Origin of the sequence: Phocaeicola acetigenes, assembly GCF_027529745.1 — a bacterium.
Classification (GTDB): Bacteria; Bacteroidota; Bacteroidia; order Bacteroidales; family Bacteroidaceae; genus Phocaeicola; species Phocaeicola acetigenes.
In genome coordinates this window covers 1-57,671 of the sequence record NZ_JAPZVM010000001.1, presented here as the reverse complement: position 1 = coordinate 57,671, position 57,671 = coordinate 1, and the positions used below count along the sequence as shown (strand labels likewise).

General features: G+C 40.8%; 48 protein-coding genes and 1 tRNA gene (1 of these 49 running past the window's edge). 21 read left to right on the top strand and 28 right to left on the bottom strand.

Annotated elements, in window-relative coordinates:
• The 3 genes from O6P32_RS00245 to O6P32_RS00235 form a co-directional block, all read left to right on the top strand.
• Nucleotides 1-674, top strand: partial view of a pyridoxamine kinase gene (locus O6P32_RS00245; RefSeq protein ID WP_178267297.1) — the 3' portion only. Its footprint begins 208 nt before the window's first position; 674 of the gene's 882 nt are visible here — the last part of the coding sequence; the start codon falls outside the window, past its left edge; its stop codon occupies nucleotides 672-674.
• A 113-nt stretch (nucleotides 675-787) separates the two neighbouring features.
• Entirely contained in the window at nucleotides 788-1,360 is a 573-nt protein-coding gene (gene pnuC, locus O6P32_RS00240) for a nicotinamide riboside transporter PnuC (RefSeq protein WP_269876233.1), read from the top strand.
• Nucleotides 1,330-2,007, top strand: a complete 678-nt coding sequence (locus tag O6P32_RS00235; RefSeq protein ID WP_408636025.1) for a thiamine diphosphokinase — start codon at nucleotides 1,330-1,332, stop codon at nucleotides 2,005-2,007. Before pnuC ends, O6P32_RS00235 begins: the two co-directional genes overlap by 31 nt.
• Here the strand turns inward: O6P32_RS00235 and O6P32_RS00230 are convergent.
• Nucleotides 2,002-3,474, bottom strand: a complete 1,473-nt coding sequence (locus tag O6P32_RS00230; RefSeq protein WP_269876232.1) for a sodium:solute symporter — start codon at nucleotides 3,472-3,474, stop codon at nucleotides 2,002-2,004. The two genes, O6P32_RS00235 and O6P32_RS00230, sit on opposite strands and share 6 nt — an antisense overlap.
• Before the next feature lie 71 nt (nucleotides 3,475-3,545).
• Between O6P32_RS00230 and recR the strand changes: the two genes are divergently transcribed.
• The 4 genes from recR to O6P32_RS00210 all read left to right on the top strand — a co-directional run bounded on the left by recR (nucleotide 3,546) and on the right by O6P32_RS00210 (nucleotide 5,389).
• Nucleotides 3,546-4,163 carry a recombination mediator RecR gene (recR, locus tag O6P32_RS00225; RefSeq protein WP_178267301.1) on the top strand — a complete coding sequence of 206 codons (618 nt, stop codon included), beginning with the start codon at nucleotides 3,546-3,548 and terminating at the stop codon, nucleotides 4,161-4,163.
• 12 nt (nucleotides 4,164-4,175) lie between these two features.
• Nucleotides 4,176-4,628, top strand: coding sequence for a hypothetical protein (locus O6P32_RS00220; protein ID WP_269876231.1), 453 nt, complete (start codon nucleotides 4,176-4,178; stop codon nucleotides 4,626-4,628).
• Nucleotides 4,625-5,164: a GNAT family N-acetyltransferase gene (locus O6P32_RS00215; RefSeq protein WP_269876230.1), complete on the top strand. Its 540-nt coding sequence runs from the start codon at nucleotides 4,625-4,627 to the stop codon at nucleotides 5,162-5,164. Before O6P32_RS00220 ends, O6P32_RS00215 begins: the two co-directional genes overlap by 4 nt.
• Nucleotides 5,165-5,315: 151 nt before the next feature.
• Nucleotides 5,316-5,389, top strand: a tRNA-Asp gene (locus tag O6P32_RS00210).
• 305 nt (nucleotides 5,390-5,694) lie between these two features.
• Here the strand turns inward: O6P32_RS00210 and ric are convergent.
• Together ric and hcp are read right to left on the bottom strand one after the other, a co-directional pair.
• Nucleotides 5,695-6,426, bottom strand: a complete 732-nt coding sequence (ric, locus tag O6P32_RS00205) for an iron-sulfur cluster repair di-iron protein (protein ID WP_408636032.1) — start codon at nucleotides 6,424-6,426, stop codon at nucleotides 5,695-5,697.
• A 1-nt stretch (nucleotide 6,427) separates the two neighbouring features.
• Complete coding sequence (gene hcp / locus O6P32_RS00200) at nucleotides 6,428-8,083, bottom strand: hydroxylamine reductase (RefSeq protein WP_269876228.1); 1,656 nt, start codon at nucleotides 8,081-8,083, stop codon at nucleotides 6,428-6,430.
• A gap of 137 nt (nucleotides 8,084-8,220) precedes the next feature.
• Here hcp and O6P32_RS00195 point away from each other — a divergent pair, with 137 nt between their 5' ends.
• The gene (locus tag O6P32_RS00195) at nucleotides 8,221-8,835 is read left to right on the top strand and encodes a Crp/Fnr family transcriptional regulator (RefSeq protein WP_178265554.1); all 615 of its coding nucleotides are present in this window, start codon (nucleotides 8,221-8,223) and stop codon (nucleotides 8,833-8,835) included.
• Between the two features lie 58 nt (nucleotides 8,836-8,893).
• Here the strand turns inward: O6P32_RS00195 and O6P32_RS00190 are convergent, their stop codons facing one another.
• The 5 genes from O6P32_RS00190 to O6P32_RS00170 form a co-directional block, all read right to left on the bottom strand.
• On the bottom strand, nucleotides 8,894-9,160 hold the full coding sequence (locus O6P32_RS00190) for a hypothetical protein (protein ID WP_269876227.1): 267 nt from the start codon (nucleotides 9,158-9,160) through the stop codon (nucleotides 8,894-8,896).
• Between the two features lie 46 nt (nucleotides 9,161-9,206).
• Complete coding sequence (locus O6P32_RS00185; protein ID WP_269876226.1) at nucleotides 9,207-9,482, bottom strand: TetR/AcrR family transcriptional regulator; 276 nt, start codon at nucleotides 9,480-9,482, stop codon at nucleotides 9,207-9,209.
• A 144-nt stretch (nucleotides 9,483-9,626) separates the two neighbouring features.
• A complete protein-coding gene (locus O6P32_RS00180; protein ID WP_269876225.1) occupies nucleotides 9,627-10,994 on the bottom strand; it encodes an efflux transporter outer membrane subunit in 1,368 nt (455 codons plus the stop codon).
• Nucleotides 10,995-11,007: 13 nt separating this feature from the next.
• A complete protein-coding gene (locus O6P32_RS00175) occupies nucleotides 11,008-14,199 on the bottom strand; it encodes an efflux RND transporter permease subunit (RefSeq protein WP_269876224.1) in 3,192 nt (1,063 codons plus the stop codon).
• Between the two features lie 9 nt (nucleotides 14,200-14,208).
• Complete coding sequence (locus O6P32_RS00170) at nucleotides 14,209-15,318, bottom strand: efflux RND transporter periplasmic adaptor subunit (RefSeq protein WP_269876223.1); 1,110 nt, start codon at nucleotides 15,316-15,318, stop codon at nucleotides 14,209-14,211.
• 191 nt (nucleotides 15,319-15,509) lie between these two features.
• Between O6P32_RS00170 and O6P32_RS00165 the strand changes: the two genes are divergently transcribed.
• Nucleotides 15,510-16,418, top strand: coding sequence for a helix-turn-helix domain-containing protein (locus tag O6P32_RS00165; RefSeq protein ID WP_269876222.1), 909 nt, complete (start codon nucleotides 15,510-15,512; stop codon nucleotides 16,416-16,418).
• Between the two features lie 24 nt (nucleotides 16,419-16,442).
• On the top strand, nucleotides 16,443-18,152 hold the full coding sequence (locus O6P32_RS00160) for an arylsulfatase (protein WP_269876221.1): 1,710 nt from the start codon (nucleotides 16,443-16,445) through the stop codon (nucleotides 18,150-18,152).
• 173 nt (nucleotides 18,153-18,325) lie between these two features.
• Here O6P32_RS00160 and O6P32_RS00155 read toward each other — a convergent pair whose 3' ends face one another.
• Genes O6P32_RS00155 through O6P32_RS00145 form a run of 3 tightly spaced genes read right to left on the bottom strand, consistent with a single transcriptional unit; the run spans nucleotide 18,326 to nucleotide 21,749 of the window.
• The gene (locus tag O6P32_RS00155) at nucleotides 18,326-19,255 is read right to left on the bottom strand and encodes a DMT family transporter (protein ID WP_178265548.1); all 930 of its coding nucleotides are present in this window, start codon (nucleotides 19,253-19,255) and stop codon (nucleotides 18,326-18,328) included.
• 23 nt (nucleotides 19,256-19,278) lie between these two features.
• Complete coding sequence (locus O6P32_RS00150; protein ID WP_269876220.1) at nucleotides 19,279-20,295, bottom strand: endonuclease/exonuclease/phosphatase family protein; 1,017 nt, start codon at nucleotides 20,293-20,295, stop codon at nucleotides 19,279-19,281.
• Nucleotides 20,292-21,749, bottom strand: a complete 1,458-nt coding sequence (locus O6P32_RS00145) for an aminoacyl-histidine dipeptidase (RefSeq protein ID WP_178265546.1) — start codon at nucleotides 21,747-21,749, stop codon at nucleotides 20,292-20,294. Before O6P32_RS00145 ends, O6P32_RS00150 begins: the two co-directional genes overlap by 4 nt.
• A gap of 152 nt (nucleotides 21,750-21,901) precedes the next feature.
• Between O6P32_RS00145 and O6P32_RS00140 the strand changes: the two genes are divergently transcribed.
• The 4 genes from O6P32_RS00140 to O6P32_RS00125 all read left to right on the top strand — a co-directional run bounded on the left by O6P32_RS00140 (nucleotide 21,902) and on the right by O6P32_RS00125 (nucleotide 26,226).
• A complete protein-coding gene (locus O6P32_RS00140; RefSeq protein ID WP_178265545.1) occupies nucleotides 21,902-22,129 on the top strand; it encodes a hypothetical protein in 228 nt (75 codons plus the stop codon).
• Nucleotides 22,130-22,159: 30 nt separating this feature from the next.
• Nucleotides 22,160-22,771, top strand: coding sequence for an OmpH family outer membrane protein (locus tag O6P32_RS00135; protein WP_269876616.1), 612 nt, complete (start codon nucleotides 22,160-22,162; stop codon nucleotides 22,769-22,771).
• 215 nt (nucleotides 22,772-22,986) lie between these two features.
• Entirely contained in the window at nucleotides 22,987-24,540 is a 1,554-nt protein-coding gene (locus O6P32_RS00130) for a peptide MFS transporter (RefSeq protein ID WP_269876219.1), read from the top strand.
• A gap of 114 nt (nucleotides 24,541-24,654) precedes the next feature.
• The gene (locus O6P32_RS00125) at nucleotides 24,655-26,226 is read left to right on the top strand and encodes a peptide MFS transporter (protein ID WP_178265543.1); all 1,572 of its coding nucleotides are present in this window, start codon (nucleotides 24,655-24,657) and stop codon (nucleotides 26,224-26,226) included.
• A 410-nt stretch (nucleotides 26,227-26,636) separates the two neighbouring features.
• On the opposite strand, the gene phoU is transcribed toward O6P32_RS00125, so the two are convergent.
• From phoU to O6P32_RS00090, 7 genes are all read right to left on the bottom strand, one after another.
• On the bottom strand, nucleotides 26,637-27,323 hold the full coding sequence (gene phoU, locus O6P32_RS00120; RefSeq protein WP_178265542.1) for a phosphate signaling complex protein PhoU: 687 nt from the start codon (nucleotides 27,321-27,323) through the stop codon (nucleotides 26,637-26,639).
• Nucleotides 27,324-27,344: 21 nt separating this feature from the next.
• A complete protein-coding gene (pstB, locus tag O6P32_RS00115; RefSeq protein ID WP_178265541.1) occupies nucleotides 27,345-28,097 on the bottom strand; it encodes a phosphate ABC transporter ATP-binding protein PstB in 753 nt (250 codons plus the stop codon).
• Between the two features lie 12 nt (nucleotides 28,098-28,109).
• Nucleotides 28,110-28,937, bottom strand: a complete 828-nt coding sequence (gene pstA, locus O6P32_RS00110) for a phosphate ABC transporter permease PstA (protein ID WP_408636031.1) — start codon at nucleotides 28,935-28,937, stop codon at nucleotides 28,110-28,112.
• 60 nt (nucleotides 28,938-28,997) lie between these two features.
• Nucleotides 28,998-30,191 carry a phosphate ABC transporter permease subunit PstC gene (gene pstC, locus O6P32_RS00105; protein WP_269876217.1) on the bottom strand — a complete coding sequence of 398 codons (1,194 nt, stop codon included), beginning with the start codon at nucleotides 30,189-30,191 and terminating at the stop codon, nucleotides 28,998-29,000.
• Nucleotides 30,192-30,215: 24 nt separating this feature from the next.
• On the bottom strand, nucleotides 30,216-31,031 hold the full coding sequence (locus O6P32_RS00100) for a phosphate ABC transporter substrate-binding protein (RefSeq protein WP_178265538.1): 816 nt from the start codon (nucleotides 31,029-31,031) through the stop codon (nucleotides 30,216-30,218).
• Nucleotides 31,032-31,311: 280 nt separating this feature from the next.
• Nucleotides 31,312-32,064 (bottom strand): tRNA pseudouridine(38-40) synthase TruA, encoded by a 753-nt coding sequence (truA, locus tag O6P32_RS00095; RefSeq protein WP_269876216.1) that lies wholly within the window; start codon nucleotides 32,062-32,064, stop codon nucleotides 31,312-31,314.
• Between the two features lie 6 nt (nucleotides 32,065-32,070).
• Nucleotides 32,071-32,736 carry a DUF5715 family protein gene (locus O6P32_RS00090; protein WP_178265536.1) on the bottom strand — a complete coding sequence of 222 codons (666 nt, stop codon included), beginning with the start codon at nucleotides 32,734-32,736 and terminating at the stop codon, nucleotides 32,071-32,073.
• 206 nt (nucleotides 32,737-32,942) lie between these two features.
• Here O6P32_RS00090 and O6P32_RS00085 point away from each other — a divergent pair, with 206 nt between their 5' ends.
• Both O6P32_RS00085 and O6P32_RS00080 read left to right on the top strand, forming a co-directional pair.
• A complete protein-coding gene (locus O6P32_RS00085) occupies nucleotides 32,943-33,890 on the top strand; it encodes an NAD(P)H-dependent flavin oxidoreductase (protein ID WP_269876215.1) in 948 nt (315 codons plus the stop codon).
• A gap of 123 nt (nucleotides 33,891-34,013) precedes the next feature.
• The gene (locus tag O6P32_RS00080) at nucleotides 34,014-35,375 is read left to right on the top strand and encodes a dipeptidase (protein WP_178267220.1); all 1,362 of its coding nucleotides are present in this window, start codon (nucleotides 34,014-34,016) and stop codon (nucleotides 35,373-35,375) included.
• Nucleotides 35,376-35,729: 354 nt separating this feature from the next.
• On the opposite strand, the gene O6P32_RS00075 is transcribed toward O6P32_RS00080, so the two are convergent.
• The 4 genes from O6P32_RS00075 to O6P32_RS00060 all read right to left on the bottom strand — a co-directional run bounded on the left by O6P32_RS00075 (nucleotide 35,730) and on the right by O6P32_RS00060 (nucleotide 42,196).
• Nucleotides 35,730-36,578: a DNA/RNA non-specific endonuclease gene (locus tag O6P32_RS00075; RefSeq protein WP_269876214.1), complete on the bottom strand. Its 849-nt coding sequence runs from the start codon at nucleotides 36,576-36,578 to the stop codon at nucleotides 35,730-35,732.
• A 155-nt stretch (nucleotides 36,579-36,733) separates the two neighbouring features.
• The gene (locus O6P32_RS00070; RefSeq protein WP_269876213.1) at nucleotides 36,734-38,770 is read right to left on the bottom strand and encodes a DUF6359 domain-containing protein; all 2,037 of its coding nucleotides are present in this window, start codon (nucleotides 38,768-38,770) and stop codon (nucleotides 36,734-36,736) included.
• Nucleotides 38,771-38,791: 21 nt separating this feature from the next.
• On the bottom strand, nucleotides 38,792-39,625 hold the full coding sequence (locus O6P32_RS00065; RefSeq protein WP_269876212.1) for a DUF5689 domain-containing protein: 834 nt from the start codon (nucleotides 39,623-39,625) through the stop codon (nucleotides 38,792-38,794).
• A gap of 39 nt (nucleotides 39,626-39,664) precedes the next feature.
• Entirely contained in the window at nucleotides 39,665-42,196 is a 2,532-nt protein-coding gene (locus O6P32_RS00060) for a TonB-dependent receptor (RefSeq protein ID WP_269876211.1), read from the bottom strand.
• 188 nt (nucleotides 42,197-42,384) lie between these two features.
• Here O6P32_RS00060 and O6P32_RS00055 point away from each other — a divergent pair, with 188 nt between their 5' ends.
• Both O6P32_RS00055 and O6P32_RS00050 read left to right on the top strand, forming a co-directional pair.
• Nucleotides 42,385-43,410 carry an endonuclease/exonuclease/phosphatase family protein gene (locus O6P32_RS00055; protein WP_178267215.1) on the top strand — a complete coding sequence of 342 codons (1,026 nt, stop codon included), beginning with the start codon at nucleotides 42,385-42,387 and terminating at the stop codon, nucleotides 43,408-43,410.
• Between the two features lie 11 nt (nucleotides 43,411-43,421).
• Nucleotides 43,422-44,576 (top strand): DNA/RNA non-specific endonuclease, encoded by a 1,155-nt coding sequence (locus tag O6P32_RS00050; protein ID WP_269876210.1) that lies wholly within the window; start codon nucleotides 43,422-43,424, stop codon nucleotides 44,574-44,576.
• Nucleotides 44,577-45,038: 462 nt separating this feature from the next.
• Here O6P32_RS00050 and O6P32_RS00045 read toward each other — a convergent pair whose 3' ends face one another.
• Nucleotides 45,039-45,929 (bottom strand): glucosaminidase domain-containing protein, encoded by an 891-nt coding sequence (locus tag O6P32_RS00045; RefSeq protein WP_178267213.1) that lies wholly within the window; start codon nucleotides 45,927-45,929, stop codon nucleotides 45,039-45,041.
• 121 nt (nucleotides 45,930-46,050) lie between these two features.
• Here O6P32_RS00045 and O6P32_RS00040 point away from each other — a divergent pair, with 121 nt between their 5' ends.
• Nucleotides 46,051-46,536 (top strand): cytidine deaminase, encoded by a 486-nt coding sequence (locus O6P32_RS00040; protein ID WP_178267212.1) that lies wholly within the window; start codon nucleotides 46,051-46,053, stop codon nucleotides 46,534-46,536.
• Nucleotides 46,537-46,690: 154 nt separating this feature from the next.
• On the opposite strand, the gene O6P32_RS00035 is transcribed toward O6P32_RS00040, so the two are convergent.
• Nucleotides 46,691-48,310, bottom strand: a complete 1,620-nt coding sequence (locus tag O6P32_RS00035) for an ABC-F family ATP-binding cassette domain-containing protein (RefSeq protein ID WP_178267211.1) — start codon at nucleotides 48,308-48,310, stop codon at nucleotides 46,691-46,693.
• 232 nt (nucleotides 48,311-48,542) lie between these two features.
• On the opposite strand from O6P32_RS00035, the gene grpE reads away from it, so the two are divergent.
• Nucleotides 48,543-49,139 (top strand): nucleotide exchange factor GrpE, encoded by a 597-nt coding sequence (grpE, locus tag O6P32_RS00030; protein WP_178267210.1) that lies wholly within the window; start codon nucleotides 48,543-48,545, stop codon nucleotides 49,137-49,139.
• A gap of 20 nt (nucleotides 49,140-49,159) precedes the next feature.
• Entirely contained in the window at nucleotides 49,160-50,332 is a 1,173-nt protein-coding gene (dnaJ, locus tag O6P32_RS00025; protein WP_178267209.1) for a molecular chaperone DnaJ, read from the top strand.
• Between the two features lie 313 nt (nucleotides 50,333-50,645).
• On the opposite strand, the gene O6P32_RS00020 is transcribed toward dnaJ, so the two are convergent.
• From O6P32_RS00020 to O6P32_RS00005, 4 genes are read right to left on the bottom strand one after another with little or no spacing between them, the layout of a single operon-like run.
• A complete protein-coding gene (locus O6P32_RS00020; protein ID WP_269876209.1) occupies nucleotides 50,646-51,797 on the bottom strand; it encodes a DUF1735 and LamG domain-containing protein in 1,152 nt (383 codons plus the stop codon).
• 12 nt (nucleotides 51,798-51,809) lie between these two features.
• The gene (locus O6P32_RS00015) at nucleotides 51,810-52,958 is read right to left on the bottom strand and encodes a glycoside hydrolase family 18 (RefSeq protein ID WP_269876208.1); all 1,149 of its coding nucleotides are present in this window, start codon (nucleotides 52,956-52,958) and stop codon (nucleotides 51,810-51,812) included.
• 24 nt (nucleotides 52,959-52,982) lie between these two features.
• Nucleotides 52,983-54,548, bottom strand: coding sequence for a SusD/RagB family nutrient-binding outer membrane lipoprotein (locus tag O6P32_RS00010; protein WP_269876207.1), 1,566 nt, complete (start codon nucleotides 54,546-54,548; stop codon nucleotides 52,983-52,985).
• Nucleotides 54,549-54,560: 12 nt separating this feature from the next.
• Nucleotides 54,561-57,623: a SusC/RagA family TonB-linked outer membrane protein gene (locus O6P32_RS00005; protein WP_269876206.1), complete on the bottom strand. Its 3,063-nt coding sequence runs from the start codon at nucleotides 57,621-57,623 to the stop codon at nucleotides 54,561-54,563.
• Between the last annotated feature and the right edge of the window lie 48 nt (nucleotides 57,624-57,671).

The window sequence follows — 57,671 nt, the reverse complement described above, 5'->3', positions numbered from 1 at the left end:
ATTGGGAAAAACTGAATATGCGATTCGATACTTTTTACACCGGCTATCTGGGTTCTCCCCGTCAGGCCCGGATTGTAGGTGAATTTATTGCTAAATTTCGCCGTCCCGACCAGGATCTGGTTGTAGTCGATCCGGTATTGGGAGACAATGGCAAGTTATATACTGGTATTTCGGAAGAGATGGTCACAGAGATGCGCCATCTTATCCGTTATGCTGATATCATTACTCCCAACATGACCGAACTGTTCCGCCTGCTGGATAAACCCTATCAGTCTGCTGTCAGCGATAAGGAGCTGAAACTTTATCTGAAAGATCTGTCGGAAGCAGGGCCGGAGATTGTCATCGTTACCAGTGTGCCTGTAGCAGACAACCCTCACATGACCTCTGTATATGCCTATAATCGAAATGGGAATAAATACTGGAAAGTAACTTGTCCTTATTTGCCTGCCCATTATCCGGGGACAGGCGACACCTTTACCAGCGTAATAACCGGCTCGCTGATGCAGGGAGACAGTCTTCCAATTGCACTCGACCGTGCGACTCAATTCATCTTGCAAGGCATCCGCGCCACATTCGGATATGAATACAACAATCTGGAAGGTATTATGTTGGAAAAAGTCTTACACAACCTGGATATGCCTATACAGATTTGTAGCTACGAACTGGTAGAATAAGCCAAAGGAACAAAGTTGATTCTTTGGGGAATTATTTTATCATTTCTTATATGGCATACGGATGATAAATACGATAAATTGTATCTTTGCCTTTCTAAAAAAACAAAGCCCCCATGAATTATCTGGAAGTATTCGGCACCCTCGTAGGACTGGCTTATCTATGGCTGGAATATAAAGCCAGCATTTACCTGTGGATAGCCAGTATTATCATGCCGGCCATTTATATCATTGTTTACTACCAGGCAGGACTGTATGCCGATTTCGGTATCAATATCTATTATCTGATAGCCTCTGTATACGGATGGATAATCTGGAAAAAACAACAAAGCCAGACTAATAATATACCACAAAATACAATTTCCTGCATGCCAAAATCCCGATGGTATCCTCTTGTGGGTATCACTACATTACTTTTTGCCGCCATTGCCTGGATACTTATCCGCTTTACAGACAGTAATGTACCCTATTGGGATAGTTTTACAACAGCTTTAAGCGTTGCTGCCCTATGGATGCTGGCACATAAATATATAGAGCAATGGCTGGTATGGATTATAGTAGATGTAGTATGCTGCGGACTCTATATATACAAGGAACTTTACTTTACAGCCGGACTGTATGGCCTGTATAGCATAATAGCTCTATTCGGATACATAAAATGGAAACAACTGATGTACACATCCCAATGAAAGATCTGTTTTTTTCTCTTCCCGAAGCCGTTGTTGTAGGCAATGGAGAATTTCCAAGTCATGAAATTCCTCTTCAGGTTTTAGATTCCTCCTCACTTGTGATATGCTGCGATGGAGGAGCAAACTCATACATAGAAAGCGGTCGTACTCCCCAATTCATAATCGGAGATGGAGACTCACTTTCTACTGATAACCGCACACGCTTTGCCGACCGTTTTCTGCACAGTTCGGATCAGGAGACTAACGACCAGACCAAAGCAGTTCGTTATCTTCACTCAAAAGGAATACGACGAATTGCGATTGTAGCCGCCACTGGAAAGCGGGAAGACCATACTTTAGGAAACATCAGTCTGTTGCAGGAATACCTGCACATGGGTATGGAGGTTACAATGCTGACCGACTATGGCTTTTTTGTAGCAGTACGTGGAACGCAAACCTTCAAGAGCTTTGCCGGACAACAAGTTTCCGTCTTCGGACTTCAAACCCAAGGAATGAGAAGCCAGGGGCTGAAATACTCCTTATACGATTTTACAGCATGGTGGCAAGGCACACTAAACGAAGCTGAAGGCAAAGAGTTTACAATCTTTACAGAAGGAGAATATCTCGTCTACCGTACGTATCAGAAAAAAGACTCTAACCTGTTATAGTTTTTCAACTGCTTTTCGAAACGGATTTCCCATACTCAACATATATAACCCGCAGAAAGTAAGCAAACCATTAAACATCAGCATTTCGTATCCGAATTTATATCCAGTCAGCCTCCACACGGTTTCGTCCAATACATAGCACAACAGTGGAGAAGCCAATGCAATATAAGGAACAAAACGATCTCTCGGGCAACGGTGTGTAAAGAGTCCAAAGCAGAACAATCCCAATAAAGGTCCATACGTATAAGAAGCCAAAACGTAAATAGTGTCAATAACACTTTGACTTCCTATGGCTTCAAATGCTAGAATACAACCTATAAATACACATGAGATAAAGAAATGTACTCTCCGGCGTATTCCTCTTGCCTTCTGTTCGGTATAGCGGTTTATTCCTAAAAGATCAATACAAAAACTGGTGGTCAGTGCAGTCAGAGCCGAATCAGCACTCGAAAAAGCTGCTGCAATAATCCCAATCGTAAACAGCACCAACACTCCATATCCTAAATATCCCCCTGCTGCCAGTTGCGGAAGAAGTTCATCCCCTTTGGCCGGAATTTCCACTCCAAACTGCGAATAAGCCATCAGTAACAAAACTCCTAATATCAGAAACAGCAAGTTGACCGGTAAAAAGGAACACCCATAACAATACATGTTCTTTTGTGCTTCCTTCAAGCTACGACAAGTTAGATTCTTCTGCATCATATCCTGATCGAGCCCTGTCATTACAATAGTAATAAAGATTCCACTGAAAAACTGTTTGAAGAAATTCTGCTTCGAATGCCAGTCATCGAACACAAAAATACGGCTATGCTCACTATTGCGTATAAGTTCGAACAACCCTTCTCCCTGCACATGCAGCACATCCGATACCTTATATAATATAAGTCCCAATGCAGCAAGCAGACAGAAAGTCTGTAAAGTATCAGTCCACACTATGGTACGGATACCACTCCGACGAGTATAAAGCCAAATCAGAACAACTGTTCCCGTAGCCGTCAGGGCAAAAGGTATATTGTATACATCGAACACATAGCGTTGCAGAATCAGACACACCAGATAGAGGCGTGCAGAAGCTCCGAGCAATTTGGAAAGCAGAAAGAAGGAAGCTCCGGTTTTATATGAACGCATCCCAATTCTCTCCCCCAAATAAGTATAAATAGAAGTCAGGTTCAACCGGTAATACAAAGGCAACAACACATGTGCAATGACCAGATATCCGACACTGAACCCGAGACAGGTCTGTAAATAAGTCATATCAATACCTCCTACCATTCCCGGCACAGATACAAAGGTAACTCCGGAAAGAGAAGCTCCAATCATCCCAAATGACACCAAATACCAAGGCGACTGTCTGTTACCGCGAAAAAATGCATCATTGTCTGCATGCGACTGCCCCGTCAAACGTGAGACCAATAACAGTAAGCCAAAGTAAAGAACAATCGTTACAAGAATAAATATTCCATTCATCAGATTTCTGCTTTTAGCGACAAATATAGCGAGAAGTTTTTGTACTTTTGCACGCAAATAAAAGAAAACACATGAGCCAGCAATATCCGTCAGCACTTTTGGAAAAAGCCGTTGGTGAGTTTGCCAAGCTACCCGGCATCGGCAAGAAAACTGCCATGCGTCTCGTACTGCATCTGCTCCGTCAGGATGCACAGACAGTGGAAGCATTCGGCAATGCCATGATTACACTAAAACACGAGGTAAAATACTGCAAAGTCTGCCACAATATATCCGATACAGAAGTTTGTAAAATCTGCTCCAACCCTTCACGGGACTCGTCAACCGTGTGCGTGGTAGAAAACATCCGCGATGTAATGGCAGTAGAGAATACCCAGCAATACAAAGGTTTGTACCATGTATTGGGAGGAGTCATTTCCCCCATGGACGGCATCGGCCCTTCCGATCTTCAAATTGAAAGTCTGGTTGAAAGAGTAAAATCGGGAGAAGTGAAAGAAGTTATTCTTGCACTCAGTTCTACCATGGAAGGAGATACAACCAACTTTTATATCTTCCGGAAACTCGCCCCTTACGATGTAAAGCTGACAATGATTGCCCGCGGAATTTCCATCGGCGACGAGCTGGAATATACAGATGAAGTAACATTAGGACGATCAATCGTAAACCGTACCGTCTTTACCGGTACTCTATAAATCTTTATTACCATGGAAAAAGAAATGACCCGTTTATTGAATTACTTAAAGGTAGAATATTTTCTGTTGTGGATTTTATGTGCTGCAACAGTTCTTTTATACGAAATGGACATCTTGCCACAAGGCATTTTCGTAGATGATCCGCGTGCAGACTACATTCTACAGGTTGTAGGAATCTTACTCACAGTAGGACTGATTCCCGTATCACTCCGCCTGTTCAGTTTATCTCTTACCAAATACATCAAGCAGCTTAACTTGATGGATGCATTGAAAAGCTATCGCCGGTGGAATGAAGTGCGCATCGCATTGCTGTTGGTTCCAGCCCTTATCAACCTGTCTATCTATTACTGGACCATGAATACTACAGGCTTGTTATGTGTCGGCATGGTACTGATAGCTTCCATGTTCTGCATCCCCGGACGCGAACGTATGTTGAACGAACTTGACTTGCAAGATAAACAGTGAATACATACAGACTTCAAAATCAGGAAATAACTCTCCGCGCACCAGAGCCCGAAGATATCGATGTGATGCTGGCCTTCGAAAACGATGAAGAGTTGTGGGATATGGGCAATACTACTGCCCCCTACTCCCGCTATCAACTTAAAAAATACATCAGCGAAAACCAGAACGACTTGTATGCAGACCATCAGCTTCGCTTATTGATAGAAACTCAATCCAAACAGATTGCAGGCATTATCGATTTATTCCAGTTCGACCCACGCCACAACCGGGCCGAAGTAGGAATTGTGATTCATCCGTCCTTTCGCCGGCAAGGATTTGCCCAAATGGCTCTATTCCTACTGGAACAACACTGCTTTCGCCGGCTCGGTATTCACCAGATATATGCATATATTCGCAAAGACAATATCGCATGCATACAGTTGTTTCAAAAATGTGGGTATTTTATCTGCGGAGAGTTGAAAGAATGGCTATATACCGGAAACGGCTATAAGGATGTATGTATTGTACAGAAAATAAACACTTTGACTCCACGCTAAGAAGTTCTTATGCTTTTTATCAAAAAGAAGGAATGACAAAAAAACAACTTTTTTCACAAAAAAGTGCCCAAAAGATTTGGTAATTCAAAAAAAGGTTGTACCTTTGCATCGCAATCGAGAGAGATAGCAACGATAAAAACAAAAACTTAATGGTGCGTTAGTTCAGTTGGTTAGAATACATGCCTGTCACGCATGGGGTCACGGGTTCGAGTCCCGTACGCACCGCACCCAAAAGCGTCTGTTTAAATTTAGACAGACGCTTTCTTTTTATATACAATTATCCCATTACAATTTACTTCAAAAAACGCGACTTGTATCGTGAGCTTACGCGACTTGTATCGAAGGCCAACGATACTTGTATCGTAAGCTCACGATACAAGTCACGTTTTTGAAAGTTTCGAACTACCCTTTTTTATCCCTTGCAAACTTCTATACGACTTCATTTCTTAATACAAAACAAGAATGCCTCCATATAGTCAGGCTCAAGCCCAACCATACAGAAGCATCCTCAAAAAAATATATACTACTCTCTATCGCACCCATTCTCTCTCCAATTCCACAAATCTCGGGAAAAGGATATTATTTTCTATATGAATATGCTCAAACAAAGCATCTACAAAAAGCTCCAGTTCTGCAAGCATCAGGCGATAGCTTCCACAAGCATCCTCGGGGACGCGGAAACCATGAGTTATTTCTCTGATGTGCAAATAGCGATTGCCTTCATTCTCATGCTCCATATGCATGACTCCAATCGGGTTGGCAATACTTCCACAATGCATTGCTCCGATACTATGTTCCTGCTGTGCAGCTTCAAACAAGTCGTACAGGTAAGGGAACAGGACATTTTCCTCTTTCTGCAAATGCATTTCCAAGTCTTCGAGAGATGCACGGACCAGTTCGTACAACTCATTCAACTCGGGGTGAGCTTCCCCATGCACTCTTCTCACCTTTGCGATTAAATCCAACAACTCCGGCCCCTTGCTACGAATGCCACGATGGTGTATTTTCAATACATAATCTATCAGCAAGTCCAAAGGCCATGAAGCAAACGGAATTTCTCCTCCAGCTATGGCAGTTTCCTCCTTTTGTAAAGCATCCAATATCTGTTCTGTATCCACTCCGGCATTAGCACAAGCTTTTTCCAGAGTCACACCTCCATGACAGCAAAAATCAATACCATAGCGCTTAAATACTTGTGCGGTTGAAAAACGTTCAGCCACAATATCTCCCACATTTTTATGTAATATATTCATACTTTTTATTTTATAAGATATTAAACAATTTCAGATCTTCGTCTACAGTTCCTATACCGGCTATACCAAACTGCTCTACCAGCACTTTCGCCACACCCGGAGAAAGGAAAGCAGGAAGCGTAGGTCCCAAATGGATATTTTTCACTCCCAATGAGAGTAAGGCAAGCAGAACAATAACCGCTTTCTGTTCGTACCAGGCTATGTTATACACAATAGGCAATTCATTAATATCATTCAAACCAAACACTTCTTTCAGCTTCAGTGCAATAACAGCCAGTGAATAACTATCATTACATTGTCCGGCATCAAGTACACGTGGAATACCATCAATGTCGCCCAATGACAATTTATTGTACTTGTACTTGGCACAACCTGCTGTCAGAATGACACAATCGTGAGGAAGTTTCTGGGCAAACTCTGTATAATATTCCCTACTCTTCATCCGTCCGTCACATCCTGCCATTACTATAAATTTACGTATGGCACCTGTCTTTACCGCCTCTATGACCTTATCTGCCAATTGTAAAACCTGATGATGGGCAAAACCACCTATTATCTGACCTTCTTCAATCTGCTCAGGAGCCTTACACTGACGGGCCAACGCAATAACCTCCGAGTAATCTTTCTTTCCGTTTGCATCAGATTCAAGATGACGACAGCCGGGGTAACCGGTTGAATTGCTGGTAAAAATACGGTCTTTATACGAAGCCGTAGCCGAAGGAGGAACAATACAGTTTGTAGTAAAGACAATCGGTCCATTGAATGAAGCAAATTCTTCACGCTGCTTCCACCAGGCATTGCCATAATTTCCTACAAAATGGGAATATTTCTTGAATGCCGGATAATAATGAGCCGGCAACATTTCGCTATGTGTATACACATCCACACCGGTTCCTTCTGTCTGTTTCAGAAGTTCTTCTATATCATGCAGATCGTGTCCGCTAATCAGAATACCCGGGTTTTGACGAGTACCAATATTCACAACAGTGATTTCAGGATAACCATAACGCTCTGTGTTGGCTTTATCCAACAAAGCCATTACTTTTACCCCGTATTCTCCTGTCTGTAAAGCTAAATTCAACCACTCTTCAACAGATAACAGATTTTCTGCCATACATCTTAAGGCATGGTTCATAAAAGCATGAATAGCCTCATCATTATATCCCAAGCGCATGGCATGTTCATGATAAGCAGCCATTCCTTTCAAGCCATACAGAACCAATTCCTTCAATGAACGCAAATCAGCATCCGTTTCACGAAGAACGCCTACACGCTGCGCTTTTTCCTTATATACCTCACGACTCCCCTGCCAACTCAGTTCATCCACTTTCGGCAAAGCAATTCCAGCCTCTTCTGCTTTTTGTATCAGGCGGTTTCTCAGCACAAGCCCTTTGTCTACTCTCGCCAGAATACTTTCTTCATCAAAATTTGCATTGGTAATGGTAGAAAAAAGAGCATCCGTTACAAAACCGCAAGTTTCATTGTCGGCTTTCATTCCATTGTCATGCAAGACATCAGCTACAACCGATACACCTCTTACTACAAAAAGCAGTAAATCCATTGCGGCAGACGTAGTATTGTTTTTTCCGCATACACCTTTCAATGTACACGCAATTCCTTTGGCCGCCTCTTGACACTGAAAACAGAACATCTGATTATTCTCCATAAAAATATCTTTAAATAAATACTTTACTAAATATTGCTTTATCTTTGCGCAAAGATATTCCATCGGATACAGATGAAGTGTAACCTATGTTACACCCGACAAAAAAAGAAGTTAAATCCTGTTTTCCCTATAAAGCCATGAGCAAATTCTACGAGTTACGCGACTTTCCCTTATTTACAGGATGCGCAATAGAAGAGTTTCTGCAACAAACGTCCAACCGTATCAGCACTTATAAGAAAGATGACTTGATAGCACTTCAAGGAGCACCCTGTCTCTCATTGATGCTTCTATGCGCCGGAGAACTTTCTGCACGTATGGTTAATGATGAAGGTAAAGAAATTATCATTGAAAGACTGAAAGCTCCAGAAGTATTGGCTCCTGCTTTCCTATATAGCAGTGAAAACTTTTTTCCTGTCACTCTAAAAGCAGAGACAGAAGTACGTATCTGGACACTCTCAAGAGAGGGTTTCCTCGACTTAATGACAACAGACAAAAATGTTCTTCGCAATTTTCTGCAACACATATCCGACCGTTCAGTTTTTCTAAGCAAGAAACTGAATGAATTTGCCTTACAGAACTTAAATGAGAGAATTGTAAATTACCTGAAACGGCACGGGCAAATACAAAACATACAAGAAGTAGCTTCCATCATAGGAGTAGCCCGTCCTTCACTTTCAAGAGCTATCTCTGTATTAATAAATGAAGGAGTCATAGAAAAGGAAGAAAATCGGTACAAATTAAAAAACGAATAGATATGTTACGGCAGAACCGACCTCAAAAAGTTTTCTTCAAAAAATAGATCTTCATAATTTAAAGAGTTTCTTTAGGTTTTATAGATGAAGAGCAATCTGTTTCCATTATGCCTGCCCAATACATATCTATAAAATGAAGATAAGTATCATAAGAAAGTCTTTTTTTCCCAGCGACAACAGAAGTCAGCAGAATATGTTTAAAAAAGGCTATAATACATTCATTACTAATTTCCTTCTTTATCCGGTCTGTTTTTCTCACCTCATCAAGCAACCTGTTACATAATTCACTTAATGGTATATAGTACTCCTTTACCATCATTTTCATTATTTTCTCACTACACATAATTTCTTCAAGAAAAGGTTGAGGCAAATCAATCAGCTGAGTATATAGCAACGAATTTAAACACTTTATTGCATCCACGGCCTGTACCCCCCCGCGTTTTTATTTCCACTTCATTTTTATACTCTTCAATACGATTCAACACACATATCTTCAATAACTCTTCTTTACTTCTGAAACATTCATAAACCGTACGTTTAGAGATAGACAGTGAACTGGAAATCTCGTCCATAGAAGTCCTTCTCACTCCTTGCTTCACGAAAAGTTCACTACTTTTAGTAAGAATTTTCTTTTTAACGTCATTCATATAATTTCCTTTTTAAAAGCACATATATCATATCTAAACAAAACCCCTTTGACGAATATTCTTAATGAGGAAATATGAATATAAGAGTGGGGGGAAAACACAAAATAGAATATTCGGCCAAAGGGGATAAATTGCAGTTTTAAATTACAGATCCTGACCACCTCCCAAAGCCTGATAAAGATTAATCAGACTTTGAATTTCCTTAAAACGATTTGCTGTTTGTGCCAATTCGGCGGATAATAAACTCTGTTTGGCAGTAAGCACTTCCAAATAAGTTGTATTACCATTCTCCATCAATAAAGATGTGCTTCGATATGCTTTTTTCAGTGAAACAATCTGCTGTTCATAGTTTTCATTCTTTTTTCTGCTCACTTGAAAAGATACTAAAGCATCATTGACTTCTACCCCAGCATTTAAAAGTGTCTGCTTAAAAGTTAAAGCAGCCTCCTCCTGTTGGGCCTTAGCGATCCGACGGCGGGCTATCAATGTTCCTTTATTAAACAAAGGTTCTGTAAGTGAAGCAACAGCTGAAGCCAGAAATTTTCCAGGATTTGTGATAATCTCGCCCAATGAATTCGTCCACCCGGCACTACCAGTCAACGTAACAGACGGATAAAAGGCTGCATTAGCTTGATTAGTTACATAAAAGGCTTGTTCCAAATCACGCTCAGTCACACGCACATCGGGACGATTGGAGAGCATCTGAATCGGAATTCCGACAGACAAAGATGGAGTAAAGCGTTGCTCTGAGAGCCTTCCTCTCGCTATTTTATGTGGCGTTTCTGCCAGTAACAAAGCAAGACTGTTTTCTACCTGATTAATCTGTTCCTCCAAATCGACTACCGAATTTTCTACCTCATAATAAGTAGCCCTCATTTGTGAGACAGCAGCCTCGTCAGCCTGTCCCGCATCCATCAATGCCTGTGTAGATTCTACGGTTTCCTTCCACGTATCTGCCGTATGACGGGAAATCTCCAATTGTTCATCAAGCATCAATAACGTATAATATGTATTTGCGATATTAGCTATCAAACTGGAGTATACCGCTTGCTTATAGTCTTCACTTTGCAGATAAGCGGCTTTAGCCTGACGCTTGGCATTCCGCAGTTTCCCGAAAATATCCAGCTCCCAACTGGCGGTAACCGGAAGTGTATAAGTGTGAGAAGCCTTGCTGCCTTCCACCGTACTGACTCCTCCTTGCGGAGACAAGGCAAAAGAGGGAAGAAAGGCTAGCTTGGCCGAAAGCAACGAAGCCTTGGCCTCTTCCACACGCAAACCCGCTGTCTGCACATCTGTATTCTGAGCCAACCCCTTTTCTATCAGTTCCTGCAAATAAGGATCTGTAAAGAAATCTCTCCAATGAATGTTTCCGATACTTGCCGTATCGGAAACTGCAACCTCTTCACCGTACAAATTCTCGGGAACTGAGGTCTGTGGTTCATAGCTGGTATATATCCCGCAACTACTCAACAAAAGCGTTGCGCCACATGCAATTATTTTTGATGTATTCATATTATTCATTTACTTACTTTTCTGTGTTAAAGGCACTTTTTTCAATCAAAGTCTGTTCCTTCTCATATAAGATCTGCTGGTCGGGTTCCTTCTGCATGGGAGTACGCAATTTCTCCTGAAAGTATTCAAATACCACAAAGAAAACCGGTACTACAAAAAGCAGAGCCAATGTACCAATCAACATACCTCCCACTACCCCTGTAGCCAAAGAACTGTTTCCATTAGCTCCGGCACCAGATGAAAACATCAGCGGAAGCATACCAAAAATCATACACAATACAGTCATGATAATGGGTCGGAAACGGGCCTGAGCAGCAGAATATGCTGAAGAGATAATACCCATGCCCTTACGACGACGTTCAATGGCATACTCTGTAATCAGAATGGCTGTTTTAGCTAACAAACCAATCAACATGATGGCTCCGGTCTGCAAATAGATGTTGTTCTCCAAACCTGCAACACGTGCAAACAGGAAACTTCCCATCAATCCGAAAGGTACAGACAGAATCACAGCCAGCGGCACCAGGAAACTTTCATACAAACAAGACAAAATCAAATAAATCAATACCACACAGAGGGTATAGATAAACACGGTTTGCGCTCCTCCGCTACCAGCTTCCTCACGTGCCATACCTCCGTACTCATAGCCATAGCCGGAAGGAAGTACCTGAGCCGCCACTTCTTTAATGGCTTTCTGAACTTCACCCGTAGAATATCCGTCGGCCACATTCACATTTACATCAATCGTATTATACAAGTTGAAGCGTTTTGCGATTTCCGGACCTAAGACAGAACGCAGCGTCACAAACTGACTGACCGGAGCCATCTCTGCTCCATTACGGACAAACATATTATCCAAAGCATGAGTATCAAGACGAGAATCCGGATCAGCCTGAATCATTACACGATATACTTTACCGAATTTATTATAGTTTGAAACGTATGAACCTCCACAATAAGCACCAACCACATCGAGCACATCATTCGGACTGATACCTGCACGTTTACATTTTGCGGCATCCACATCGACTGCTATCTGAGGGAAATTCATCGCATATGAACTATAGGCCATAGCCACTTCCGGGCGCTGGTTCAAAGCCATAATGAATTCCTGTACAGATTCATAAAAAGGCTGCATGTCACCACCGGTCTTATCCTCCATATAAAGTTCAACCGCATTACCTGTTCCATACCCCGGAATCATAGCAGGCTGAAAACAGAAAACCTGTGCTTCTTTAATCTGGCTGAACTGCTCATTCAGTCGTTTCATCACAGCCTCAACGGCATGTTCTTTTCCTTTTCGTTCGTCCCAGTGATACAATCGAATAATGATTGAACCGTAGGAAGTACCTTGACCGGAAATCAATCCATATCCAGTAATACGAGAATAATGCTCAATTTCAGGAGTAGCTCTTAATATTTCCTGTACCTTATCCATTACCTTATTGGTTTCCGCCAACGAATTACCAGGAGAAGTACTAATGTTCACCATCATCGTACCTTGGTCTTCTTGAGGCACAAGTCCGGTTTTGGTTGTCGACATCAAATAGACTAACAATACCGAAGCAATTCCCAAAGAAGTCCATACCAGCCAACGACGATGGAAAAAGAACATCAACCCTTTCTTATATTTACCCAACATCGTATTAAATGAAGCATTATACGCAGCACGCACACGGCCGCTGAAACTCTTCAAGTTTTTTTCGGTATCGGAAGGTTTCATCATCATGGCACACAAAGCCGGACAGAGTGTCAATGCATTTACGCAGGAAAGTCCTACTGCCACAGCCATTGTAACCCCAAATTGAGTGTAGAACACTCCAGAGGTTCCTCCCATAAAGGTCACCGGAATAAATACAGCCATAAATACAAAAGTACACGACACAACTGCCATTGTCACATCACTCATGGCATCCTTTGTAGCAAGATAAGGAGAACGATATTCCACATCAAACTTGGCCTGTACAGCCTCTACTACAATAATCGCATCATCCACTACGGTACCAATAGCCAGCACAAGAGCAAACAAGGTCAGGATATTGATACTGAATCCGGCCACCGACAGGAAAGCAAACGTACCAATCAATGACACAATGATGGAAATAGAAGGAATCAAGGTACTCTTGAAATCATGCAAGAAGAAATAAACTACCAGGACTACCAGAATAATAGCTATCACCAAGGTTTCAACCACATTGTCGATAGAAGCAAAAAGGAAGTCGTTTACACTCATCATCTGAATAAACTCCGTTCCCTCCGGAAGGTCTTTTGAAATATCATCCAGCAAGTCGGAAATCTCCTGGTTTACAGCTGTAGCATTGGCACCAGCCACCTGAAAAACCATAAAAGTAACTCCCGGTACCCCGTCAGCTTCACCATGGAAGCTATAAGATTCACGTCCCAATTCTACTTCTGCAATATCTCTTACCCGAAGTACAGAACCGTCTTTCTGCGAACGTATTACCATGTTTTCAAATTCCTCCACACTCTTCAAACGACCTTTATACTTCATGGTGTACTGAAACACATTATCCGAACTTTCACCCAAAGATCCTGTGGGCGCTTCAATATTCTGTTCTGCCAGCACGGTAGTTACATCGGAAGGTACCAGACCATACTGTGCCATTTTATCAGGCTTCATCCAGATACGGATACTATAGGTATCTCCCATCAGCTGTACGTCACCAACACCCTGAATACGCTTTACCTGAGGAATCACATTGATGTCAAGATAGTTGGCCAGGAAGGTCTCATCATAACGATTGTCGGGACTGATAAGACTGTTAATCTGAAGATAACTATTCTGACGCTTCATAGTGCTGACTCCAATTGCTGTTACTTCGGAAGGCAGCAATCCCTGCGCTTCAGATACACGGTTCTGCACATTCACCGCTGCCATATCCGGATCGGTACCCTGCTTAAAATAAACCAGGATTTCGGCCGTACCTGCATTGGTAGCGGTAGAAGTGATATATATCATGTTTTCTACCCCGTTGATACTTTCTTCCAGCGGCATAATAACACTGTTCATCACCGCATCGGCATTGGCACCGGTATAAGTGGCTTCCACACGCACGGTAGGCGGAGCGATATCAGGATATTGCTCTACCGGAAGTGTATAAAGTGATATAAATCCAACAATCAGAATCAAGACCGATATGGAGAGGGCCATCACCGGCCGCTTAATAAATATATTTCCTTTCATAATCGTCTGTTATTTTACTTGCGTTCCTTCACGAATCATTCCGGCTCCATCGGCCACAATCTCATCTCCGGCTTTCAGCCCATCCAGTACAATATATTCTTTTCCGTCATTGACCGGAGCCACCTTTATCAGAGTAGATACAGCTTTTCCGTCCACTACCCTATAGGCCAGGATTTTATCTTGCAGCTGTACGGTAGCTCCCTGCGGAATAACAATACATTTTTCATATACACTCGGAATCAGTACGTTGCCCGATGCTCCACTGTGCAGCAAGCGAGAAGCATTCGGAAATACAGCACGTACCCCTACTGTACCCGTTTCCTTGTCAATCACTCCACTGATAGATTCTATCTTTCCTTTTTCTTCATATACAGAACCATCGTTCAACTGAAGCTGAATAGCCGGCATATTTTCTACCGCTTTATCAATTGTACCATATTGACGCGCCAGGGCCAGCAACTGATTTTCAGTCATTGAAAAATAGACATACATGGTGGCATTGTCTGAAACAGTAGTCAGCGGCTGCGACATATTAGAACCGACCAATGCCCCTACCCGGTAAGGCAACATACCAACTACTCCATTACTGGGACTTTTGACTTCGGTATAAGAAAGGTCATTCCGCGCATTCACCTCCTGCGCCTTCGCCTGTGCCAGTTGCGCTTTGGCAGTCAGATACGCATTTTCAGTTGTCTGTAAGTTGAAACTGGAAACCACCTTCTTGGCATACAGTTCCTGTGTACTTTTATAAGTAAGTTCAGCGGTAGCCAGACTGGCTTTCGCCACTTCCACATTGGCAACTGCCGTTTCCAAAGCTGCCTTATAAGGAACCTGATCAATTACAAACAAGATCTCTCCTCGCCGCACAACATCCCCTTCCGATACATTTAATTTTTCAATATATCCTGACACTTGCGGATAAATATCAATATCCTGCATACCTTCTATGGAAGCAGAATAAGAAGTCATGATTTCCTTATCGGTATCCGCCGTAAGTGTTACAAGATTATAGCCTTTCTGAGTATTTTCTTTGTTTTCTGTCTTACAGGAGGTTATCCCCGTCGCACAGCCAACCAGTAACATCAGCCATACGTTTAATTTTCCAATCTTTTTCGTCATATTTGTTTCTTTTTTTGTTCGCGCAAAAGTAGCAAGCAAGAAAAAAAGGGAAGCAACAAATTTTCGCACAGGAATGTTCTATTTTCTCCATCCGCCTATTTATTCTATAAAATATGGAAAATAAGACATACTTGAGAGAAAATAAAACATAGCATCTTGACCAAAAATCTTCATCTTTGCAAAAAAGAATTATGGAAGAGATTATTAAACATATTCACATGGAAATGCTTCAGGCACATTGCGATGATCAAAGCTACATTGACGACTACATGTTTCTGACTGAACATCTGGAGAATGTGTTCCAGGAAAACAGGAATGTCAAACTGGAAGTTTTTCTGATGCTCTATTGTGAGGAAGGAGAAGTAAACTTAGAACTGAACAATGTAGCCCGACACCTACAGGCCAACGACCTGCTGATCAGTCTGCCCAATACGATTATAGGTCAGGTAATGGCCAGTCCCAATCATAAAGTAAAAATATTCTGTTTCTCCAACCGCTTTATCCAGCGGCTGACACAGACTCAGAAGTACAGCTGGAAGTCGATATGTTACATACAGGAAAATCCCATTAAGCATTTTGGAGAAAACCGGAACAAAACATTTCACCAATATCTGAAACTGATAGAAGACAAGATACAGACTCCACCCGACACCTACCAGAAAGAAATCCTGCTACACATTGCTTCAGCTTTTTATGGCGAGATGGTGGCCGAAACTACACGCAAATCTATTGAAAAGGAAAAACAGGGGCACCACACTCCTGTCAAACATCCCGACTTCATCTTTAAACAGTTCATGGAAGCACTGACAGCCGATAACGGAAAACACCGCACGCTGACTTATTATGCCGAATTATTTTGTTACTCACCGAAGTATCTTTCACGTATCGTCAAGCAAGTCAGTGGGAAAAATGCATTGACACTCATCCATGAAAATGCCATTGAGCATATCATTCCGGAGCTGAAACATTCCGACAAAAGTATTAAAGAGATTTCTGCTGACTTTGAATTTCCTAATGTTTCCTTTTTTGCACAATACGTAAAAAAGCATTTAGGTATGAGTCCAACAGAATATCGCAACAGCAATCAAGATGACAAATAATATAGACTAAAACTATTTTAAACTATGAAACGATGCATCTTATACAGTCTAAGTGGATTGGTCACCTTATCAGCCTATTCACAACATACATCCAACAGAGATGTTCCTCCCAACATACTACTCATAGTGGTAGACGACATGGGATTTTCAGACATACAACCCTTTGGGGGCGAAATACAAACCCCTCATATTAACCGACTGGCAGAACAAGGTATCCGGTTTACCCGGTTTCATACTTCCTCTTTAAGTGCTCCTACAAGAGCCATGCTCCTGACAGGCGTAGACAATCACCAAAACGGACTAGGTATCATGCCCCCTCTTCATGCTGAAAACCAATACATGCAACCCGGATATGAAGGGGGTATCAACCACAGCGTGATGACACTGGCCGAGGTGCTGCATGAGAATAATTATTACACCTGTATGGCCGGGAAATGGCATCTTGGGGCTCAAAAAGAGAATATTCCTTCCGAACGCGGATTTGATCAGAGCTTCACCATGCTAGGAGGAGGAGCCGGTCATTTTTGCAATTCATTTGCCCTGTCCGACAGCGAACAACCTGTCACTTTTTATCTGGATAATGGGAAAAGAGTAGACAAACTTCCCGATGATTTCTATTCCACTCGCTACTATACTGATAAAATGATTGAATATCTGCGTAAGTGCCCTCAAAACAAACCATTCTTCAGCTATCTGGCCTTCACCGCTCCACACGACCCTTTACAGATTATCCCGGAATGGAAAAACCGGAACAAAGGCATGTACGATGGTGGATACGACAGCATCCGTGTCGCCAGACTGGAACGACAAAGACAGATGGGGCTTATCCCCGCACAGACTCCTGATACAGGACTCAGCAATCCTAATAAACAATGGGACTTCCTCAACGAAGAGCAGAAAAAAGAACAAAGCCGCAAAATGGAGATCTATGCTTCTATGATAGAGTATGTAGATTATAGTATCGGACGAGTGATTAAGGAACTGGAAGAAGAACACAAACTGAACAATACGCTGATTTTGTTTATGAGTGACAATGGCGCAAACCCCAAAGAACCGGAATCATATCCGGGGAATACCAAAGAAACCATTCAGGAAAGATATGACAACCAGCTGGGAAATTATGGAAACTCCAACTCATTCATTTCGTTGGGAGAAGCCTGGGCCGAAGTATGTAATACGCCTTATAGTCTCTATAAAATGACAACCCACGAGGGAGGAATATGCGTACCACTTATTATTTCCGGGAAGAATATGCCCCAAAAAGGAAGCATTGATCACAGTACTCTGCTGCATGTAACCGACTTGTTCCCTACAATTCTGGAATATACTCATACCCAACGGCCATCTTCTTATCACAACATCTCCCTGGCTCCTCTTTACGGAAAATCATTTGTGCAAAAACTGACAGATATGGAGTCATCACCTTCACGTACATCCGGCGAAGCACTTTGTTTTGAAATGAAAGAAGATAAAGCCGTTATACAAGGTAAATGGAAAGCAGTACAACTCGCCCCTCCTCATGGAGATGGAACTACATGGAAATTGTACAATCTCGAAACAGATATTGCCGAACAAAATGACTTGTCTGCAATTTATCCAGCGAAACTAAAAGCACTTATCGAACTTTGGAAAGATTATGCAAAGTCTGTCGGATATATCCAGTCAGATCATTCCAGTATGATAAAAGAAATAGGAGCTGCTCAATTTTATAAATATGAAGCTAAATCAAAATAATGTAACAGAAATAAAACGATGTAGATAAACGTCGCAGGATTCAATCGACATCGTTGTTTGTAAAATCGTCGCTGTTGACTATACATTCAACAGCGACGATTGCGTAGCCGACGTCGTCGTTTTTAATCAGCTAATAGAATCATAAATTTGTATTTATGACAATGTGTGAATAATCAACTTTTTGCTTTCTGTGACAAATCACTACGGGAACGACTGATAGTAACCATATATACTCCGCCAAATATCAGTCCTACAGAAAGCACTTTTACCCAGTTGAATGAGTCCATACCCCAACATACAGCTACAATACTTGCAATGATCGGCTGCACATAATTATACATACCGGCTACCGTAGGACGCAGGTTCTTCTGCCCTACTACTACAAAAATATAGCTGAAGAAAGTGCTTCCTACTACAATAAAAGTCAATGAAGCAATTTCAGTACAAGTCAGCATATCCCAAGATGCATTCAGCAAATCATGATACGAAAACGGTAAGGCGCAGATAAAAGCATAAGTAAACATCCATTTCATAATAGTAAACAGAGAATATTTACCTACAAAGTCTTTAAAAAGCACGATATAAAGTGCATAGCTGCATTGCGCCAACAATACCAGCAAATCGCCCCAGATATAATGTTCTCCAGTCTTTTGAGCCGTATCGGTATGCTGGCTTCCCATAATAAGCAATAAAGCTCCTGTAGCTCCCAATGCAATACCCAATACTTTCTTTCCTGTAATAGGCTCTTTCAGATAAATAGCAGCCAGCACCATTGCTATAAGCGGCATACTGGTGGTAATAATCGAAGCATCGGCTGGAGAAGTCAGTCCCACTCCAAAAATAAAGCAGCCCTGATTAAACACAATTGCCAACAAAGAAGCCACAAACAATTTTGCAAGATCCTTATGCCCTACATGCTCAGGCTTTCTGAAAAACGAAGCTATCCAAAACAAGATCATTGCACCAAAAATGCGCAAATCTGTCACAACAAGAGGAGTTACCGCCCCTCCTAACATAACAAGTTTTGCCAAAGGAGACATTAACCCCCACATGGCATTCGCACAGAACATGGCTCCATGTCCTTTCCACTTTTGCCATTCCATATCTTTCTACCTTTACTAATACTTTAATCTTTTATATATAAATCGACTGCGATGGGTAAATGGTCACTATATCCGCCATGATACCTTTTTCCCCAATAAGTTCGATAAGGAGTATCACCTCCATAGCGTTCATCTTCCTCCAACAGGAAAGGGAAAGTTAAAATCCGTGCTTCCTTGTAGTTTGTCCGAATCCGGGATTTTTTATTCAGCATCATGCCGTTCACTATCATATGGTCTAAAATCCCCCATTCTCCACGATAACGATAAGTTCCCCCTTCTTTTCCATCCATCAAATTATACAAAGTCGTTTTCTGTATCTTTCTACCAGGTTTTACAGCTCCCAGCACTTCGGCTATAGAACGGTTGGAAGGATAATCATTAAAGTCGCCCATAATAATAACATGTGGGGTTTTTCGGACTCTCATCACAGAATCGGCTGCCTGACGAAGATGGCGTGCCGTAAACAGACGATAAGGTTCACTCTTGACTTCCCCACCCGAACGGGACGGCATATGGCAGACAAAAACATCCAACGTATCTCCGCTCACTACCCTTCCTATGACATGAAGAATATCGCGAGTGGGACGACGGTTTATCTCTTTATAAGGTATACTTATATATTGTGACCCGATAAGACGAAAAGTGGCCGGCTGATACAGCAAAGCCACATCTACCCCTCGCTCATCGGGCGAATTAGTCATCACATAACGATAGCCAGCATCGCGCAAGGGCGAATATCGGGTCAACCCATCCAAACAATATTCATTTTCTACTTCACACAAACCTACCAAATCGGGAACCTGCTCATGACTGGCAGCAAGAATTACTTTTGCTATTTTCTTCAGCTTATCCTGATAACGATTGTAACTCCAGCCTTTAGGACTTTCCGGCAGAAATTCTTTATCATTTTTCAGCGAATCATGCCGACAGTCGAACAAATTCTCTACATTATATTCCATCACACGGAACTGTTGTTGTGCCTGTACCGACAGACAGGTACAGCACACAACAAAAACTCCTAATATTGTTTTCAGTTTCATGCTTTTGCAGGTATATGAGCCAATACATCCAACAAATGACGCCAGAACTTGTCGACAGTAGGAATCAGCATACGTTCATCGGGAGAGTGTACGCCACGTAATGTCGGACCAAATGAAACCATATCCAAAGAAGGATATTTCTCCAGGAAAAGTCCACATTCCAATCCTGCATGAATTGCTTTCACCTTAGGTTCTGTGCCAAACAGACGTAAATAGCTTTCTTTGGCAATATGCAATATTTCAGAAGATGGATTAGGCTTCCAGCCCGGATAGCCATCGCCGGTAGTAACTGTAGCTCCACCCAGTTCGAATGCAGAACGAACCATCTGCGACATATCCTTACGAGAAGAAAGAATAGAACTGCGCTGACTTGTTACAACTACAATCATACCGTCACGCTGTTTTACCGATGCCAGATTCGATGAAGTTTCTACCAGTCCTTCGATATCCTGACTCATCGCATACACTCCATTGTGTACAGCATAAATAGAATGCAGGAAACGCTTCATAGCCTGAGGCTCCATCACTTCTGCATGAGCAGCTTCCGATTCCAAATCCATCATCAGATTAGGTTCTGTTACTGCAAATTCATTTTCTACTTCAGCCAGGAAGATGTTCAACGCCACACGTACCGATTCCTTATCCTTCATAGGAACAGCGCACACAGCCGATGCTTCACGAGGAATAGCATTGTGCAGATTACCTCCGTCTATCTCGCTCAGATACAAATCATACTTCTGGCTCAACTGTACCAGATAACGGTTCAGTAGCTTATTCGCATTGGCACGGTTTTTATTGATATCATCACCCGAATGTCCTCCGGTCAAACCCTTTACTACCACACGGAAGAAAAAGTAACCTTCCGGAGCAGCAATCATCGGACAAGGGAACTGTGCTGTTGTACCAGCACCTCCTGCACAACCAATAAACAATTCACCTTCGTCTTCCGAATCCAGATTGACTAATATATCCCCTTCCATAAATCCTTCCTTCAAAGCAAAGGCTCCTGTCAGTCCGGTTTCTTCGTCTACAGTAAACAGACACTCTATTGGTCCGTGCTTGATATCATCGGCAGCCAGTACCGCCAACTGAGTAGCTACACCGATACCGTTATCTGCACCGAGTGTAGTACCTTTTGCCTTAAGCCACTCGCCATCTACATAGGTCTGTATCGGATCAGTATCAAAATTATGTTCTGTATCTTTATTCTTTTCACAAACCATATCCATGTGCGACTGCAAAATAACAGTTTTCACATGTTCCATACCCTGTGTAGCAGATTTCTTTATTAAAATATTACCTGCTTCATCTTCTTTATATTCCAAACCATGCTTCTGTGCAAAACCAATCAGATAAGCTCTGATTTTTTCTTCCTTCTTAGAAGGACGAGGAACCTGACATATTTCCTCAAAATAATGAAACACTGAAGCTGGTTGTAAATCTTTCTTTTCCATAAATCAAGTTTATTAAATTGTTTTTACCCTTTATTTTTTCTGCAAAAAGAAGTTAAATAGCTCACTTCACACATCGATATGTACTTTTTTCAGTCAAAAAGCAGATGGAATAGTGACAAAAACTATATATTTGCAACGCAAAAATAATAGAAATGGTTAAGACTATTCTGATAACAATGTTAATAGTTGCTATTTGTATTGCACTATTATCTGTAAAAATACTCTTTAAAAAGAATGGACGATTCCCCAATACGCATGTCAGCGGAAGCAAAGCGATGCGAAAAAGAGGAATAGGATGTGTGCAATCGCAGGATCGTGAAGCTCAAATTCCCAATCCACATGCAATAGCAGAACGTAGACATTCAGAGCAACAAGACTAATAATATTAACTTTTTAAGATATAAAACATGATGAAAAAAACAAAGTATATCCTGAAGGGATTTTTAATGCTGGTAATGGCATTTATGTTTACACAATGTGCCGACAACAAAAATGCTAATGAAGGCAATGCAACACCTGCTGCAGCTCTTGCATCGGGAGAATTGAAAATTGCATACGTAGAAATCGATTCTTTGCTGACTAAATATCGTTTTTGGAATGATTTGAATGAGATGATGATTCAGAAAGAAGAAAACATCCGTACAACTCTGAACGAAAAAGCAAAGGAACTTGAACAAGAAATGAGAGAATTCCAGCGTAAATTGGAAAACAATGGTTTTGCAAGCCGCGAACGTGCAGAACAGGAAAATCTCCGCATTGCACAAAAACAACGCGATTTGCAGCAATTGCAGGAAAAACTGGCTAACGAACTGCAAACTGAAAACCAGAAAAACAGCTTACAGCTCCGCGACTCTATCAACTCATTCTTGAAAATCTACAACAAAGACAAAGGATATAGCTTGATTTTCAGCAATACAGGTTTTGATAACTTGCTTTATGCTGACAAGGCATTCAACATCACTGAAGAAATCGTAGAAGGACTGAATGCACGTTATACTCCAAGTGCTGCTGTTAAGAAATAATTGATTAATACAAAAGCATACAATCCCCTTTTGCCGAAAACCAATACATAACGGCAAAAGGGGATTTTTATTTTGTTACAGTACACTTTTATCTCATCCTTATCATAACCTTAAAAAGAAAGCCCTTCAATCCTTATTTTTGTAAAAATGGATTTATTTATTATTTTTGCAAAGTTTTTTAATCAATATCATAACATTTTATCAACAAAAAGCAAATGAAACACACAAAAGGGCATCCAAAAGGATTATATCTTTTATTTGTAACAGAGATGTGGGAGCGGTTCAGCTACTATGGCATGCGTGCCTTATTCATGCTCTACATGGTACAAGCCTTACTCTTCGACAAAGAAACGGCTTCGCAAGTATATGGCAGCTATACAGGATTGGTTTATCTTACCCCACTGATAGGAGGATACATTGCCGACCGATACTGGGGAAACCGCCGCTCCATTGTTGTAGGTGCATTAACAATGGCAATCGGACAATTCTTGCTATTCCTCAGTGCATGTTTCTTTCATGAAATTGCTCTGGCAAAATATCTGATGTTTTGCGGACTTGGTCTTCTTATTTTAGGGAACGGTTTTTTCAAACCTAACATTTCAACCATGGTAGGAAGACTTTATACAAAGGACGATAAAAGAAAAGATGCAGCTTTCACCATTTTCTATATGGGGGTAAACGTAGGTTCTACACTTGCCCCACTAGTATGTGGATTAGTAGGAAATACCGGACATCCGGAAGATTTCAAATGGGGATTTCTGGCTTCATGTATAGGAATGTTACTGGGAGCTACTGTATTCCAGATTTTAAAAAACAAATACATTTGCGGACCTGATGGCGAACCTGTAGGAATGCCTCCTACAAAATATACTCAGGCAGACAAGAATACACCAGAGCAACCCAGCAAAAGTAAAGCCACCCAAAGAACTACTTTCATGGTAATGGGAACCTTGATTCTGACCTTGTTGTTTGCTGTCGACTGGAATGCATCCGGATGGTCTGTCTTTGCCAACACAGACTGGATAGGTGCCTTGATTTATGCTACAGCCATAATCATACCACTTACGATTATCACAGACCACTCGCTGACTGGTACAGAGAAAATGAGAATCGGGGTAATCTATATTATTGCATTTTTTGTCATCTTTTTCTGGGCTGCCTACGAACAGGCTGGAGCCTCACTCACATTCTTTGCAGACGAGCAGACCGATCGTCATATAGGCAATTGGGAAATGCCAGCAGCCTATTTCCAATCGTTCAATCCTATTATGATTGTAACGCTTGCTCCGGTTTTTGCAGCTATCTGGTCTTTCTTAGGCAAACGAGGATTGGAACCCAGTTCTCCACGCAAACAAGCTATTGGTTTGTTCCTCCTTTCAATGGGATACTTATACATTGCTTTCGGTGTAAAAGACATTGAGCCCGGTGTAAAAGTCAGCATGGTTTGGCTTACTGGATTGTATCTGATTCATACAATGGGAGAACTCTGTCTGGCTCCAATAGGATTGTCGTTGGTATACAAGCTCTCTCCGGTACGTTTCTCTTCTCTGATGATGGGAGTATGGTATCTGAGCACTTCAGCAGCCAATAAATTTGCCGGAGTTTTAAGCGGATATTACCCTGAGCATGGAACCGTAAGACACTTTTTAGGATATCAGATAGAAAACCTTTACGACTTCTTCATGCTGTTTGTATTTATGAGTGGAACAGCAGCTCTCATCTTGTTTGTCATTTCCGGAAAATTACAAAAGATGATGAAAGACGTATAAGTATTACATCTTACAAACGAATTTATACAGATAAAACATATGTACATTCTATAAAAATTTTATCTTTGCATATTAATAAAATCTAATATTAACTTTTTAAATCTTCATCAATTTATGTTCAACAAACATCCAAAGGGGTTGGTTGCCGCAGCTTTAGCCAATATGGGAGAGCGCTTTGGCTTTTACATCATGATGGCAATTCTAACCTTATTTATCTCTGCTAAATTCGGTTTGTCTGAAACCACAACCGGATATATCTATTCAGCTTTTTATGCATCTATCTACATTTTGGCTTTGGCCGGAGGTATAATAGCTGACAAAACTAAAAACTTTAAAGGAACTATTTTCGCCGGTCTCGTTCTGATGGCTATCGGATATCTGATTATTGCCATCCCTACTCCTACTCCAGTTCCAAGTCTTCCTCTTTACTTAGGATTAACCTGCCTGGGATTGGCTGTAATTGCCTTCGGTAATGGTTTGTTCAAAGGAAACCTTCAGGCACTGGTAGGACAAATGTACGATGATCCTAAATATTCACATTTACGCGATGCCGGATTCCAGATATTCTACATGTTTATCAATGTAGGTGCTGTATTCGCTCCATTTATTGCAATTGGTGTCCGTAACTGGTGGTTGAAAGCAAACAACTTCGACTATGATGCAACTTTGCCAGAACTTTGCCATCAGTACCGCGAAGCAATCATCCACGGAAAGGAAATGGCTCCACAGGCTATGGAAAACCTGACAGTATTGGCCAACAAGGTTTCTCTGAGCGGTGAAGCTGTTACTGACATGGGAGCTTTCGTAAACAATTACCTTGACGTATTCAACCGTGGTTTCCACTATGCATTTATGGCCGCTATCGTAGCAATGATTATTTCACTGGTTATCTATCTGTCTAACAAGAATACATTCCCAGATCCAGGAAAGAAAGCGGCAGAAAGCAAAACAGCAAAAGCAACTGTAAATAAAGAAGAAATCCAGATGAATGCTAAAGAAATCAAACAGCGTATCTATGCTTTGTTTGCTGTATTTGGTATCGTTATCTTCTTCTGGTTGTCGTTCCACCAGAACGGTTACTCACTGACTTACTTTGCCCGCGACTATGTAGACCTCAGTGTAATCAATATCGATTTAGGATTTACTCAAATCAAAGGAGCAGAAATCTTCCAGTCTGTAAACCCATTCTTCGTAGTAACACTGACTCCGCTTATCATGTGGATTTTCAGTTCGATGAAAGAAAAGGGTAAAGAACCTTCTACTCCGATGAAGATTGCCATCGGTATGGGTATTGCAGCTTTGGCTTATATCTTCCTTATGGTATTCTCATTCACACTTCCAACAAAAGATGCTTTGAGTACCATGACTGCAGAACAGGTTGATGCCATCCGTGTTACACCATGGATTATGATTGGCTTGTATTTCATCCTGACAGTAGCCGAGTTGTTTATTTCTCCATTAGGATTGTCATTCGTTTCGAAAGTGGCTCCTCCTCATTTGCAAGGATTAATGCAGGGATGCTGGCTTGCAGCTACAGCTGTAGGAAACTCACTGCTGTTTGTCGGAGGTATCTTGTACACCACAGTTCCTATCTGGGCATGCTGGTTGGTATTCGTAGGCGCTACCGGTGCTTCCATGATAGTAATGCTCTCTATGGTAAAATGGTTGGAAAAAGTAGCTAAATAAGCAATTACAATACAACTTATCATAAAAGGACGAGACCATCTCAAAATAAGCTTGAGATGGTCTCTGTTTTTTTATGCTACGTATTCGTGATTCTATTTGCTTTTTTAAATCGACGACGTCGGATACATAATCGCCCACATCGATTATACAGCCAACGACGACATTTCTACATTCGGCGACGCCGATTAAAGTTTCCGACATTCACCGGTACTTTTTTATTCCTGCCATATACTCTATTTGCCAAGAGATGACAAATTTAATCACAGTCTGTTTGAGTTAAAGTGTAATTTAAAAGCATGTTGTTTAAAAGAATAAATCCCTGTACTTTTATAGTTCCGGAAATAACTATGCCTATTCCCTTTCTACAGAAAGTACAAGGATTTATTGAAATCGATTATTCAGAAACTTCTTTATGCGTTTTCTTGCAGTTCTGCTGATTTACGATGTTTTAAAACCTCTGCATCAATATAAAAGATTGTTTCTTCTGCCAGATTATTGATGTGGTCGCCAGCCCGTTCCAGTTTACGGAAAATACCTGCGGTTTCCAAACAAAGCTTTATATCTTCCGGATGTTCCGTAGCATGATCTGCCAATGTATCAATAGCATTCTGATTTAATATATCCAATACTTCATCTTTATCAAATACAGATTTAGCCATCGATAAATCCTGTTTCTGCAGCGATTCATATGTAGTATTCAACATAGACAATACAGTATCAAACATTTCATGTATCTGTAAACTACTAAAAAGAATCTTATTTTCCGGCTTCAGTTGAGTACGAATAACAAAACGGGCAATGCTATCGGCATAGTCACCAATACGTTCCAAATTATTATTAATTTTCAGCATGGCCAATGCAAAACGCAAATCGACTGCAACAGGATTATACAAGGCAATGAAGTCTTCAATGTCGCTGTCTATTTTCAGTTCGAATGCATTAACCCGCTTTTCACGAGCTGCCACTTTATCAGCCAACGAAGTATCCGCATTCAACACGGCCTGATAAGCATCGCTCAATTGCTGATAGACCAATGTCCACATCTCATTTACTTCGTTCTTTATTGTCTGAAGTTCGTTTTCTACAAATTTTACCATAATTGTATGAAAGGGTTAAGTTTATCCAAATCGTCCGGTAATATAATTCTGAGTAGCCTCCTGAGCAGGATTGGTAAATATCTTCTTGGTATCATCAAATTCAACCATCTCACCCATATAGAAGAAGGCGGTCTTGTGGCTCACACGGGCTGCCTGCTGCATGCTGTGTGTGACAATAATGACCGTAGTCTTTTCGCCCAGCTCGCAAATCAGTTCTTCCACTTTAGCTGTAGAAATAGGGTCGAGTGCAGAAGCAGGTTCGTCCATCAGCAAGATAGAAGGCTCCACAGCCATGGCACGGGCAATACAAAGACGCTGCTGCTGTCCGCCAGACAAAGCATAGGCCGAATCCTTCAACTTACTCTTTACTTCTTCCCATAAAGCAGCTCCTTTCAAGGCTTCTACTACACGGTGCTCTATAAATTCCTTATCTTTTATACCGTTTACACGCAATCCGTAAGCCACATTTTCAAAAATACTCTTTGGAAAAGGATTCGGACGCTGAAACACCATTCCCACATTCTTTCTCAAAGAATCTACATCTACAGACTTGTCGTAAATGTTTTGTCCGTCAATCAGAATTTCCCCAGTCAATTTAGTTCCGGGAATCAAGTCGTTCATACGATTAAACAAACGGAGAAAAGTAGACTTTCCGCACCCCGAAGGACCAATAAAAGCTACCACTTCATTATTAGGTATCTGAATGTTGATATTCTTCAATGCGTGAAAATTCCCGTAATAGAAATCTACGTTTCTTGCTTCAATCTTATTCATATATCAGATGAGTTATTTCGATTTTAATTTGTTTTCAAAAAATTTGCGGACAGCATTCGCTGCCAAATTCATAATTAGCACCAACAGAATCAACACAAGGGCCGTTCCATAAGCAATAGGAAGTTGTGCTTCGATATCGGTTCCGCTTGTTGCCACTACATACAGATGATAAGGCAATGCCATACATTGGTCGAAAATACTTTCGGGCAATTTCGGAAGGAAATAAGCCGCACAAGTAAACAGGATAGGAGCTGTTTCTCCCGATACACGCCCCAGTGAAAGAATCAATCCGGTAATAATACGTGGCATGGCCATAGGAAGCAGGACTTTCCATATAGTCTGCGCTTTAGTAGCTCCCAAAGCCAGACTTCCCTCACGATAACTGTCTGGAATATCCTTAAAAGCCTCTTCTGTGGTACGGATTACAATAGGCAGCGCCAATAGGCCCAAGGTAAATGATCCAGCCAGGATACTGTCTCCAAAACTCAGATAGTTTACAAAGAAAGCCATACCAAACAGACCAAATACAATGGAAGGAATACCTGCCAGATTATTGGTCATCATGCGGATAAAAGCAACTAACTTGCCCTGCGGAGCATACTCATTCATGTAAATGCCACTCATCACTCCAATGGGGAAGGAAAATAATGCACTTCCTATCATCAGATAAAAAGTTCCGACAATAGCCGGCCATATGCCTCCTTTGGTCATCCCGTCAGTGGGAGCTTCGGTCAAGAATTCCCAATTAATCACTCCAATACCTTTCACCAGAATAAAACCAAGGATAAAGAAAAGCAAAAGTGCTACACCATAACTAAGCATGCGGAAACAAGCGAACATTATCTTCTGTATTCTTTGCTTTTTACGTGTATAAGAAGGATTTGTTTGAATAGCCATGTTTTATTTCTTGAATTTGTTGCGTGCAGAAACAATTTCCACACAAGAGTTGATAATCAGTGTAATGAAGAACAATATTACCCCCAGCAAGAACAGAGACTGATAGTGTGCTCCTCCTGCAGGCGCTTCACCCAGTTCGGCAGCAATCGTAGCAGGGATGGTACGCAGCGGTTCCAGAATGCTTGTAGGAATTACCGCAGCATTACCGGTCACCATCAGTACAGCCATGGTTTCACCAATAGCCCGGCCGATACCCAAGACTACTCCTGATGTAATACCCGAAATAGAAAAAGGAATCACTACCTTATAAATGGTTTGCCAGTGAGTAGCTCCCAATGCAAGACTGGCTTCACGCATCATACGCGGACAGCTGCGCATCGCATCTTCTGCCACGGTAATGATGGTAGGAAGTGCCATAATAGCCAATACGATACTTCCAGCCAAACCCGATTCTCCGACGGGAAGATGGAACGTTTTCTGCAGAAAAGGTACAATTACCGCCAATCCGAAAAAGCCATATACGACCGAAGGAATACCATTCAACAACTCGATAATAGGTTTCAGGTACTTACGTACATTAGGATGGGCAACTTCTGCCAGATAAATGGAAACAGCCAGTCCAAACGGCAAAGCAATGAGAATAGCAAAAAAACTTACCCATAATGTACCTCCAATCAAAGGAAGAATACCGAAGATAGGTGAAGGTGTGGCTGTAGGAAACCATTCATCTCCTAACAGTACATCTTCTACAGAGATATTCTCGTCCTGTATAAGTTTCATTCCACTTTCTTTCTCGATGAGCGAATAGGGTACAAATGCAATCATTCCTTTATGCTGCTTCACCAATTCGGCAATCTTCGCTCCAGCCAACTCATATTCGGCTCCGAGTTCTTCTTCTGTATAGATTTTATCAAGATCTTCCAAACGGAATACTTCTACAGGAATATCTTGTCCTCCCAACTCTTTCCAGTTCGTAATTTCTTCATCGAATAAGAGTTTGATTTCCTGTGCACTTAGCCGCTTTACCGGATTATCCTGATTCAATGCCAGCACATAGCCTTTGTCGACCACCGGATTGCTGAACAATCCAACTGCCTCACTAAACAAAAAGCCAATAATCAGCAAAATAGCAATACTGGTAGTAAAGCCACTTATCGTAAAAATACGTCGGGCTATTCTATCAATTATCTTTTTCATAATGTGTTTTTGTGTGTTTAATCATTATCGGGGAATAAATCCCAATTCCAATGTCTTTTCCAATCCTTCTGGCGAATAAATAAACTGAATAAAATCCGACACCCGACTTTCATTCTTTTTATCATAATAATAATACAACGGACGAACAATAGGATACTGTTTTTTCATTGCAGTTTCTACTGAAGGATATACAAAGCTTTTCCCCTGGTCATAAGATACAGAGACCGCCTTTACATAAGGATTCAGATAAGCAAGCCCGACATATCCGATTGCTCCACGTGTTTGTCTTACTGATTGGATAATTGCTCCCGTTGCAGGCATAGAAAGAATACTACTCATGTAATTCTTATTTTCGAGAACGCTCTCCTTGAAAAACTCATAAGTACCGGAAGAGGTTTCACGGGAATAAACCACAATTTTGGCATCTTCTCCACCTACTTCCTTCCAGTTGGTTATCTTACCACGGAAAATTGCTTCCAATTGTTCACGGGTAAGCTTGCTTACAGGATTTTCCGGATTCACAATGACAGCCAGTGCATCATAAGCAACTATTACCTCACAAGGTTCATGCTTAGACTTTTTCATTTTCATTTTTTCATTGAACTTGATGCGGCGGGATGCCATTGCCAGATCGGTAGTACCGTCCATCAAAGCTGAAATCCCCACCCCACTTCCTCCACCAGTCACAACTACTGTAGCAGATGGATGTTGTTTCATAAATATCTCCGCCAACTCTTGCGTGAGTGGAAGAACGGTATCACTTCCTTTGATTCTCTGTGCCATCACTGTATTGCTCATATAGCAAAACACGAAAAGGAAAGGAATTAAAATCTTCTTCATTTTACTGTTTTTTAAGTCTTTAAATCACGGCGGTAAAGATAGGCAGTTTCAACGAAAAGTGTATTACAAACCTGTTTCACATAAAATACAATCCGATTAAAAACAACTGATATACTTTATAATAACATTTTTTATAGTCCTCTACCTTATATTCATTTCTTCATTTACAAAAGTTTTCATAGTTGAACTATTTTACAGGCTGCTATAAAAAAATTCGTCCGGCATCATCATGTTTCAATCTGATGATACCGGACGAATCGAAAAGAACGGGAATCTTCTACTAATCAAGAAAGAGTTCTTCCGGATAACCTACATCTACCAGGAACAATGCATTTCCTGGCACTGAAGTTCCTGCACTACAACGATTTTTTTCTTCTATTACTTCACGAAATCCCTCTACCGTCAGTTTTCCTTTACCCACCTCAACTAAGGTACCTACTACAGCACGAACCATATTGCGTAAGAAGCGGTCTGCCTGAATGGTAAACACCCAATTGTGTTCTCCTATTTGTTCCCAACGGGCGTACATCATCTTGCAATTGTTGGTTTTCACATCTGTATGCAACTTACTGAAACTTGTAAAGTCTATATAGTCGAACAAAGTCTGAGCAGCCTCGTTCATTTTCTCAAAATCTAAGGTCTGAAATATCCGCCAAGAAAACGCCCGACTAAACGGATCTTTACAAGTGGTAATATAATATTTATAGGTACGGTATGTTGCATCGAAACGGGCATGTGCGTCCGACTTTACTCTGCGTACACAATGTACAGCTACATCCGGAGGAAGCAACCGGTTCAACTTATCGACAACCGTTGCACAATCCAGTTCTGTATCAAAATCGAAATGAGCTACCATCAGCCGGGCATGTACTCCAGCATCCGTACGTCCGGCACCTACTACTTCTATAGGCTTGCGCAGAAAAGTCGACAAAGCCTTCATCAACACTTCCTGTACACTAATGCCATTAGGCTGGATCTGCCAGCCATGATAATTTGTACCATCGTACGATAAGTATATAAAATATCTGCACATATTCCGTTATCTTACAGTTATATGGAAACATCCCTGCTTCAGTTCATACTTCACATAACAACGGTTCAACTTACGCATATCTCTAAGCACTTCCGAAAGAACAAGTTTCAGCGTATCTGCCCCTACATCCTGCATAGGTCTTCCATCAGGATCTTCAACCTTTGCAAACCGTTTCCAACTCACATCGAAAGTAGTACCATAAGAATGACAAGAATTTGCCGACGCATTAAGATTTCTGCGTCGTAAACGCTTTACATCGTCTTTAGTGCGAAGAACAGAGGTTACAATTATTTTATTAGGATTTAATCCTTTGTTTTCCAGCGAATCAAGGAAAGCATGACCTATTGTATCCAGTAAAGCACTGGCCCGAGGAACCAGATAAGGTACAGAATGTGTAAGCGAATCTACATCATACAAGTCACACGATTTTATTTCTGTCAGACGGCCAATTAATTCGGAAGCAGCTTCCCTATCGGCTACTGGAGAAATCCCCAGACTCTTGGCTGCTTTAAGCTGCACGGCATTCAAATCATTAAAACTCCGTTTATAACTAATGACACCCCGTATATTATGCGGATTATTCATTTTCATAGACATGTCTTTTTCTTTGCATCCCGCTGCAAGCAAAGAACATAGACAAAGTCCACAAAAAGTATTCAATAAGATTTTCATTCTTCTTTTCTGCTTATCTAAAATCAATAATTATCATTCTCTTCATCGCATCATCTTATAGATAGATTGTACGCCGACAACTTTTGTCTATCACACAAATTGACGAAGAGATTAAAGTTTTATCTATTAACGGAAGCAAAAGTACGAATTATTCTTGAGATAGTATATCTTTGTAAAGAGGCGTTTAATTTAAAATATAAAAGTCTATGAACAGAGTATGTAAATTATTTGGTATTCGTTACCCTATTATACAAGGAGGAATGGTATGGTGCAGCGGATGGAGACTTGCTTCAGCAGTAAGCAATGCCGGTGGACTTGGTCTGATAGGTGCCGGCTCCATGCATCCCGAAACATTAAGAGAGCATATCCAGAAATGTAAAAAAGCAACCGACAAACCATTTGGAGTAAACATTCCTTTGATGTATCCTGAAATAGAAGCTGTTATGCAGTTGGTTGCCGACGAGGGAGTTCGCATTGTCTTCACTTCTGCCGGCAATCCTAAGACTTGGACAGAATGGCTGCACCAACATCATATTACGGTAGCTCATGTTGTTTCTTCTACAAAATTTGCAGCAAAATGTGAAGAAGCCGGAGTAGATGCTATCGTGGCTGAAGGATTCGAAGCTGGAGGACATAACGGAAGAGAAGAAACCACCACATTGTGTCTCATTCCGGCAGTCCGGCAAATCTGTACAGTTCCTCTTATAGCAGCAGGTGGTATTGCTACAGGAGAAGGTATCTTGGCAGCCCAGTCATTGGGAGCAGATGGTGTACAGATTGGAACCCGATTCGCTCTTACAGAAGAAAGTTCGGCTCACTTTGCTTTTAAAGACCGATGTCTCTCCCTACACGAAGGGGATACCATATTGACACTAAAACATCTGTCACCTACCCGCCTTATCAAAAATGAGTTTTACTCTGAAATAGAGAAAATAGAACAACAGGGTGGTTCTATAGAAGAGCTAAAAGCATTATTAGGAAAAGGCAGAGCCAAACGGGGAATCTTTGAAGGAGATTTGAAAGAAGGAGAACTGGAGATTGGCCAGATTGCTTCACTGTTCCATCACATCCAGCCTGTAAAAGAAGTCATGAAGGAACTGATAGACGATTATAACTCAGCTTTACGGCATATGCAGGATCAGTTATGCTGGTAAACGGGTCTTCTATTTCCATTAATCTGAATTCTTTTTATCGACAATGCAGACACAAAAAGTTGGTTTGCTCAATTCCAATTTATTTCATATTTTAGCAATGTAATCAAGAAATATATAATCACTATGGATATCAAACAATACATTCAAGAGAATGAAAATCGTTTTTTAGAAGAACTGTTCAGTCTTATTCGCATTCCAAGCATCAGTGCCCTGCCACAGCACAAAGAAGATATGCTTGCATGTGCCGAACGTTGGAAACAGCTCCTGCTGGAGGCTGGAGCAGACGAAGCCATGATTATGCCTTCGAAGGGTAACCCATTGGTATATGCTGAGAAACGAGTAGACCCGAATGCACCTACTGTGCTGATTTATGCGCACTACGATGTAATGCCGGCCGAACCACTGGAACTTTGGAAGAGCCAACCTTTTGAACCGGAAGTACGCGACGGACATATTTGGGCACGCGGAGCCGATGACGACAAAGGACAGGCAATGATTCAAGCCAAAGCCTTCGAATATGTAGTCCGGGAAGGATTATTGAAGCACAATGTAAAATTCATTTTCGAAGGAGAAGAGGAAATTGGCTCACCAAGTCTGAATGCATTCTTGAAAGAGCATAAAGAACTTCTTAAGGCAGATGTAATCCTTGTATCAGACACCAGTATGTTGGGAGCTGATTTACCCTCACTGACTACCGGACTACGCGGACTTGCTTATTGGGAAATAGAAGTTACAGGACCAAACCGTGACTTACATTCCGGACATTTTGGTGGAGCTGTAGCCAACCCTATCAATACATTATGCAGCATGCTGGCACAAATTATCGATGAAAACGGACGCATTACTATTCCACATTTCTACGACGATGTAGAAGAAGTTCCTGCTGCCGAAAGAGAGATGATTGCCAGCATTCCATTCGATGAAAAAAAATACATGGAAGCAATCGGTGTCAAGGCTTTGAAAGGAGAAAAAGGCTATTCTACACTGGAACGTAACAGTTGCCGTCCGTCTTTCGATGTATGTGGTATTTGGGGTGGATATACTGGCGAAGGCTCTAAAACCGTATTGCCTTCAAAAGCTTATGCGAAAGTATCGAGCCGTCTGGTACCTCATCAGAATCATGAAAAGATTTCCCAATTGTTTATCGACTATATCAACCAGATTGCCCCCGATTATGTGCAGGTAAAAGTTACTCCGATGCATGGAGGTGAAGGATATGTATGTCCTATCACACTGCCGGCTTATCAGGCTGCAGAAAAAGGATTTACCGTTGCATTCGGGAAAAAGCCTCTTGCAGTTCGCCGTGGAGGAAGTATTCCTATCATCAGCGACTTTGAACAAATCTTGGGAATCAAGACTGTCTTGATGGGATTCGGACTGGAAAGTGATGCTATTCACTCACCCAATGAAAACTTCTCACTTGATATTTTCCGCAAAGGAATCGAAGCAGTGGTAGAATTCCACAAAGAGTTTGATAAGATGTAATCAAAGTTCAAAACAAGAACGATAAAAAGGAATATTCAGTAAATACTACAAATCAGCCACCTAGTTCATTTGCAAAGCATCGTGAATCAGGTGGCTTTTTGTATCCTCTGTTATGTCCCGATTCCCTCTTGCGGTTAGATGACTGGAATAATTGGAGCACTTGTTATATTGAACGGACAAAGGCGATAAGACACAAAAAAACGTGACTTGTATCGATGGCTTATGATACTTGTATCGTTGCCCTTCGTGACTTGTATCGTATGCCATCGATACAAGTCGCATTTTTAGAAGCATTTTCTGAAAGCAAAAAACGGTATGAATGACATCTATTACTGACATTCATACCGTTTTTCTTCAGATACCGTTCCAGGCATTTGCAGAGAATTGAGCCTCAACTCCGCTTTCCAACTCATCGTTCAGGTTGTGAAAGAAATCAATACCTGTCAACTCTTCCAACTCGTCTACTGTAATTGCATAATTGGAAAGTTTCTCTTTATTGCCATACGTTTTGCTCTGATCCAACCAAAAAGCAATAGCCTTGAAACGGTCTCCTTTTTTATTCAGTAAAGCCATAAAATAATACTTGGGTACCGGCTTTGTCTGATCTCCATCAATGTATGTCCAAATATGTTCCTTGCGGTCTATACTGGCACCTTTTACCACATACAGTGTATCACGGAACACATTACTTCGCCCCCAGTTTTGTACAGCTGCTTCCAGTTCACGCCATATTCCTGTATTGAAGCTGTTTTTCTGTGGACTCATATTGGTATAATAGAAAGTCTGTTCATTCGCTGTTTCAGAATACAACCGGTCGGCCGATGCACAGAGATGCCCCCTGTCATATCCTTTCCGTCCAAAATCAGCTTGCACACGCTGATTTGAAGTTCCCACCAAAGGATCGGGAGCAAAAGGTTCGTCACTACGACCTACGGTAGTCTGCCCTGTTGTATTATAAAACTTAAAAGCCACCCAGCGTGCATGTTTTTTGTCTAAATCGTATTCCAGACTAAAGGTATTAACTTCTTGCCCTCCCACTGTAGTAGAATGGGAAACAAGCTTATGATTGCCACTTGTTGCCAAGGCAGGGAGCTCTGCCGGGCCATTAGAGAAAGCAGAACCCGATGAAGGGTCATCGTTACTACAAGAGGTAAAAAGCAGGACAGACAACAGACTGCCCGTCAAGAATAGTCTTATTTTCATTCGTTTAATTTTTATGCTGTTTTGACACTGATGTACAACAAAGCACAACAGTTTTTATTTCTTTATGCAAAGAAAATAAAAAAGAGCGAAGAATCCCGCCTTTCCGACAAGATTCTTCGCTCCATTATATCAAGAACCAGATATGGTTATAATTATCAGTTCATAGTATGTGAACCTAAGCCGCTTACATCGTCTTTAGAAGTAGCTTCCCACTCATCTGCATTGTAAGTAGCAGAAGGTCCAGTTACACTTGATTTACGACGGAAAGTTTTATCCGCACCAAAAGCTGTATTATCTACTCCAAAGTAATCAATTACATTGTCTGTACCTTTATATAAAATAACGGGATCATTTCCATTAAAATTCATTACATTATCGTCTATGGCTATTGCTTCTCCCAAATAAGCAGTCGCTTTTGAATGTTTATAAATAACGACTTGTTTAGGAGCTAATGTTCCTGAAAGAGCTACAGATTTAATACCAGAATCATTACCACCTTCACCAGATCCACTATAATTATGCATGCCCAATGTATAGCCTGCTAAATCTATAGTCTGATCTGTTGGATTGTATATTTCAATATATTTATTAAACGAACTACCTTCTACATATTCAGAAATAAACAAATCTGCTGTTCCAGGCTCCGGTTCTGTACCACCACCATTTTCTGTAGCAGCTACTTTCACATTCTTTACTTCCCATGTAGCCGCAATTTCACTAGAACTAGTGTATTTGAAAGCCAACTGTACTTTCTTTCCTGCATACTTATTCAAATCAACATCACCAGAAGCAACAAAATTCCAGCTATCGCTTTCGGGATATGTAATCGTCAACGGTTCCCAATTATTCATTCCAGCTTCTGTAGCTACAACAGTAAGATACTGAGAAGCTTTTCCTTTAGCAAAATTAATTGCCTGATCGAAAGTAAGCACAGCCTTATCCACACCTGTCAAATTAATAACAGGAGAAGTCAACCAACTTTCAGTCACATTATTAGTTCCATTAACATATGCACTGGCTTTCATATATTTGTAAGAAGCATCGTGCTTCCATACAAAGCTCAAAGAACCAATTTCCTTATTATCAATTATAAATTTACCAAGACCTAATTCAAAACTTTCTACATAAGGAGCATCTTTAGTTACAGTAACCTCTTCCTCTGGAGTCGGCACATTGCCACTACCATCGCTATAAACCTGTACATCATTTACCTCCCAAGTCGGAGCACCTTCTGTTGTACTAACATATTTGAATCCAACTTGAACTTCTTTACCTGCATATTTACTCAAGTCAATATTTCCAGAAGAAACCATAGTCCATGACTCACCACTACCATAGTTCGGGATAGTCAATTGTTCCCATGCCTCTTTTCCTGCTTCGGTAGCCCACAAAGTCAGTTCTTTTGTTTTATCTACACCAAACTTATGTGCATGCTTGAAGACCAAAGTAGCTTTTGTTGCATCAGACAAATTGATTGCCGGCGAAATCAGCCAACTTTCAGAAGCCTTGTTTGAACCACCCACATAAGCACTCGCTTTCATATACGGAGGATTAGTCTGATACTGTTCCCATTTCCATACATAAGAAGAACCTTCTGGAAGAGTTACATTTTTAATAGTAAAGTCACCTTCATTTGCAGTAAATTTCTCTTCAAAAATCAAGTTACCTTCCGGAGTTTCTCCTTCACCACCTTCTTCTTCTCCAATTTCTTCTCCTTTAAAGACTCCGGCAGAAACTTCTTTCAACCCAGCAGCACTAAAGTAAGAAGTAAGAGTACCCTGCAAAATCACAGGCTGCTTCAAGTTGTCAGCATGATCCACCAGATTCAATGCTGTACGAATTGCTCCAAACGGCAACTGAACAATCACACAATTCTTTGCTTTCTGTTCATCTGGAGTATCAGCAATCATCAAGTTTGAACTAGTAGAAAACGGTGCAGCAAAATTAGCGGTAAAAGGATCTACGTTAGTTTCCATTACACCTACGATGTATCCTTGTACCCAAGCCACAGAACCATCCTGTTTCATTTGAGCAGTAGCTACATTATACGGATCTTCCTTGGTTCCTGTTCCTACAAGATCCACATCGTCCGGAGATTTAATTTCATATGGTGCAGGCACATCGCTACAAGAAGTCATCAATGCAGCAGCTCCAAACAGCGTAAAAAACAGTGCGCTAAAAATCTTTTTCATAATCAATATGTATTTGTTTTGTTAATTATTTCTTTTTACTTCTTCTCCCGATCTTAAAGTCAGCTGCCAGGTATTACCATAGCGACTCAGCAGACCTGTTACATTCAACTTACCCTGAGGCAATACATCGTTTGCGAAATTAGCATATGTACTGGTACGAACCACAAGTTTAGTTCCATCTTCAAATACCAGATTCTGTTCAATTGCAGACTGTGATCCACCTTTATCTTCTGCATAAAGTTCTTCTCCATCTGCATTTTCAAACGAAACATCATTCATGTTCACCAGAATAGGAGCTTCTGCCTTATCCCATGAAGACAAATCAGCTGCAGTCAGAGTCTTAGGCGCCAGTTCCGGATAAAAAAGATTAGGTTCACCAAGCAGACGAACGTGCTCTTCCCACATATAACCCGGCATTCTACCAACCTTACCATTATATACGGAACCAAGCTGTCCCAATTCTCCATATCCTCCGATATAAAGTCCTTCACAATCAATAATCATTTTCTGACCAACCGGACAAGTAGCATACAAACCAGTATTATTAATACCAATTACGATTATACCACTCTCATCAGCAATCATCAACTGCTTATAAATATTTCCGCTTTCGTCATCACCTACAATGACTCCCTCAATACGTGTTTCTTCTGTAATCTGCTGCAAGCCATTGGCAGATATCACCGAAGCATACTTTTTCTTCAGATTGGCAATAGAGATTGTCCGTCCGTCTTTTATATTATTGTTTCCATAGGCATTGCCTGTTACAGGTACATCAAAATCGTCCATACAAGAAACCAATCCTGAAGTAAACAGAACCATGCAGGCAGCCAAAATTAACGTTATCTTTTTCATATCTTCTTGTTTGATTTTATACTCTTACCTTTCTCTTCATCAGAATCTGAATCCAACATTCAGGAACGCATTGAACGGGAAAGCATAATAGTATTTTGAGTTTTTAGAGAAAACATATACACGTTCTGAACCATCTTCGTAGCTATCGTCACGATTTTGTTCGTAACCACCGGTACGCAGATTAGTATTATTCAGAATATTGTTCAAACTTAGATTAATGCTCAAGCTCTTACCATCACGCAGACGAATAAATTTACCTATAGAAGCATCCAGCATAAAGCCACCGTCCAACTCTTCCTGTTCCGGTACAGATACTCCCACCAAGTTTCCATTGGCATCTACAGTTCCATCGCTATACTTGGTCAGTACACTTTCCAAGCGACGATAAGTAGAGAAATCAAGATATACACGATGATAATAGTTTCCTGTCAGATTAAAGAACCATCCTTTGATGTTATAATCCAATCCCAAGCTATATGCAGAAAGAGGAGTACCACTCAAACGCATACCTTTTGCATATACACGGTCTACATTCGATTCGCTTTCACTTTCATATGTACGAACCGCATCCGGATTATTGATGTATTTAGCTTCCGACCATGTAGCGATACCAGTCAACGACAAGTTAGAAGTCAGTTTCACAGTAGCTGCAGCCTCTATTCCATAATGTTCTTTTTCAATACCATTCATAGAAAGATAAGTGAAACGTGATTCATTATCATTGTAGAAAGCATCCATCTCTACCTGATTGCTGAAGCGCATATAGTAACCGGTAATACGTCCGTTCACTACAGAACCGGTAAAGTTGTAACTCAATTCACCTCCTAAAATACGTTCAGTCTTCAGATCTTTTACAAAGTCATTTTTAATACGTGGAGCAATGAAAGCATTGTAAGCAAGTGGAGCACGATCTTCGTAGCTGGCATTCAATGAAATAGAATGATTTCCGTTGAAGTCATAACGGATACCTGCCTTAATAGCACCTTCCAGGAACTTGGCAGTACCACTGCTTCCTTTTGATTTCAAAGGAGCACGTCCATTACGCATATTACCATAACGGAACATCTGTGTAGAACCAATTTTACCACTTACAAAATAATTCAGTCCTGCATCTTTTCCTTCATAACGCAACCAAGCGCTTTCCTTATAAACATGAATATCGTAATCGTATCCGAAACGGTCGCCTTCTCCAATTCTACGGTTCGGATTATCCAAATCATTCTGAATGATAGAAGAACCGTATCCATAATCACGAACAGAGAACTTGTCGATATCGGTATAAGTAGTTGCTCCCAACAAGTCTTTCATTGTTTTATAATGCATACCTTTTGTTGCATTGAAAGCGATACCAGCCGAATACTTATGATTCTTGTCCAAAGAATGATTGAATACAGAACTCAAGTTGAAAGCCAGCTGGTCGTTGTGCAATTCTTCCTGATAATACAAAGCATCCTTACCGGTAGCATTTGCCTTCTGATTGGCAAGATACAGCATATCCCAGTCTATCTGGCGATAAGATTCATTATTCATCCATAAATCAGTTACCCGATTAAACTGATCCAGTTCATCTGCAGTAGGAACACTGTTCCAGACATTAAAGATAGAACTTGGTAACTTCTTGTAATAATCCGGTCTTGGATCGGCTGCATTACCTCCCCATCCCAAGGCACTCTTGCCATAAGAACTATACTTAAATCCGGCACTGGTTACCAACTTCATATCCTTGTTAATATCAAAGTCCCAGGTAGCAATAGCCGACGGCTCATACGAATTTACCACACGTGCATTACGTTTTTCGCCATTCTGATATCCCCAGTTGGGATTATAATAGTGACTGTTTGCCAAATAATAAGCTTCTTCTGTAGAAGCTCCCTGCTGTCCTCTCTCTGTAGGCGCTCCCCAGGTTGCGAGAGACAAGCTATGACGTTCGTTAAATACCTTCTGTGCAGCTAGGAAATAGCTGAAAGAATTATAAAAAGTACCGGCAATATTGCCTTCTTCCGCCCATCTGTAACCAAATGAGCCGGTAAAAGCCCATCCATTGTTCATCAAGCCTGTAGAATAGGTATACATGGCTCTTGCTACATAACTACGGTTGCAGGCAGAGAAGACCAGCTTCGATCCTGGTGCATACTGGCTGGCACGCATATTGATATTAGAAGAACCACCCACTGCACCAAAAGTAAAGTTATTGGTTTCAAATGGGCTGATACCTTCCTTGTTACGGGTGGCATCATTCAAGCCTCCAATCAATCCGTAACTGAAACGTCCCGTTTCTACATCATTAAATTGCACTCCATTAAAAAAGACTTCACTGTACTGCGAATCAAGCCCTCTTACCCTAAAACGCATCGGGCTGAACAAATAGCCTACATTCGACAGATACACGTCATTGTTCGAAGTGACCAATGCATAATTGCTTTGAGCCACATCATCATCTTCGTTCAGTTGGGATTCTGTAAATGTAAATGAAGCATTATCTTCAAGTACATTCTTTTTTACCTTATTCTGGGCTATCAAAGCTGGAGTAAGGCAAAAAAGCACACTCATAAGTCCGAGCTCTTTTTTCATACTTTTTATCGTTAATTTTAAACACTTTTTACCTTAATGTATTAAGGTATCATTACAAAGTAAATAAAAAAAGCCGAATTTGAATAATTTTCGTGAAAAAATCCATAATAATCAGTATATTTTTCTACATATTTTTCAGATATTTGTCATTGGACTGTAATAACATGATAAATTAAAAGCTCAAAACAATGAAAAGACATCTATTATTCGCACTGATGACATTCTTATTTGTCACAGTTTATTCACAGGAAAAAAAGTATGCCCTATATGGAGTAGGCTTTTATAATTTGGAAAATCTATTCGACACCTCACATGATGAAGGGAAGAACGACTACGAATATCTGCCCGAAGGAAAAAACAAATGGGATGATTCCAAATACAAATCCAAACTGAAAAACATGTCCGAAGTGCTAAGTTTATTAGCTACGGACAAACTTCCCATGGGTGCTGCAATTATCGGTGTTTCGGAAGTAGAAAACAGAAGAGTACTGGAAGATCTTATTGCACAACCGGCTCTTGCAGATAGAGGATATGAAATTATCCATTACGAAGGAGTAGACGTAAGAGGTGTAGACTGTGCTTTCCTTTATAACCCCAAACTCTTTCAAGTAGAAACAAGCAGACTTGTCCCTTACATTCCAGAAGACAATGACACTACTTACAAAACACGTGGATTCCTGATTGCAAGCGGAACAATGGGAGGAGATAAAATTGCCTTTATTGTAAACCATTGGCCTTCGAGAGCAGCCGCTTCTCCAGCCCGCGAAAGAGCCGGAGTTCAGGTACGTGCTCTAAAAGACTCGTTATTACAGAACAACCCCGACATCAAAGTCGTAATTATGGGTGATATGAACGACGACCCTATGGACAAAAGTATGTCTGTAGCGCTAGGAGCTAAAAGAAAAGCTAAAGAAACCGGTAAGACAGATTTGTTCAACCCATGGTGGGACACTTTGAAGAAAGGATACGGTACTCTGATGTATCAAGGCAAATGGAACCTGTTCGACCAGATAGTATTTACAGGCAATATGTTAAACCCGGACAGAAAAACTCTGACTTATTACAAACATGAGATTTTCAAACGTGATTTCATGTTCCAGACTGAAGGCAGATACAAAGGTTACCCCAAGCGTACACACGCTGGAGGTGTATGGCTCAACGGATATAGCGACCACCTTCCTACTGTAGTTTATTTTATCAAAGAAATACAATAACATCCTAACTCATGAAAAATTCATTGCATTTTTTCAAGGCAACCTTATTTGTCCTTGTGGCACTCTTTACCTCTTGTAGTGAAAGAGATATTCCGGAAGAGTTGCTGAACAACGAACAGAATACATCCCAACCGGTTTATTTAGATTTAAAAGAAAATCTTCCGGCTGATAATGCAGGCTTCCTGTTGCATATCCGCACAGAACAATCGTGGACAATAGAAGTAGACCAAGACTGGTGTACTTTATTAAGATACTCTGGTAACGGAAATGCATCGGTAATGGGTAGTGTAAGCAAAAATACTACCGACCAAATGCGTTCTGCACTCATCACTGTACGTATAGCCGGTATTTCTTATCCGCTTACCATACAACAGAATGCAGGCGAAGAAGGAGAAGGAGGATCGACCACTCCAGAAAATCCGAACGGATATGCAAAAAGAATAGAAGTTCCGGCTCTGAAAGGAGGAGACATGAATCTGTTCATCACGCATACTACACAGTATAACGGAAAAGAGGTAATTACTTATAGTTACGAATGGGATTGTGCAAAGAAGCACTCACGTTGGGTAGCTTTTACCTTTAGCACAGCAACCCCTGACAACGATGCGGGAAGAAATGATTCATTCAGAGACGATCCGAAAATCCCCTCACAATATCAGACGCACGACAGCGACTATAAAGGCAGTGGATACAGCCGCGGACACTTATGTGCTTCTTCAGACCGTCAGTATTCTATAGAAGCCAACAAACAGACATTCTATTTCTCTAACATGAGTCCCCAGATTCAAAACGGATTCAACGGAGGCATCTGGCAAAGTCTGGAACAGAAAGTCCAGCAGTGGGGTAACATCTCTGTTTCATCGGATACGCTATACGTAGTAAAGGGAGGAACCATTCAGGACAATCAGATTATAGAATACATAGGCAACAATGTTCCTGTACCCAAATACTATTTTATGGCTATCTTATCGCTTAAAGGCGGAAGTTATCAGGCTATTGGTTTCTGGCTGGAGCATAAGGCTTACAGCAATAACAATTACAAGCAGTATGCTCTTTCAATCGATGATCTGGAACAGAAAACCGGAATTGATTTCTTTGCCAACTTGCCCGATAATATAGAGACAACTGTAGAAAGTAAATATACAGAAAGTGCCTGGAGCTGGTAAGGATTATCCAACCAGACAAAAATAAAACCATTCATCAGAAAGGCTGTCTTAAATAAAATTTATATTAAGACAGCCTTTTTTGTATCCGAACATTCCACTCTTGCAAGACGGACGGAAAAAATTGGAGCTTGAAACCGGCAATCTCTTGACAAATATATCACACAACAAGAATAAACAGGTAGCGATAAGCATCGGAGTCTTTAATCGCCGTCGTTGATTATAGAGCCGCCGTTGTCGGCTGTACAGCCAACGACGGCGTTTGTGCAGCCGACGTCGCCGAATTGAACAAATGAATAGATCTCTAGATTTATATCTATGCCAATAAGCATCTTTCCTACAGCCAGTTCAGACAACCAAGACTCTACAGCTTAATCTGAAATAAAAACAAAAAACAGAGACCATCTCAAGTCCATATTGAGACAATCTCTGTTCACTTGTATCTTACAACAAAAAACTCCGTTTTTACCGCAAGCGAAGAATCTCTCCTACTTTAGGTGCCGGAGATTCCGGTTTCATGTTATTCATCTTATACAGACGCGACAAACGGACACCGAATTTCTGGGAAATGGAATACATGGAATCACCCGGACGTACCGTATAACAAATATGATCTTTTGTAGCCCGGCTACGTTTCTTCTCCAAATAAACAATCTCACCGCCCTGGAATTTATAATCTTTCGGCAACTCATTGTATTTGCGAATCTTCTTCTTACTGATACCCATTTCCTTGGACAACGATTCAAAAGTATCTCCCCTGCGCGCAACGATATACAAAAGTTCGTTGGCCAGATAAGGCTGATGCGGATCAGGGAATTCTTCAGCCCACTTCAGACCACCCTTTCTATCGTATTTATCCAAATCATATAGTTCAATAATATCTATCAGACGGTCTGCGTAACGAGGGTCGGTAGCATAACCGGCTTTTTTCAGCCCTCTGGCCCACCCCTTGTAATCAGTAATTTTCAAGCGGAACAGAAAAGCATACCGGGCTCCTGTACGCAAAAACTTGGAATGGTCTTCGTACGAATCTCGCGGATGCTTATAAGCCCGGAAACATTCGTTCCGCGCATCATCATCATGACGCACCGTACGTCCTTCCCAGCGACTGCCACATTTAATTCCAAAGTGATTGTTCGATTTCCGTGCCAGCGTACTTCTGCCGGCCCCCGACTCCAGCAATCCCTGTGCCAGCGTAATACTGGCAGGAATGTGGTAACGCTCCATTTCTTCGACCGCTATCTTTCTGTATTTCTTGATATAATCTTCATATGCCTGATTACGACGCTGGGCAGGTAGCATGGCTACCACACACGATAACAACAGCAGGAAAAATCCCCTTTTACATACATTCATTTATTCTGACTTTTAAATTATTTCTGACAAGCAAAGATAAACTATTGAACGAATAAAACAAAATACAAGTTGAAATCTACTTATTTTTTATACATTTGTACAAATACTAAAAAGAAACACCATGAAAGAACTGAAAATTGAAATTGGCATTCGTGCTTTCCGTTATGAAGAGCTGGAAGAATTGGACCGGAAACTGATTGATGCAGCCAAAGAGGCTACCAATCGCAGTTATGCCCCCTATTCACATTTCTCTGTAGGAGCAGCTGCCTTGCTGGCCAATGGAACTATTGTAACAGGAAGCAATCAGGAAAATGCAGCCTATCCTTCGGGTACTTGTGCCGAACGTACTACTTTATTCTACGCCAATTCTCAATACCCCGATCAGCCCGTCATGACTCTTGCCATTGCTGCACGTAGCGAATCCGGTTATTTAGAATCTCCAATTCCTCCCTGCGGTGCCTGCCGTCAGGTCTTGCTCGAAACCGAACAGCGATACCAACAACCTATGCGTATCCTGCTTTATAGCCTAAACGATATTTATGTAATAGAAGGGACCAAAGATTTGCTTCCTTTATCGTTTGGCAAAGATTTTCTTGAAACAAAATAACAGACTACCAGCCGAAAGAACCCGGACTTTACTTTCTTCTTTCGGTATAAGCCTCACGGACAAATTTACCACAGATCTATAAAAAAAGAAGCCTCTCTACTTTTAGGGATTTTCCCAAAGCAGAAAGGCTTCTTTATCAGTTTATATAAGTATATTATTTATCACCATACATACGGGCACGCATTTCCTTGATATGATCGGAAGTAATATACTCGTCATACTCCATCATCTTATCGATAATTCCATTCGGAGTCAATTCAATAATACGGTTCGCAACAGTTTCAATAAATTCATGGTCGTGTGAAGAGAACAACACATTACCCTTATAAGTCTTCAGGTTATTGTTGAAGGCCTGAATAGATTCCAAATCCAAGTGGTTGGTAGGAGTATCCAGAATCAGACAGTTTGCATTTTTGAGCTGCATTCTGGCAATCATACAACGCATCTTTTCACCTCCGGAAAGCACATCCACTTTCTTCAGCACCTCTTCGCCAGAGAACAACATACGTCCCAGGAATCCTTTCATATACACTTCGTTACCTTCTCCATATTGGCTCAACCAGTCTACAAGGTTCAAATCGCAGTTAAAGTAATCAGTATTATCCAGTGGCAGATAAGCAGTAGTAATTGTCACTCCCCAATTGTAATGTCCGGCCTGTGCCTTACGATTGCCGTTGATAATCTCAAACAAAGCAGTCATCGCACGAGGGTCGCGGCTCAAGAATACAATTTTATCTCCCTTCTCTACATTGAAGTTCACATCATTGAACAGAACAACACCATCTTCTGTCTCTGCACGCAATCCTGAAACTTCCAGAATCTGATTACCCGGTTCACGGTCCATAGTAAAGATGATACCCGGATATTTACGTGAAGAAGGTTTGATTTCGTCCACATTAAGTTTCTCAAGCATCTTTTTACGACTGGTAGTCTGTTTTGATTTTGCCACATTGGCAGAGAAACGGCGGATGAACTCTTCCAGTTCTTTTCGTTTTTCCTCAGCTTTTGCTTTCTGGTTCTGCTGCTGACGAAGTGCCAACTGACTGGATTCATACCAGAAGCTATAGTTACCTGCAAAAAGATTCACTTTTCCAAAGTCAATATCCACTGTATGTGTACATACCGAGTCGAGGAAGTGACGGTCGTGACTGACTACCAACACAGTGTGTTCGAAATTTGACAGATACTCTTCCAGCCAGGTCACAGTATCCATATCCAGGTCATTCGTCGGCTCGTCGAGCAACAAGTTGTCCGGATTACCAAACAAAGCCTGTGCCAGCATGACACGTACCTTTTCCTTACCGCTCAGGTCACCCATCAGCGTATAATGTTTATCCTCTTTTATTCCCAGTCCGCTCAGCAAGATAGCCGCATCGCTTTCTGCATTCCAGCCTTCCAGTTCTGCAAACTTTTCTTCCAGTTCTGCAGCCTTGATACCGTCTTCATCAGTAAAATCTTCTTTGGCATACAAAGCCTCACGCTGCTTCATGATGTCCCACAACACTGTATGTCCCATCAGTACTGTATCGAGCACTGTATGTGCATCAAACTTAAAGTGGTCCTGACTCAAAACCGAAAGACGTTCTCCCGGACCCAAAGTCACACTACCCTTGGTTGGGTCCAACTCACCCGAAATCACTTTCAGAAAAGTTGACTTACCTGCACCGTTTGCACCAATGATGCCATAAATATTACCGTTTGTAAATTTCAGATTTACATCGTTATACAACACTCTTTTACCGAATTGTACGGCTACATTTGAGACTGTAATCATTTCTTTTATACCTATTTTATGTTATTTCTTTTCTTTTGGCATTGCAAAGGTACGGAATAAAAATGAGAAAAGCATACCCTACAGACACAAAGGTGAATAAAGATGTGCCAGTGTGGCAGATTTTTCGTACTTTTGCAGGCCATTTCCACATTTCTTCCGTTTAGGCATGATATTTGTAAGGGAATAGAAAACAATAAATAATTATTTGCATATAAAAAAACAATATAACAATATGAGTACAAAAGAAAATCAGAACTCACAGGAAGAAGTATTGAAAAACCAAGAGGACAATGCTGCTGAAAATTCAGAGAACACTCAAACAGAAGAGACTGCACAAGAACAGCCTCAAGAAGAATTGACAGCCGAAGAAAAACTGGCTAAAGAGCTGGAAGCTGCACAGCAGACCATCGAAGAGCAGAAAGACAAATACCTGCGTTTGTCTGCCGAATTTGATAACTACCGTAAACGCACCATGAAAGAAAAAGCCGAACTCATCAAAAACGGAGGAGAAAAGGCTATCAGTGCAGTACTTCCTATATTGGACGACTTGGAACGTGCATTACAGAATATGCAGAAATCGGAAAACGTACAAGCTATGTACGAAGGAATTGACTTGATCTATCAGAAATTCCTGAAAGGACTGGCACAGGAAGGTTTACAGAAAATGGAACCTGTAGGTGAAGTTTTCGATACTGATTTCCATGAAGCTATCGCATTGGTTCCATCACCGGACGAAGCACAGAAAGGCAAAGTATTGGACTGTGTACAGACAGGATACAAATTGAATGATAAGGTAATTCGTCACGCAAAAGTGGTAGTAGCACAATAATAAACCAAGACTTCTTTCAAATGGCAAAAAGAGATTATTATGAAGTGCTTGGAGTTGACAAATCAGCTTCAGCAGACCAGATAAAGAAAGCGTATCGCAAAAAAGCAATCCAATATCACCCCGACAAGAATCCGGGAGATAAAGAGGCTGAGGAAAAATTTAAGGAAGCAGCCGAAGCATATGAAGTATTAAGTAATCCGGACAAACGTGCCCGTTACGATCAGTTTGGTCATGCAGGAGTAGACGGAGCTGCTGGAGCTGGTGGGTTTGGAGGCTTTAGCGGACAAGGCATGTCAATGGACGACATTTTCTCTATGTTTGGTGATATTTTCGGCGGACATAGTGGATTTGGTGGATTTGGCGGTGGAGGCGGACAAAGTCGCCAGCGTAAATTCAGAGGTTCCGATCTGCGCGTAAAAGTAAAACTGAATTTGAAAGAAATTTCTACTGGTGTAGAAAAGAAATTCAAACTGAAGAAATATGTTCAATGTACTCATTGTCATGGTACAGGTGCAGAAGGCGAAGGAGGAACAGAAACTTGTCCTACATGTCATGGAACAGGTAGTGTAACCCGCACTCAGCAGAGCATCTTCGGTATGATGCAAACACAGACTGTATGTCCTCAGTGTGGTGGTGAAGGAAAAATCATCAAAAACAAATGTAAGGAATGTGACGGTGAAGGAATCACTTACGGTGAAGAAGTTGTAACCGTAAAAATTCCTGCTGGTGTAGCCGAAGGTATGCAACTGACTATGAACGGTAAGGGTAATGCCGGCAAACACAATGGAGTGCCGGGTGATCTTTTGATACAGATAGAGGAAGAAAAACATCCTGAGCTGATTCGTGATGAAAGTGACTTGATATACAATCTATTATTAAGCGTTCCGACTGCAGCATTGGGAGGTACAGTAGAAATTCCAACAATCGACGGTAAAGCTAAAATCAAAATCGAACCGGGTACACAGCCGGGTAAGGTATTGCGCTTGCGTGGTAAAGGATTGCCAAACATCAACAGCTACGGATATAATACTGGTACAGGAGATTTGTTGGTCAACGTAAGTGTATATATTCCAGAAACTCTAACCAAAGAAGAAAGACAAGCTCTGGAGAAATGGCAAGAATCGGAAAGCTTCACACCCAATACCAGCTTGAAGGAAAAAATATTCAAGAAATTCAGAAGTCTGTTTGATTAATCAGATATTCCTTTTTTAAAAAAGCTACATCCTATTTCTTTAAGAAAGATGATGTAGCTTTTTTACTTTTTATCAGATACTCTCTTTTAACATTCAAACTGCCGGAATTGCAGTCATCAATGAATCTTTCATACTTTATCCAATAAGAACAGACCATGACTTATTAAAAATGCACCCCAAAAGTCTGACAAAAACTTTTGAGGTGCACTTCAGTTTTATCCAATAAAGCTTGTTTTCTCTCCCAAAATAAATCAGGAGAGAAAACATTTAAGACTTATGTCATTCCAACTTCTTATAATCAAGTGTCAGTCAATTATTGTTCATCGGAACGTATACCATCTTGCCAACTGATAGTACCGGCAGCTGTCATTTCATTACCATGACCGGTAGCATCGTTAAAGACATTTCCACTTCCTTCATTCATCTTCCAATAGGCTTCCAGACCTGGAGTTTCAGGATCTATCGCAAACATATAATTCTGAATCTGGGATTGTGAAATTGCCTTAGTCCAGAAACGGAACTCACTCAACATACATTTATTTCTAAAATAAGTAGTTCCGGAACTGATCAGACTGAATTTATCCTTTTCTACTGTCCATGATGCCGAACCGCTCAAATTAAGTGTGCCGTCCAATACACCGTTTACATACAGTTTCATAGAAGATGAATTACCTACAATGGCTATATGATACCATTTATTAGGTTCAAAACGGGTCACAGACTCATACTGAGTACCCTGAGTCTTGATCTGCAACATATTATAGTCTTTTCCGGCATCACCGAAACGGACATAGATTTCACTCGGATTCAAAGAAGCGATAGCCTGATTGTTGATAGAGAAACCATCCATATTCAATCTAAATTCAAGACTCCATTCACTCAGATTATAATCCTGACGCAATGACGTGGTAGGAGTTACAGGATTGCTGCCACTCAATACAGGAACAGACGTAACAATTACCTGATCCAGAATAATAATATAACTGGAAAGACTTGCCAATGAAGAGAAATCCGATGAAGCTGATTCTACAGTGACGGGAATTGCATACAGATCACCACTTTCCATTTGTTCCTCAGAGAACGGATTCACATGAATATTAATGGATGAAGATATCACACTACCAGACGGAATTACCACCTGGTCTTCACTGAATGAATAATTCTCGGCCGGAAGCATCTTATAATTTGTTCCATTAAGACTGTTATACGCTTCCAATGCCGATTCAGAAGCCGTTAATTTACCCGTTACATCACTTGCAGACTTATCACTCAAACTGATAGAAAAACTGGCATCTGCCCCAGTATCAGGGTCCACCAATAATTTTGTGGTTGAACTTGACATCGCTTCTGTAATGTAAATCTTGTTATTGACCACATCGTATTCAGCATCATTACATGCAGTCATTATACATACCAATATGACAGAAGCAAGTATAGTTCTGGTGACATTTAATATACTTTTCATATTCTTCTTTTTTTAACGTTTAATACTTGATATAGATTCTAAAGCTCTCAAAGCACGCATGCCGGAACGCGTCCAAGGATAGCTCAAGTCATCTCTACTCAACCAAGGATGAGCTGTATAGAAATCATCAGTAAAAGTCAAGCCATAATCATATTCAATATGATAAGACCCAAAGCCTCCTTTCATAATAGAATCACCATCTATAACTGGAACCCAGCGGGCCATACCTTCCAAAGAGTTAAACGTATTACCCTCTTTATCCATGTAATTTGAGTTTCCACCGTTTGCCGCGTAAGATTCAAAATTCTCTGTAACGATATATTTACGTGCCACTTCCTGAGGAGTAAGTACCCCATCAAAATTATTAATAGTACTTTGCAAACGGCTGTTCAAATCAGAATCTCCATAACTGTTATAAGCCTGTACAATAAAGTAATCCAAAAGTGTTCCAGCTTCTGCAGGCATAGATTGAGGTTCACCGTCTACTACCAGCATTTTACCTTCACCTAAATGATTTTTCATATACTCACAAAACATCAGCATCCGGTCTTTATAACTTGCCAGATTTCCGGAAGAACCATAGTTGGGCTCGTAATCGATATCAAACCCATCATAATTGTATTTATGGATTGTATCACACAGGCCTTGAGTATACTTGTCGATAGCTTTACTGATTGCATCATCATCACCATCAACCCATCCCCAATATGCATTCACTGCAGCTCTTTCAGACTCATATCCTTCTTCCTGCCAGTTATCGTATACAGATTGAGGAGTAATCTGGTCACCGATATTAGCTATAATGAAACACAACAGCGCCTTGGTACCTTTCTTTTCCTGAACATACTGCAAATCTGTCTTTTGCTTATCAGTTAGGTTTTTCCAAGATCCCCAGATTGAAATAAAATCCAAACTATCCGGAAGACTTCGCATGCTATGTTCCTGATCCACTCCTGTCCAGTTACCAAACCATCCAAAAGTAATCTGATGGTCTTTACGTGCCTTCCAGGCTCTCAAATTTTCATAATATTCGTCACTTCTATTATTTTCCAGAAACGTTCCCTGATTAATAGATTCTACTTTTGTCCAATCTGAACAAGAGTATAATGCCGAGCAAACAGCTCCACACATTATGATTTTTCCTATATAATGTTTTAACATAATCTATTCTTTTTATTACGTTACTTATTTTGCCCAATACAGTTTTGTAGAATAATCATCCTTTCCACCTAACAACTGCTGTACTGTAGATGAATTTATATTATTAGGGTTATTAGTATATTCATCCGGATTAAACGGAATTCGAGCAGCAACAGTGGTCAAAGTAGGATAAGAAACAGGCTGTTCCGCCAATGAGAAGAAACGAGGATAACCCGTACGACGGTATTCACTCCATGCTTCCTGTCCTAATGGATACATAGCAATCCATTTCTGGGTAATGATACGTTCCAAACTTTTTTCTGTGTCACCGTTTTCCCATTTAACAGTAATAGTACTTACAGCACTAGTCGACAACTTTCCACTCGGATCGGAATAATCAGCTGGAGTATTCGTACTATTTTCCATATACGCACTGGCTCCACTTGCGCCCCATTGATCAAAAGACAATGTAATACCTTCTTCATACAAGGCTTCGGCTGTACTTCCTCCCATATTCCAATTATAAAGAGCACCTTCGGCCTTCAGAAAGGCAACCTCTGCTGCTGTCATCCACAAATAATCATCATCCATTTCGCCTGCAGGACATGAATACTGGTCTGCCCACGCTTTACTAGTCAAAGTACTACCGCTTCTCAACCCCGCATAAGTTCCGTCAAACCCACTGAAAGTAACAGAATTAAAATACAACGACAAGCGAGGGTCCTGATATCCTACCATATAAGAAACGATATCTGCAGCAGCACGTGCATCACCCCAGCTTGTACACATTTTCCATATCGGAGAGTTTCCCGGATACGGATATCTCGGAGCATCTGCATTCGAAGTAATAACACCTATAGAGTGTCCAACTGCTTCTTCTGCCATTTGCTGTGCATATTCAGGCTCTACACCTCTCAAACGCATAGCCAAGCGTAGTTTCAAAGAATTTGCAAACTTCACCCATTTATTCATATCTCCCTTATAGACCACATCCGCATCTGGCATTAATGCATCCGAACTGGAAGAAAGATATACAGTCAGAGTTTCAATTGCAGATGTCAAGTCGTCAAGCATGGCATGATAAGCAGTTTTCATATCATCATAAGGCACTGTGATAGATTCTGAAGTAACCTGAGTATATGGAAGAGCGCCATACATATCAATCAAACGATGCATAGCTGCAACACGCAGAATCTTGGCCCATGCCCATACCGTACTATTTTCATCTGTACTTTCTTTTACAGCATACCACGGAGTGGTGAATTTCTGCATCACATCATTAAAAGGATATTTAATCCAAGAGTTTTGAGCATTATATACAGAGAAATTACTGCCATTCCATGCATCATTAGCCGTTGTCATATAACGTCCATAAACATCTCCTATCAAGTTTTCATTCATCTGAAATGAGTTTTCCTGAGGAGATAGTACATTTTCTATCATCTGAGAAAAATAGGACTGCAACTTAAAATTATCTCTACCATATTCTTCATCAGTAATATTTTCTCCAGGTCGGTTTATTTCTTCAAAATTAGCTGTACAGGAACTTCCTGCCAGAAGCAGCGTTCCAAATGCTCCGGATAATATATATTTAAATAATCTTTTATTCATAATTGTATATACTTAGAATTGGAATTTAACACTGAAACCAAAGTTTCTTAAGCTAGGCTGCATAAAATAATCCAAGCCCTGGAAATAAGTACCGGTAGAAGCTGTTGCTTCCGGGTCGAAAGGAGCCTTACAATAAATCATCCAAAGATTACGTCCAACCAAAGAAAGGCTTAAATTCATTTTATTGTTAAACCATTTAGCCGGCAATGTATAACCGATAGAAGCTTCCTGCAAACGCACGTTTGTTGCACTATATACATAGTTTTCCAAAACACCATTGATACCACCTACTACACTATAATAAGATTCTGTATCAACTCTCTCCCAGTTCACAGGTACACCTCCCTGATCACGATAATCGGCACTTACCTTAGAAACGCCAAACTTATCCAATTCGGCCTGAGTTCCAGACAGTACGACACCACCAAAGCGTGCACTCAACAAGAAACCGAAATTAAGACCTTTCCAGCTGAAATCATTTCTAAATCCCATATTTCCTTTAGGCAATACAGAACCGACATATTTCGGGTTTTCAGCAAGACTTTCGGCCTGTACCTTACCATCGACTACTAGAATGTCTCCCTGCTGGTCACGTTTTAACTGGCTGGTTACATAAAGGTCTCCCATTGTACCACCTTCATACAACCTGATCTGAGAGTTACCGATTCCGCCCTGGTCGATACCACCTTCAAGTCCAGGAGCCAAGGAAATAATCTTATTTTTATTAAAACTATAAGTTAAATTAGAACTCCATGAGAAGTTTCCCCAAGTTTCATTAAAGCCTAATGCAAACTCCATACCCATATTCTGTACATTTCCACTCTGTACATACATCTTGGTATAACCACCACTGGCTGATATAGGAATAGTCAGGGTCTGATTTTTCGTGTTAGTCTTATACCAGGTCACATCCAAAGAGAAACGGTTATCCCAAAACTTGGCAGACAGACCAGCCTCCCAAGAATCGGTACGTTCCGGATACAATTCACTCAAAGGAGGATAATCATTGGTAACCCAGCTTTGGCTCGCATCATCAAAATGAATATTAGCAGTAGATGTCAATCCTCTTGGTATGGCAGCTCCCACAGACGCATACGAACCACGTACTTTCAAATAAGTCACCCAGTCAGGTAATTTTACCATTTCCGAGATAACCCCAGACAAACCAACCGAAGGATAGAAGAATGATGTATTAGGAGTATTAGCCAAAGCAGAATCCCAGTCATTACGTCCGGTAACAGTCAAATACAACATACTTTTCCAGCCCAATTCTGCACTTGCAAAAATTGAATTGGTACGCTGTTTATACACATCATATAAAGGATATGTACTTGAAGATGTTGTCGAATAAATATTCTTAGGATTGAATACATTAGGAAGATCCTGCAAGCCTCCCTGATAGCCATAAGCATTATAATACAATTGAGAAATACTTATACCCACATTGGCATTGATAGAGAAATCTCCCAAGGTTTTATTTACATTTGCCAGCAAGTCGGCATAAACCTGACGGTCGTCTTCTTTCTGCCACTTATAAAATCCCTTTTCAGAGTTTGAAGTCCACTGAACATTCGTAGAAGCATAACGCTTGTCCTCAAACAGGTTTACTGAGTTATCAATACGTACACGTCCTGTCACATCCAACCAATCCAAAATCTGATATTTCAAACTTGCATTAGCCATATATCTCTGGCGTTTGGTACCATAACTGTTTTCTTGAGACAGCCAATAAGGGTTCTGCAAACTTATACCCTGATCTCCATAATTCCAATTCTGCACATAAATTCCACGAGATTCATCCCATGTTTTATACATACGGACAGCTTCAAAGTCCTCACCACGTGGGAATAAGTATACGGCAGGAAGGGGGTTAAAGTATTCTCCCTGTGCCATCATATTGTTATCATTCTGAATAATATAACTGAATCCTACATCCAAGGTCATTTTATCATTCAGGAACTTAGTCGTATTACGAACGTTAAAGTTATAACGGTCGTATTCATTATCTTTAATAATACCTTCCGCATTGGTCGTAGCCACAGACAAATAGGTCTGGTTCTTGTCTGTTCCTACAGACAAAGAAACGGAGTTCTGAATATTTGTACCAGTCTGAAAGAAATCGGCAGGTTCATAATCACCATACGGAGAAGAAGTCTTTGCTCCCCAAGATTTAAACTCACCGCTTCTATTCACATAAGAATTTTGAAACTCCGGCATGATAAAGGGCTTCGAGAAAGTTGTATTATTAGAAATGGTAATCTTAGGTTTACCGGCCGCGCCTTTCTTCGTTGTAATCAAGATTACACCCTGAGCAGCGTTAGAACCATACAAAGCTGCTGCAGCAGGTCCACTCAAAACAGACATACTTTCAATATCGTCAGGGTTAAGATCCGAAATGCCCTCCCCTTTAGGCTGACTTGAATAACGGCCTTCTGTAGAACCATTATTAGTATTATAAATAGGTACACCATCAATTACATACAAGGCATTATTGTTATTTGCAATTGATTTAACACCTCGCATTACAACACGAGTTGCACCACCCACACCAGAAGATGAAGTATTAATATTTACACCCGCTACTTTACCAGCCAAAGAATTCATAAAGTTGGCATCCTTTACCGTAGTAAGTTCATCTCCTTTCACTTCCTGCACATTATAGCTCAGTGCTTTCTCCGAACGTTTGATCCCCAAAGCTGTCACAACAACCTCATCCAATACTTCCGTATCTTCTTTCATTGTTATTTTCCCAAAATCAGCTTTTGCTATCATACTCTGAGTCTTATATCCGATATAAGAAAACTCAATTGTAGCATTTGGTGATACCTGCAAAGTAAAATTACCATCAAAATCAGTAATCGTACCATTTGTAGTACCTTTTTCCAAAATACTGACGCCAATCAAAGGTTCGCCTTTTGCATCTACAATACTACCCTTAGTTGTAATCTTACCTGTTTGCTGTAATGCAGAAAGTGCATTAGAGGTTGCCTCTCTATGGGAGTTTGCAAATGCCAAACCACCACCGGGTACAAGCAACATGAGCAATAGGAACTGTGAAAATCTTCTTTGTCTCATAGATTAGTAAATTATTAAAATTAAACGACTTCAATAGTCCTATCCTTA

What these genes read in the sequence shown, in the direction of transcription:
- pnuC (WP_269876233.1), top strand. Translation starts at nt 788, where the DNA reads ATGAATTATCTGGAAGTATTCGGCACCCTCGTAGGACTGGCTTATCTA.
- O6P32_RS00235 (WP_408636025.1), top strand. Translation starts at nt 1,330, where the DNA reads ATGGAAACAACTGATGTACACATCCCAATGAAAGATCTGTTTTTTTCT.
- O6P32_RS00230 (WP_269876232.1), bottom strand. Translation starts at nt 3,474, where the DNA reads ATGAATGGAATATTTATTCTTGTAACGATTGTTCTTTACTTTGGCTTA.
- recR (WP_178267301.1), top strand. Translation starts at nt 3,546, where the DNA reads ATGAGCCAGCAATATCCGTCAGCACTTTTGGAAAAAGCCGTTGGTGAG.
- O6P32_RS00220 (WP_269876231.1), top strand. Translation starts at nt 4,176, where the DNA reads ATGGAAAAAGAAATGACCCGTTTATTGAATTACTTAAAGGTAGAATAT.
- hcp (WP_269876228.1), bottom strand. Translation starts at nt 8,083, where the DNA reads ATGGAGAATAATCAGATGTTCTGTTTTCAGTGTCAAGAGGCGGCCAAA.
- O6P32_RS00195 (WP_178265554.1), top strand. Translation starts at nt 8,221, where the DNA reads ATGAGCAAATTCTACGAGTTACGCGACTTTCCCTTATTTACAGGATGC.
- O6P32_RS00190 (WP_269876227.1), bottom strand. Translation starts at nt 9,160, where the DNA reads ATGAAAATGATGGTAAAGGAGTACTATATACCATTAAGTGAATTATGT.
- O6P32_RS00185 (WP_269876226.1), bottom strand. Translation starts at nt 9,482, where the DNA reads ATGAATGACGTTAAAAAGAAAATTCTTACTAAAAGTAGTGAACTTTTC.
- O6P32_RS00180 (WP_269876225.1), bottom strand. Translation starts at nt 10,994, where the DNA reads ATGAATACATCAAAAATAATTGCATGTGGCGCAACGCTTTTGTTGAGT.
- O6P32_RS00175 (WP_269876224.1), bottom strand. Translation starts at nt 14,199, where the DNA reads ATGAAAGGAAATATATTTATTAAGCGGCCGGTGATGGCCCTCTCCATA.
- O6P32_RS00170 (WP_269876223.1), bottom strand. Translation starts at nt 15,318, where the DNA reads ATGACGAAAAAGATTGGAAAATTAAACGTATGGCTGATGTTACTGGTT.
- O6P32_RS00165 (WP_269876222.1), top strand. Translation starts at nt 15,510, where the DNA reads ATGGAAGAGATTATTAAACATATTCACATGGAAATGCTTCAGGCACAT.
- O6P32_RS00160 (WP_269876221.1), top strand. Translation starts at nt 16,443, where the DNA reads ATGAAACGATGCATCTTATACAGTCTAAGTGGATTGGTCACCTTATCA.
- O6P32_RS00155 (WP_178265548.1), bottom strand. Translation starts at nt 19,255, where the DNA reads ATGGAATGGCAAAAGTGGAAAGGACATGGAGCCATGTTCTGTGCGAAT.
- O6P32_RS00150 (WP_269876220.1), bottom strand. Translation starts at nt 20,295, where the DNA reads ATGAAACTGAAAACAATATTAGGAGTTTTTGTTGTGTGCTGTACCTGT.
- O6P32_RS00145 (WP_178265546.1), bottom strand. Translation starts at nt 21,749, where the DNA reads ATGGAAAAGAAAGATTTACAACCAGCTTCAGTGTTTCATTATTTTGAG.
- O6P32_RS00140 (WP_178265545.1), top strand. Translation starts at nt 21,902, where the DNA reads ATGGTTAAGACTATTCTGATAACAATGTTAATAGTTGCTATTTGTATT.
- O6P32_RS00135 (WP_269876616.1), top strand. Translation starts at nt 22,160, where the DNA reads ATGAAAAAAACAAAGTATATCCTGAAGGGATTTTTAATGCTGGTAATG.
- O6P32_RS00130 (WP_269876219.1), top strand. Translation starts at nt 22,987, where the DNA reads ATGAAACACACAAAAGGGCATCCAAAAGGATTATATCTTTTATTTGTA.
- O6P32_RS00125 (WP_178265543.1), top strand. Translation starts at nt 24,655, where the DNA reads ATGTTCAACAAACATCCAAAGGGGTTGGTTGCCGCAGCTTTAGCCAAT.
- phoU (WP_178265542.1), bottom strand. Translation starts at nt 27,323, where the DNA reads ATGGTAAAATTTGTAGAAAACGAACTTCAGACAATAAAGAACGAAGTA.
- pstB (WP_178265541.1), bottom strand. Translation starts at nt 28,097, where the DNA reads ATGAATAAGATTGAAGCAAGAAACGTAGATTTCTATTACGGGAATTTT.
- pstA (WP_408636031.1), bottom strand. Translation starts at nt 28,937, where the DNA reads ATGTTCGCTTGTTTCCGCATGCTTAGTTATGGTGTAGCACTTTTGCTT.
- pstC (WP_269876217.1), bottom strand. Translation starts at nt 30,191, where the DNA reads ATGAAAAAGATAATTGATAGAATAGCCCGACGTATTTTTACGATAAGT.
- O6P32_RS00100 (WP_178265538.1), bottom strand. Translation starts at nt 31,031, where the DNA reads ATGAAGAAGATTTTAATTCCTTTCCTTTTCGTGTTTTGCTATATGAGC.
- truA (WP_269876216.1), bottom strand. Translation starts at nt 32,064, where the DNA reads ATGTGCAGATATTTTATATACTTATCGTACGATGGTACAAATTATCAT.
- O6P32_RS00090 (WP_178265536.1), bottom strand. Translation starts at nt 32,736, where the DNA reads ATGAAAATCTTATTGAATACTTTTTGTGGACTTTGTCTATGTTCTTTG.
- O6P32_RS00085 (WP_269876215.1), top strand. Translation starts at nt 32,943, where the DNA reads ATGAACAGAGTATGTAAATTATTTGGTATTCGTTACCCTATTATACAA.
- O6P32_RS00080 (WP_178267220.1), top strand. Translation starts at nt 34,014, where the DNA reads ATGGATATCAAACAATACATTCAAGAGAATGAAAATCGTTTTTTAGAA.
- O6P32_RS00075 (WP_269876214.1), bottom strand. Translation starts at nt 36,578, where the DNA reads ATGAAAATAAGACTATTCTTGACGGGCAGTCTGTTGTCTGTCCTGCTT.
- O6P32_RS00070 (WP_269876213.1), bottom strand. Translation starts at nt 38,770, where the DNA reads ATGAAAAAGATTTTTAGCGCACTGTTTTTTACGCTGTTTGGAGCTGCT.
- O6P32_RS00065 (WP_269876212.1), bottom strand. Translation starts at nt 39,625, where the DNA reads ATGAAAAAGATAACGTTAATTTTGGCTGCCTGCATGGTTCTGTTTACT.
- O6P32_RS00060 (WP_269876211.1), bottom strand. Translation starts at nt 42,196, where the DNA reads ATGAAAAAAGAGCTCGGACTTATGAGTGTGCTTTTTTGCCTTACTCCA.
- O6P32_RS00055 (WP_178267215.1), top strand. Translation starts at nt 42,385, where the DNA reads ATGAAAAGACATCTATTATTCGCACTGATGACATTCTTATTTGTCACA.
- O6P32_RS00050 (WP_269876210.1), top strand. Translation starts at nt 43,422, where the DNA reads ATGAAAAATTCATTGCATTTTTTCAAGGCAACCTTATTTGTCCTTGTG.
- O6P32_RS00045 (WP_178267213.1), bottom strand. Translation starts at nt 45,929, where the DNA reads ATGAATGTATGTAAAAGGGGATTTTTCCTGCTGTTGTTATCGTGTGTG.
- O6P32_RS00040 (WP_178267212.1), top strand. Translation starts at nt 46,051, where the DNA reads ATGAAAGAACTGAAAATTGAAATTGGCATTCGTGCTTTCCGTTATGAA.
- O6P32_RS00035 (WP_178267211.1), bottom strand. Translation starts at nt 48,310, where the DNA reads ATGATTACAGTCTCAAATGTAGCCGTACAATTCGGTAAAAGAGTGTTG.
- grpE (WP_178267210.1), top strand. Translation starts at nt 48,543, where the DNA reads ATGAGTACAAAAGAAAATCAGAACTCACAGGAAGAAGTATTGAAAAAC.
- dnaJ (WP_178267209.1), top strand. Translation starts at nt 49,160, where the DNA reads ATGGCAAAAAGAGATTATTATGAAGTGCTTGGAGTTGACAAATCAGCT.
- O6P32_RS00020 (WP_269876209.1), bottom strand. Translation starts at nt 51,797, where the DNA reads ATGAAAAGTATATTAAATGTCACCAGAACTATACTTGCTTCTGTCATA.
- O6P32_RS00015 (WP_269876208.1), bottom strand. Translation starts at nt 52,958, where the DNA reads ATGTTAAAACATTATATAGGAAAAATCATAATGTGTGGAGCTGTTTGC.
- O6P32_RS00010 (WP_269876207.1), bottom strand. Translation starts at nt 54,548, where the DNA reads ATGAATAAAAGATTATTTAAATATATATTATCCGGAGCATTTGGAACG.
- O6P32_RS00005 (WP_269876206.1), bottom strand. Translation starts at nt 57,623, where the DNA reads ATGAGACAAAGAAGATTTTCACAGTTCCTATTGCTCATGTTGCTTGTA.